Source organism: Marinobacter sp. NSM (assembly GCF_052380025.1).
Lineage (GTDB): Bacteria > Pseudomonadota > Gammaproteobacteria > Pseudomonadales > Oleiphilaceae > Marinobacter.
Window position 1 is genome coordinate 514,123 of the sequence record NZ_JBQTCK010000001.1, and the last position, 54,751, is coordinate 568,873.

Below are 54,751 nucleotides of genomic sequence, written 5' to 3' on the forward strand. Positions count from 1 at the left end.
GTCACACAATTCAAACCGGACCCTGGCACCACGCAGCTGTTGGGCCAGAAGGCCGCAATCCATGGTGGGAACGACGCCGGGCTTCGGGTAGCCACCAATGGTCTGGCAATCGTTCAGCAAGACAATAGGTTGTCCATCACCGGGAATCTGTACGGACCCCAGGGCGATGCCTTCGGAAATAATTCCGGGTGGCGGGGCGCTCAGGGGTGTTCCCTGGAGCCGAAAGCCCATGCGGTCGGATTGGTCACCAACAGTATAGCGGCTGGTTGTTAGCCGGATGATATCCGCTCGCTGAAACTGAGGGTATTGATAGCCCGGTATCAGCCGGATAACCGCCTCTCCATCAAGGTCCGGGCGCTGTTGATCTGGTACTTTCCGTTCTGGCACTTGCCGCTCCGGCTGCAACGGCATCAATCGGTCTCCCGCCTTTACCGGAACCAGGCCTTCGAGCTTTTCCCGGACAACCACCGAACGGCTCCCGAATTGCTCCGGCGAATCCAGCCCACCCGCCATGGCCAGGTAGACAAGCCGATGGTGCTTTGAATGGTCAATGGCCAGCTCGTCGCCGTCATTCAGGTTCAGGGTTTGCCATTGTTCGACGGGTTGTCCGTTTATCGTTACGCAGGTTGCGGCACCGGTGATGGCAATTTGAAGCGAGCCGCGGGCAATCCCATGGAAGCCTCCCATCACGATCTCCAGACAGGCCGCATTGCGAGGGTTGTCCAGCAGCTTGTTGGCCCAGGTATAGCTGATCAGATCCAGTGCGCCGCCTGCCGTCAGCCCATGGTGGCGATAACCTCGACGACCGCTGTCTTGAATGGTGCTTCGTACGCCGGGGCGGACGACTTCCAGAAAGTTCATGGGGTCAGCTCCCCGCCCGCGGCCAAAAACGCCTCCCGGCTTATGGCTTTGAATCTCACCCGGTCGCCGACCCTGAGCAGCGACAGGTTGTTTTGGTCGAACAAGGGTGTCGGGCACCGGCCAATCAATTGCCAGCCGCCAGGGGACGCCTGCGGGTATACCGCGGTCTGCCGGTTGGCAATGCCAACACTGCCAGCCGGCACCCGTTTGCGGGGGCTGGTCTTTCGGGGCGCGGCGATGGTGGGGTCCACTTGCCCCATAAAGGCAAATCCGGGAGCAAACCCAAGGGCATGGACCCGGTACTCAACGGCGCTGTGTTTGCGGATGATGTCCTCGCACTCCAGGTCGCACTCTGAGGCCAGCCATTGCAGGTCAGGCCCGGTCTCGGTGCTGTAGTATACCGGCAGCTCAACCAGTCGGTCCTTCAAATCCGGCGCGGGCTTGAGGGTGCCTTCGAAGGTAACCAGAGGCCTTAGCTCAGACACAGCCTGCCGAAAGTCGATCTTCAATGGATCGTAGACCACCATCAGCGTGGTGTATGAGGGAACTATATCGACTAACCAGGGGGAACCGGCACTGCGAATGTTGTCGGCGAGTCCGGCGATGCGGGCGGGCAGGCTCTCGTCGATGGCCTCGGCCAGGGTAATCAGGATGGTATCTTCCGAAACCGCTTCAATCATTGCCCGGGTTTGCCAAGAGCCTTGCGGATGGCCTTGACCGCCTCAAGCGCGGCGTCGTTGTCGCCATGAACGCACAGGCTGTCTGCCGGAAGTTCAAGCCAGTTACCGGTGGCACTGAATACGCCACCTTTTTCGGCAAAGTGCCGGGCCTGGCGCACAATGATTTCAGGGTCTTCATGCACCGCCCCAGCCTGGCGTCTGGACACCAGTTGGCCTTCGTCGTCGTAGGCTCGGTCGGCAAAGGCTTCCAGCAGCAGCGGAACGCCGACATCGACGGCCATTTGTTGATGCTCCCGGTATTTCCGGGTGACCGGAATCATCAGGGGCAGATCCTGCCGGAAGGTTCGGGTGGCAACCATGACCGCGTGCAACAGGGCTGGGTCTCGCAGCATGTCGTTGTTCAAGGCGCCGTGGGGCTTCACGTAACTCACGGTCAGCCCCTCTTTGCGACACATCCCCTCCAAGGCCCCTAGCTGATACAGAAGCAGGGCTTCGATCTCTTCCGGGGTGTGGTGGATAGATCGCCGGCCAAATCCGCTGAGGTCGTGGTACGAAGGGTGAGCGCCAATCGCCACGTGGTAACGCGATGCCAGCGCCAGCGTGTTGCGGATGACCATGGGATCTGCGGCGTGGAATCCGCAGGCCACATTAGCCATGTCGATCAGGGGCATGACCAGATCGTCCTGACCCATCTGCCAGGCGCCGTAACTCTCGCCGAGATCGCAATTCAGTTTCATAGCGTACCGGTCGTCTCAGATATCCGTCCGGCCGGGAAACGTCGCCTGTTTCCGGGCTTCTGCGCATTTCTGCCTGGCAGCCAGATTGTTCGGGCTGTTGTCAGGCCCGGCCCACCCTTTCAGGTTGTCTTCTACCAATTGCACCAATGCGTCGATATGGCCGGGTGTGGCGTTCAGGCAAGGGATGTAGCCAAAGCCTTCACCGCCGGACTCCATGAAGTATTCCCGGTTCTCTTCGTTGATCTCCTCGATGGTTTCGAGACAGTCCGAAGAGAACCCTGGGCAGAAGACATCTACAGATCTTACACCTTTTTCCGGTAGGGATTTAAGTGTTTCGTCGGTGTAGGGTTGCAGCCATTCTTCCCGCCCAAAGCGCGATTGGAAGGTCGTCAGGTAGTCGTCCTGGCCAAGGCCAAGCCGTTCGGCCAGCAAGCGCGAGGTTTTATGGCATTCACAGTGATAAGGATCGCCCTTGAGCAGGTATTTCAGGGGGACGCCATGGTACGACAGGATGAGTTTTTCGTGCCGGCCATGATTGGCCCAGTGCGCCTCAATATGGCGTGCCATGGCCTCAATGTAGGGTGGGTAGTCGTGATAGTGAGACACAAACCGGAAATCCGGCAGCCAGCGGCGGCGGGTAAAGTCCGCGGAGATGGCATCAAAGGTAGACGCAGTGGTGGATGCCGAATACTGGGGGTACAGCGGCAGGACAAGCAGCTTGCGAACACCTTGTTGCTGCATGTCTTCCAATACCCGGGAAATTGACGGGTTGCCGTAGCGCATGGCAAAACCCACCACCACGTTGCTGCCATACTTTTTCTTCAGCGCTTCCCGAATGCCTTCCGCCTGTTTGGCCGTGTGTATCAGTAGGGGAGAGCCCTCTGGTTGCCAGACACTGGCATAGGCCTGGGCGCTCTTCCTTGGCCGTATTCTCAGGATGATGCCATGGAGGATCAACCACCAGATGGGGCGGGGTACTTCCACCACCCTTGGGTCCCACAGGAATTCGGCAAGATACTTTCTCAGTGCTGGTGTGGTGGGGGCGTCTGGTGTGCCAAGGTTGGTCACAAGTACCCCCAGGCGTTCAGGCTCGTTATGGCTGAACTGATCCGTCCCTTTATATGGCATTGATGCTATCCGATGGTGGTGGGTTAATGCTTGCCAGCCTGCTGTGCCAGTCGCGGTATAAGGCCAGTGATGTCATATCCGGCGCGATGAGCTTTGGACAGAATCTCTTCCGGCTGGGTTTCACGTGCGGCACTGAGGGCCCACAGCACGGTACAGCGGGTTCCAGACCGACAGAAGGCCAGTACGGGTTTCTCGGCATTCCGGATCATCGGCGCAAACCGGTCAACGTCCTGATCGGTGATATTGCCAGACTCCACCGGAAGAAATGCCCACTCCAGGCCATGCTCCCGGGCGGCGGCTTCGATGTCTGCCATGGCAGGCTGGCCGGGCTCTTCCCGATCCGGCCGGTTGGCAACCAGGGTCCGGAAACCGAGTTTGGCAATTTCGGCGACATCCTGAACCGAAATCTGGGGGGCTACCGAGAGGGTGTCATCAATTTTTCTGATATCCACTTAGGGCTCCAATGGTTTAATGGCCGGGCGCTTAAAGCCGGGCGCGTATGGCCCGCCCCGGCAAGCTTATCAGGTTGCGTGGTTTCAGCTTTGGGCGTTACTACCGGATGATGCCCGCATACGCTCGGCAATTTCAAACAGAATCATACCTGCGACCATCGATACAACAAAGGCCACGCCTTTGATTTCACCGGCACCAAAGGCTATAAGCGCAGGGCCGGGACAGAAACCGGCAATACCCCAGCCAAGCCCGAACATCATGCTGCCGATGATCAGGCGTTTATCGATGTGCTGGCTGGTGGGGAGTTTCATGCTGAAGCCCAGAAACGACAAGGTGCGTTTACGGGCGACGGTGAAGGCAACCAGGCCAACAATGACGGCACCGCCCATAACAAAGGCCAGGGAGGGGTCCCAGGCGCCGGCGATATCGAGAAAGCCGAGCACTTTTTCCGGGTTGGCCATGCCGGAGACTATCAAACCAAGACCGAAAACCAGGCCAGCAAAAAGAGAAGCAATATGATATTTCATGGCTTCAGGCTCCGATCAGGTGGCGAATTACGTAAACGGTGACAAACCCCATGCCCATAAAGCTGAGGGTGGCGGCCAGTGAACGCAGAGACAGGCGGGACAATCCACACACACCGTGACCGCTGGTACAGCCGGACGCGTATCGGGTGCCAATACCAACCAGCAGGCCTGCAACAATCAGGGCAGGGTAACCGGCGTTGATCTCGATGGGTGGTAACTGGCTGGCCAGGGACCACAGCACCGGTGCCCCGATCAGGCCTGCGAGAAAGGCGACTCGCCACAGAATGTCAGTTCTGGTAGGGGTCAGAAGCCCGCCAAGTATGCCGCTGATACCGGCAATACGGCCGTTTAGCAACAGGAAACTGGCCGCAGCCAGGCCAATCAGGATACCGCCAGTTAATGCAGTGCCAGGGGTAAACTGGCTCCAGGCAATCTCAATCATTTAAATACTCCAGGTTTCGCTTGAGGGAATAAGCTTATAAGTGGGGGCGATAATACCAAAAAAAAGCCCGGCAAGGGATGCCGGGCAGAGGCGTGCGAGTAGTATCCATGAAAGACTTCCAGACAAACCGACATCAACTGGGATGCCGGTAACGGGAAGTATTGACCATAATATGAACAGTTCAAGTGAGAGACGCTTTCGTTTGAAAACATTTTTTCATATGCCTTGGGTGTTTATACTGCGGCCCTCCGTTATGCGGGTTTCAGGCAGGTGAGGATGAACACTGAAATCCCCGGATGGCTGTAATACAATAGGCCTGGAACGTTCCCGCTTTGTTGCCAAGAGGTATTCATGTCTGAGCACGACGATAAAAACCCGGAGAATGATCCGCAGCTGGCGGACAAAATCAAGGATTCCGCCCGCCAGATCTGGCTTGCGGGTCTGGGTGCATACACCAAGGCAGAGGAAGACGCGGGAAAGTTTTTTGATCGCCTGGTGCAAGAAGGCGAGCAACTGGAAACCAGAACCCGGGGCGTGGTGGAAAAGCAGATCAAGACCGTAGAGGGTCGCGTTGGCGAGGTCAAGGAAAAGGCTACCGGAACCTGGGACAAGCTTGAGCACATGTTCGACCAGCGCGTGTCGGGTGCTTTGCGTCGCCTTGGTATTCACCGGCGCGAGGAAATTGAAGCGATGGAGCGCAGGATTGATGCCCTGGAAAGCGAATTGGCCAGATTGCGGGGTGATTCGCCTGCCTCGGATGAAGAAGAATAACCCTCAAAGGTAGCTGCGGCTGGTCAGCTGAATCTCCTGTTGCTCCTGTTCCGCCAGGTACGGAAGGATCAGGTGCAGCATTTGATACACTCCCTTGCCCGGATCTACCGATTCCCGGTCATCCAGATGCGACAGCGTGTCAAAACTGCTCCAATAGCAGGCCGTCAGGGTGAGCTGTTCGCACAGTGAGAGCAGCTCGTCTTCACTGATGGTCATCACCCCTTGGCTTTGAAAGCTCTCACACAGAACCCGAAACGCATTTTTTTTCTTCGCCAGAATCCGTTTAAACCGCACTTGCAGCTGGCTGTAGCGAGACAGCACGTTCACCAGATCCTGATACAGAAAACGATATCGGGCGACAGCCTCGAACAGCAAATGCAGGAAAAAGCTGAACTGGTCCAGTGAAATGTCGGCGTCGTCTGGTACACCGAGCAAGTCCACCATTTCCGCTTCAAAGCTGTCGAACAGCTCATCCACAATGTCGCTCTTGCTTTTGAAGTGGTAATAGAGGTTGCCCGGGCTGATATCCAGCTCGTCTGAGATCAGCAAGGTGGTGACATTCGGCTCGCCCAGGCTGTTGAACAGCGCCAGGCTGGTGCCGAGAATCCTGTCCCTGGTTTTGATTTTTTTCATAATCGCCCGATCAATCCATCAGAGGTCAAACCGTGCCCATACCGGGCAGTGGTCTGATGGCCGTTCCATACCGCGGATATCATAGGATACGCCGGCCTCTTTGGCTTTGGGCAGCAGGCTGTCGCTGGCCATGATCAGATCAATGCGCAGGCCCCTTTTGGGTTCCCGTTCAAAGCCTTTACTGCGGTAGTCAAACCAGCTGAAGGTGTTGGCTTCCTCCGGGTGGAGATACCGAAAAACATCGGTATAGCCCCGGCTTTCAACCTGCGCCAGCCATTCACGCTCCTCGGGCAGGAAACTGCATTTGCCGGTGCGCAACCAGCGCTTGGCGTTGTCGGCACCGATGCCGATGTCCTTGTCGGTGGGGGAAATGTTCATGTCACCCATGACAACCACATGGCCTGGCTGGCTTTTCAGATCGTCCAGGTAGGCCATCAAGTCGCCGTAGAACTTTTGCTTGGCCGGGAATTTGACCGGATGATCCCTGCTTTCGCCCTGAGGAAAGTAGCCGTTGATCACTGTCAGCGGCTCTCCGTTCACGGTAAAACGCCCGGTAATCAGCCGTCGCTGGGCATCGTCGTCATCGGTGCTGTAGCCCTTCTGGACCGACTCGGGCTCGGCCCGGGAGAGCAGGGCGACGCCATAATGGGTTTTCTGGCCATGGAAGTGCACGTGGTAGCCAAGCTCGCGGATCGCCTCTACCGGGAATTCGTTATCGGTGACCTTGGTTTCCTGAAGCCCGATGATATCCGGGTTCAGTTGCTCTATCACGGCTTCAAGTTGGTGCAGACGGGTGCGGATACTGTTGACGTTAAACGACACAAACATCATGGGGGTGGAGTCTCCGGTACGTTTTGCCCGAGAGTTTACCACACCGTGACCGGTTATCAGTTTGGCGGCCGGGCCGGGTTCAGGGCGTCAGTTCACAATCCGGATATTGTTCCACCTCGTAGCGGATGTGCGCGGTGAAGTTGGTGTCTGCGTTCTCCCGGATGTTGGTCAGGCCCAGATACTCGGTCAGTGCACCATCTTTGTTGTACCCCAGCACAATGGGATCAACCAGAAACCTCAGGACAAGGCTGGTGGGACGGATCCGCAGCACGACATCAGAGTTCAGCTGATCATTGCTGGTGGGCTCCAGTACAAACCCATAATGCTCGCCACGTGTGGGACCGAGAAAACGAAACTCTACGGATTCACCGCGAGTAACCTTGTCCCAGTTGGCCCGGACCAGGTGATCAAAACCGGCATCCACCACCAGGCGTTCATCAAAGCTTACCCGGTATTTCTCCACCTTGCCCGAGGGCGTTTGCCACTCAATGTTCAGCCGGTCGGATTCCGGATAAGTGATTCTCATCACTTCGCTGAAATCTGGCTGCCGAAAATCCACATCCGGGCGCAGCGAAGAGTTTTCGTAACTCATCTGTTTGGTTGCAAATGGACTCTCACCGGGACCTTTCCGGTAGTTAACCGAGTGGGACCTGGGTTCAAACGCGCCCTCCGCACAGTGGCCATCGACCCGGTGAACTTCCTGGTACAGCAGGGTGTCACCGTTGCCCTTGGCTGTTCCGGTAAAGGCGAACTGGTTGGCACTGGCCGGCAATGCCAGCACGGCAAGGGCGCTGAGGGTAATGGCGCGGCGAATCATGTTTGCAACTCCGAGTAAAGACTGTTCCGGATGTAAAGCAGCAAAGGGAACAGCACGAACCAGCCGGCGGCCATGGCGGCGAGCGACACGCTGAGGTTCGGCAGGGTGACAATTCCGAGCTTGCTAGCGGACCAGTAAGCAAAGGGCCCACCAATCGGCGCGAACACGTACGGCAGCCACTTGCGTTGGGCGATCCAGCTCAGGGAGTGGCACAGTGTGGTCATGAAGATGGCCCAGATTGCGACCAGCCACGGCGGCGCAATCAGCACATCATCGGCGCCGTTGATGCCCAGCACTCCGGTCCTGAACCAGAGCGTGTCCATCAGGCTGCCCAGCACCACCCCAAAACCGATGAACTGAAGTTCGGCGAACCGTTTCTGGCTGACCAACGCAAAGTGAACGGCCAGAAATATCAGTACCAGCCCGGCTGCGGCCAGACCCGGAAACAGAACACATACCAGCCAGCCGATCTGGAACAGAACAAAATTCAACACATTCCGAGCGGTGTCTGAGATGATCATAAGCTGAGTAAATTGGCGCGTTTGTTGGCAGGTTTGGCCAGAACCAGGTGTGCTACGCCGATGGCGCGCTCGCTGAAACCCGCTTCGCAGTACGCAAAGTAGAAGTGCCACAGGCGCTGGAAGGCCTCGTCGTAGCCACGTTCAAGCAGGGTGTTTCTGCTTGCCATAAAACGGTCACACCAGTCACGAAGGGTTCGCGCGTAATGGAAACCGAAGTCTTCCGAGTGGGTGAGTACCAGGTCGGAACCGCGCCGCATCGAAGTAATGATCGCACCAAACGAGGGAATGAAGCTGCCCGGGAAAATGTACCGCTGAATAAAGTCTACGTTCTTCAGGGCGCGATCATAACGCTGCTCAGGCATGTTGATGGCCTGCACCAGGGCAAGGCCGTCGGGTTTGAGCAAGGTGCTGATCTGTGAGAGGTAGCTGTCCAGGAACTGCGGCCCAACGGCTTCAATCATTTCGATCGAAACGAGCTTGTCGTATTGTCCGGCCAGGTCCCGGTAGTCATCAAACAGCAGGGTAATCCGGTCTTCCAACCCCTCCGCCTTTACCCGCTCCTTCGCCAGCTCAAGCTGCTCTCGGGAAATAGTGGTGGTGGTTACGTGACAGCCGTAATGCTTGGCGGCGTGTATAGCAAAACCGCCCCAGCCAGTGCCTATCTCGATGACCCGGTCTTCCGGCTGCAGGTCGAGCTTTTTGCAGATGGTGTCAAGCTTGTAGACTGCGGCTTCTTCGAGTGTTGAATCCGCGCTCGGGTAGATGGCGGATGAATACATCATGGTCGGGTCAAGGAAGAGCTGGAACAGGTCGTTACCCAGGTCGTAGTGGGCGCTGATGTTTTTGCGGGAACCGGCAGGCGTGTTGCGGTTCAGCCAATGAAGAGCTTTCAGCGTTGGCTTGCTCACCCAACTGAACTTGTCCTCAAACGCGTTCATGGTGTCCAGGTTCCTGCTGAAAAAACGCAGCAGTGCGGTCAGGTCGGGAGAGCTCCAGTCGCCTGCAACAAAAGACTCTGCAGCACCGACACTGCCGCCAGTGACCAGATCCCGCCAGGTGGTGTGATCATGAATAACCAGCTCTGCTACCGGATATTGCTGGTCGTTATCTCCGTAGACCAGGTCTTCCTCGCCTTGCTCCTTGACCACCAGTTTACCGTGGCCCAGTTGTGATAACTGCTGGCAGACAAGCTGCTTTGCAATCCGGCTTACCAGGGGCGTGTTGCTGGTGCGCTGGCTGTCGACAGAGGTGTTCAGGTTCTCCATGAGCTTACCCTTCCTGCAATATCCGAATCTGAGTGCGTAGGTGCCGGCGCTAACGTTATATCTACGCCTTTATCATCAACCCCCTGGCGGTATTGGCTGTCCGTTGTGTCCAGCTTGTCCGGGTGGGTGTAGAAAGGCGCGCCCTTGAGCTTGAGCTTCAGGGCATTCCAGTAGATGCCGGCAGTGCCTTTGAGGGTTTCCAGTGGAAAACGTCTCAGGCTTCTGTGCAGGGTTTTACGATCAAATGGGTGGCGTTGGACTACCAGGGTGGCATCAAAATGTTTCTCCTGGCCCTGTTGAACATTCATGTGGACCCTCAGTTCAGGACCCTTGAAGCTGAACAGCCACTGATACTCTTGATCCATGCCGTTAAACGGAGACACATGAAAGCGTTTGCTGAAGGCAAAACGTTCCGTGTGCCACGCATCCGACTGAGAAGCACCGGGTTGGCGGCATTCCAGGCAGTATACGTGCCGCTGCTTCCAGGGCGTGTTAGTAATCTGGGCGAGGATGACCCTGGGTACATCACCGTTTCGCGGGCTTTCGCCGTGGTTATAGCAGAGATAGAAGCTTACCGGATTGAAAATGTAGCCCAGGTAGCGGGGGTGAGTGATCAGCTCGATGGGGCCGTCTGGTGCCCAGCCAGTGGCGCTCTTAACGCGGTTGAACACAGCCTGGCGCAGGCTGGGTATCTCTGGGTCCAGGTAATCCGGCCGGTGCAGAGACATCCAGTTGAACCGCTCCAGGGAAAATAACGGGCTGGCGGTGGTGATGGACGCCCATTCGTCCAGGTCCAATGCCAGCATGCCGATATTATATTGAAACTCATGTAATACCGGAATCTTACGCCGATGTCTTATAGTGCCTTCTAGCCACTGGCTGGCCATGTTCAGAGCTCCACCCCGAACGCATGGGTCACTCGCAATGCGCTGCGTACACCGTCTTCATGGAAGCCGTTGAACCAGTAGGCGCCACAGTAGTGGGTCCGGTTCCGATTGCCGATCTCGTCATAGCGCTCCTGGGCGGCAACGGCTTCGAGGGTAAACACCGGATGGTCGTATTCGAATCGCTTGATGACCCTGGCGGGGTCGATGTCGTGGCTGCGGTTGAGCGTAACGCAGAAGGTTTCAGGCGCATCGTCGAAGTTCTGCAAGGTGTTCATGTTGTAGGTCACCGACACCGGCTGGGTGCTGTGTTCCGGAATCATATAGTTCCAGGCAGCCCAGGCCAGTCGAGTGGAGGGCAAAACACGGTCATCTGTATGCAGGACCACGTCATTCTTCTGGTACCCGATGGCACCGAGGATGTCCCGCTCCTGGTCGGTTGGATCATCCAGCATCGCCAGCGCCTGGTTGCTGTGGCAGGCCAGCACAACCTGATCGAACCGGTGCTGTTGGCCGTTCACAACAATGGTGACGCCTTCTTCGTCCCGAGTAATCGCCGTTACCGGACTGTTCAGGTGAGTGCGGTCGCCCAGCCGCGCCATCATTTTGTTCACGTAGGTGGCGGAACCGCCGGAAATCACCCGCCAGGTTGGGCGGTCGTCCACCGACAGCATGCCGTGATTGTTAAAAAACTGGAGGAAAAACCGGATCGGGAACTGTTCCAATACGATTTCCGGGGCAGACCAGATAGCAGCACCCATCGGAACAATGTAGTTGTTCCGGAAATATCGGCTGTAGCGGTTGCGGTTCAGGTATTCGCCCAGGGTTTCACCCTCTGGAATCTGGCCGGCAGCGAGATCGGCGCGAGTTTCCTTGTTGAACCGGAGGATTTCCCGGATCATCTTCAGAAAGTTCAGATTAAGAAGGTTCTTGCGCTGGGCAAACAGCGTATTGAGGCTGGTCCCGTTGTATTGCAGGCCGGAAACATGGCAGTCCACGCTGAAGCTCATGTTACTGACTTCCGACTTTACGTCCAGGCGGTCCATCAGTTTGATGAAGTTCGGGTAGGTCCAGTCGTTGAAAACAATGAAACCGGTGTTCACCGGCCAGACACGCCCACCCACTTCTACCTGTTCGGTGTTGGTGTGGCCCCCCGCATAATCGCCAGCCTCGAACAGTTGAACGTCGTGTTGTTCGCTAAGCAGCCAGGCCGCCGTCAAGCCGGATACACCGGCACCAATCACAGCAATACGCTGACGATTCGGGTTCATGCAATCTTTTCCTGTTACCAAAGTGTTCAAGAGTGGTTGTTACGGGCCATGGATGCGGCCATGCGATCCACAAGGCCTTGAGGCAAGGCGCCCAGCGCTTTGAGCAGCCAGGTAAAACGCCGGGGAAAGGCGATTTCCGTTTTACCCTTTTCAAGCCCTTTAACAATGCGGTTGGCTGCATCTTCCGAGCTGATGATGAAGGGCATGGGGAAGTCGTTACGGTCCGTCAGAGGTGTTTTCACAAAGCCAGGTGAAACTACCACGACCTCGATGCCTTCGGCCGCCAAATCGGCACGCAGCGCGTGAGCAAAGTAGGTCAGGGCAGCCTTTGAGGCGCCGTAACCTTCTGCCCGGCCAAATGGAAACCACCAGGCCGACGAGCTGACGATCACCAGTGTCGCTGGTTTACCTTTGGTCCGCGTGGCCCTGAGGGCTGGAAGCGCAATGTCCAGGCTGCGGGCAGTGCCAACAACATTGGTCATCATGTTGGCCTCAATAACGCGGCTGTCGTACTCGGCGATTTCCAGGTATTCGCAGGTACCGGCATTCAGTATCGCCATATCCAGATCACCAAAGTGGCCCAGAGAACCCTTTAAAGCCTCAAGGTCACTCTTACTGGTAGTGTCGGCGGGGGCGGCCAGCAACTGTTCGGGATGCTGATTCACCAGCGCATCCAGTGCCTCCTTCCGGCGCCCGGTGACAATCAGCCGGTGCCCATGGGTGGTAAGTTGTTTCGCCAGTGCCTCGCCAATACCAGACGACGCGCCGGTGAGCCAGATGTTGCTGGCGGTTTCCAGGCGTTTGCTCATCCTGCCTGCTCCTTGACCCAGCGGATCACGCCGCCCACCACCGGAAGATTTTCATAGAGTAACTGGCCGGCATCGAAGTAATCCCGGTGGTACCGTACCCGACCGTCCAGAATCCGGAGGTGGCTGATACCCTCAACCTCTACGGTTTTTCCCCCTTTGATGCGCTTGTGTTGCAACTCCATTACCCAGGGAATCGTGCACCAGGAGTCCTGGATAACTGGACTGTTGAAGCGGAACTGACAACGGATAACGTTGCCGTAGGCGTCGGCAAAGTAATTCGTCAGTTCATCCAGGCCGTTCACCCTTCCGAATGGATCCTGGAACTCAATGTCTTCACCATAAACCTGCTGTAGTTTGTGCAGATTGCCCTTGTCCAGTTGATTGAACAGGGCGCAGAACTGGTCGAGCACAGCTGGCAGGGCGGGGTTCGGTGACCCGACCTCAATGGCAGAAGCAGTTGTCATTTGCGCTTCCTCCTCTGTTCGTCCAATTCACGTGTTTCTTTCTGGATATGTGCCGGGATTGGGTTCAAATCCCACACTATCCCGAGCTTGGACAACGCCCAGAGCCCGTACCAGGTAATGTCTATTTCATACCACCGGAACCCCTGACGTACGGTTTGTGGCCAACGGTGATGGTTGTTGTGCCAGCCTTCGCCCAGCGTAATGAGCGCGAGCCAGAAATTATTCCGGCTGTCGTCGTCGGTTTCGAACCTACGCTTTCCCCACACGTGTGACAGGGAGTTGATGGATACAGTAGCGTGGAACAAGCACACCGTTGAGATGAAAAATCCCCAAACCAGCAGTTGCAAACCATTGGTGCCCAGCCCCGGTGCCCACACTGCCAGGGCTTCACCAACGAGGTAAATCAGCACGGCTGCCGCCACCGGGATCAATGAATCAAAACGGTTGATAAACTTGAGTTCCGGAAATTTCAACCAGTCTCGTACCCGGCGTTCATCCATACTGAAGCCGGCATCACAGGTAAACCAGCCGGCGTGAGACCACCAGAATCCGCCATGGTGGGGTGAGTGCAGGTCTTCCGCATTATCGGAGTGCTGGTGATGGTGCCGGTGGTGAGCGGCCCACCACAATGGGCCTCGCTGAGCCGAGCTGGCGCCCAGTACCGCGAATACGAACTGGGCAGTGCGACTGGTCTTAAATGTCTTGTGGGAAAAGTAGCGATGATAAAAGCCAGTGATGGCAAACATCCGGATGACGAAAAAGGCTAGGGCGAACACGACAGCAAACGTGCTGACACCAGTGAAAAATGCGAGCAGGCAAGCAAGATGCAATGCGATAAAAGGCAGCACTCTCACCCAGTTAAAGGATCTGGAACTGGAGTCCAGGTGATCTGAACCGGCTTCGGAATCGAACCATCTCAGAATGTTTGTTAACCAGTAATTCAATCGGGCCATATACAACCATGCTTAAAGTGACATCAGACATTACATCAATACGCAGCGTAGCGGTTATCGGTTCAGGTCTGGCAGGCCTCACGGCTGCAATTTTACTTGGCCAACTGGGCCATAGTGTCACGGTGTTTGAGAAAAGTCGCGGGCCGGGTGGTCGTATGGCCTCCAAGAGAGTTGGTCGTGGCTCTGCCGATGTCGGTGCTCAATATTTTACCGCCCGCAATCCCGAGTTTCTTTCGTTCTTGCAGCGCTGGGCCGGAAGCGATGCTTTCCTCGAATGGCCGGCCAGATTTCGTTTTCAGGACGACACCCTGAACTGGCAGCCGTTTCCGGAAGAAAAGCGTTATGTTGGCGTACCGAGAATGACCGCCATCACCCGTGCATTGTCTGCTCACGTTGAAGTAACTGCCCAGGTGAGAATTGAACGGTTGGAGCGTTCCGGTAACCAGTGGCAACTGGTGTGTACAGAAGGGCTGAACCACGGCGTTTTCGACCAGTTGATCATCACCGCGCCCCCGGCCCAGGCCCGGGAGCTGTTACTGGCGAGCCAGCTTGACGAGCTGGCGGAAGAGCTGGAAAAGCCGGTTGATCAGATTCTCCCATGTTGGGCAGTGGCGGCTCACTATCCGGAGCCACCGGAGGTGAACGCAGACGCCATGCGCCCGCACTCTGATGTGCTCTACTGGATTGCCAACAATTCCTCGAAGCCGGGCCGGGATGATTCCGGCCAATGGTGGGTACTGCATGCCACCCCGGAGTGGACCAAGGCCCATGTGGATTCAGAGCCAGGCCATGTCAGTAACGCATTGGTGGGCGAATTCGCGGCGTTAACCGGTACCAATGCCCGACCCGATGAGACGGTGGCCCACCGCTGGCTTTATGCCAGGTCGGCCTGGAGTAGTCAGCCAGGCTACCGGTACGATGCAAACAATGGGATTGGGCTGGCGGGCGACTGGCTGGCTGGCGGCCGGGTGGAAGGCGCGTGGGAAAGCGCCACCCGTTTGGTTGCCGCGATTCAGTAGCGTACCGGCCTATTCCAGCAGGTCGGGAGGCGCCATTCTGGAAACTTCCGGCCGGCTGTAGAAATGAGTGATGGTGCCGTCACCAAACTTCGAGAAAAACGCGCTGACCTCGGTAATCTTGCGCAATGAGCGCTCCCGGGAGATCGGATTCTTCACCAATACTTTTATGCCGTTGAAATTGTCCTGGATATTTGAGAAACGGGCGCGCATGGAGCAGGTCACCACGTTGCCCGGGTCCATGGCCAGCTCGCCGGCCAGCCAGTGGCTGTGGTCGGCGATCTGCTGTTTGTCGAGATTTTCCCGGGTATCCAGGTGGTGCAGCTTCACCCGGTTTACTATGCAGAATGAGTAACTTTTCGGATGCTTTCGGGCGACTTTCCGGAAGGCTTCCCAGAAAAAGTTATCGGTCAGCTCGGCAAAGTACCTCATATCGCTCAGGCAGGTATCGATCCAGTCGAAGCTTTCCGCGTCTTCCAGTACTTCGTTGATGGCTTCCCGCAGCAGCCAGTCGAAACCCAGGGCTGTTTTGTGAGCGTAGACTTTCCGGTACATCTGATACCGGCTGTAAACGAAATCTTCCAGGGCACCCAGGCCTTTCTGGGTAATCGCCAGGCCCATCCAGGGTTCGGACACATCCCAGCCAAACCTCAGGTTGCTTAGCAGGTGGTCCAGGTTGAACCCGCCGATGGTAACGGAACTGTGGAAACCATCCCTAAGCATGTAATCTGCCCGGTCAGCATCGATCTCACCGGACACGATGGACGACAGCAACCCCATGACCAGGGCCGGCACGTCCTGTTCACCGATGGTGCCTGCGACCGCATCTTCTCCGGCAATGAATTCCCAGAAGGTGCGGGCGTGGCGGCAGAAGGTGTCGCTTGGGGTTACGTCGGTGGTCTCCATGATGCCAATCACATCAACGGCGTTCAGCCCAGCGTTCTCCAGATCGACCGATGAAAGCACGTCATGGGCAACCCGGACGGAATAATGTTCATGTTCCAGTTCTCCTGGCTCCTCCGGGTGATAACGGGTGAAATCGACCCCTCGCCACAGGTCCCGGAAACGCTGGGGTCGCGACATGAGTTCCCGGATGCGGCGGGCCTGGGTGAACTGGTGCGAAAAACTGGAGTGGCCGCTGTCGTGTAGCAGGCAGCCAAGGCGAATGGTTTTGGCCAGGTAATCGATGGCGTCCAGCTGGCTCAGGCTCAGATCTGTGCGCTCGCTGAGTTGCCTTTCCCGCAGGTAGGCATCGATCATCGAACGAAACATACGGGTGCCCACATGCATTACGCCAATGCTGTGCAGGAAACGGGAGTGGGTCGCGCCGGGGAACACCAGGCTCAGGATGTCGTTCTGGCAGATGTTTCTCAGGCGCTGGAACAGGGGATGGTCAATCACCTGGATTTCATGCCGATACAAGGGGATGCCGCCGTGCACGGGGTCCATGATGAGCTTGTCGTAGGCTCCGAGCAGGTCGTTGACGGCACGTCGCATGGTTACAAATCTCCCAATTTAATGACACGGCCCTTGTTATATCACAGGGGCATGCCAGAATAGGCGTTATGAAGCCAATTTCTCTTTTATCGCTGGTAGTTTAAGGCAATCAACATGACCTCGCGCACCGAGCGCATTCTGATTATTGACGCCAACGAACAGGCTAGATCGGATTTGTCCCGCTACCTTGAAGCGAGAGGCTTCTACGTGACTGGATTTCCCGATGTCAGCGCCGCCCGAAGCCTCTTCGAAGATAACATTCCCGATGTCATCTTTGCAGATTTGCCCCCCGAGGCCATCCGGGAGCTGTTAAAGCGGCTGGATGAAGCCGACAGCTTTACCCCCATCGTTGCCTGTACCTGCAGTGAGTCCAGTGCAGAGATTGTCCAGGCCCTCAGAGCAGGTGCAGCGGATGTTGTTCTGAAACCCTGCAACGACGACAAGGGGGCCCTGGACGACGTTATCGGCAAACTGTTTGACCGGGTAAGGGTGAATCGCCTGAACCAGTTGTACCGGCAGGAGCTTGAAGAAGCCAACCGCGAACTGCGCACCGGTATTGCGGAACTGAGGGCTGACCAGAATGCCGGGCGCAAGGTCCAGCTCAAGATGTTACCTGACCACGAGCTGCGTCTGTCCGGTTTACAGGTGGACCACCTGATCAAGCCTTCGCTCTACCTGAGCGGCGATTTCCTGGACTACTTCCGCATCACCGAAGACAAGGTGCTGGTCTATATTGCCGATGTATCGGGACATGGCGCCAGCTCGGCGTTTGTCACGGTGTTGCTCAAGAACCTGACCAATCGCCTGCAGCGCAATATGCGCCGCCAATCCAGCGACGATATCCTGTACCCGGAACGGTTTCTGGAACGGATCAATTCGGAGCTTCTGGATACTGGTCTCGGTAAGCACGTAACCGTATTTGTTGGCATTATCTCGATTTCCACCCGTACATTAAGTTATGCGGTTGGTGCACACTTCCCGATGCCGATTTTGTCGTTCGAGGGCGGCGAAACCCGTTTTCTGGAAGGCAGTGGGCTCCCGGTAGGGTTGTTTGAGGCACCAGAGTGGGAGGTATACGAGGTCAAGCTGGACAAGCCGTTCCGGCTGTTGCTGTTTTCAGACGGGATTCTGGAAGTGATTCCTGCCAAATCCCTGGATGAAAAGGAGAAGACACTACTTGAACTCGTATCAGGAGGTAGTCACACTATCGCATCGCTGAGCGACGCTCTGGGGCTTGGTAAGATCTCGGAGCTGCCGGATGATATCGCGATAGTATCGGTAACTGATACCATAGATGATTCAGACAACACGTCGTCGACTTAGTGGCAGTGTGAAAATGGCTGGTTATAAAATCCTGCAAGCTGAAAAGCAGGGAATCTATGTCCTGAAGTTTATTGGGGAAATCCGGCTGAACCTGTGTTCGACGCTGGATAATCTGGTTGAGTCCATCACCCGCGATCCCCAGTTTAAAACGGTTGTGGTTGATCTCACGGAAACGGAAATCATCGACAGCACTACCCTGGGCCTGCTGGCCAAGATAGCCCTGGCGGCGCAAAAACAAAGTCAATTCTTGCCAACTCTGATCTCTACCAACCCCGACATTACCCGCATTATCGCCTCTATGGGCTTCGACAAGATTTTCATCATTGTCCGGGAGCCTGCCTCCAGAATTGAAGAGCTCGAAGAAATCCCCGTACTGAAGGCCAGTGAACAGCAGGTCAGAGATAAAGTGCTCGACGCCCACAAAGTGTTGATGGGTATGAACAGCAAAAACAGGGAAGAATTCAAGAACCTGGTGCGCGCACTGGAGTGCGAAGAACCGGGCTGAACGTTCGGTTACGCGTTCCCTGCGGTGCCCCCGAAGCAACAAAACGGAACAGATATGTCTGAAAACGCAACCTACCGCACCGCTGGCGCGGGCCCTCGTGACGTCGCCGTTCTGGGTGGCGGCAGTTTCGGCACTGCCATGGCCAAGGTACTTGGCGAGAATGGCCACACGGTCCACTTCTGGATGCGTGATGAAGAGCAGGCCGAAGATATTCGTCAGAACCGTATTAATAAACGCTATATGCCAGGTATCACCCTGGAGGGCGATATCCAGCCCACGACTGATCTCGCAGATGCCGTTCGCAAAGCGGAGGTGGTGCTGGTCGCCATTCCTTCCAAGGCATTTCGTGCCGTTATCCGGGAAAACAGCCAGGTATTCCGGGACGGCCAGATTGTTGTCAGCCTGACCAAGGGCATCGAAGAACACGGCTTCAAGCTGATGAGCGAGATTCTTCAGGAAGAAATTCCCCGTTGCCGCACCGGTGTACTCAGTGGCCCCAACCTGGCAGGCGAGATTGTTAACCGGGAGCTGACGGCCACCGTGATTGCCGCCAAAGATCCGGATGTGCGCCGGGCCATTCAGGAGCTGCTTGGTTGCGAGTACTTCCGGGTTTACGCAAACGTCGACGTGTACGGGGTGGAGCTGGCCGGAGCACTGAAGAATATTTACGCGATCGTAGCCGGCCTGGCCAACGCCCTGGACATGGGTGAGAACGCAAAGGCGATGCTGATTACACGTGGCCTGGCGGAAATGAGCCGTTTTGCGGTCAGCCTGGGCGCCAACCCGATGACCTTCATGGGATTGGCTGGTGTTGGTGATCTCATTGCCACTTGTACCTCCAACAAAAGCCGGAACTTCCGGGTGGGGTATGCGGTCGGTAAAGGCAAGAAGCTTGACGAAGCCGCACAGGAGCTGGGGCAGGTAGCTGAGGGTATCTATACCCTGAAGCTGGTCCGGGAGAAATCAGAGGCCATTGGTATTTATATGCCTCTGGTGAGGGGGCTCTATGAAATCCTGTACGAAGGCGCGTCCATCAACGCGGTAATCAACAGCCTGATGATGGCTGTCCAGAATTCCGACGTTGAGTTTATTCTGCCCCGAACCATCAGCCAGTAAGCCCGTGCCGGGCAGGGAGGATTACCTTGCATCTGATCATCATGCGCCATGGTGAGGCCGGCTGGCACACCCTGGACCAGGAACGGGAGCTGACGGAAGCCGGCCGGGCCGGAGTCGCCTCTGTGGCTGCACAGATCGCCAAATCTCCCAGGCGGCCGGAGCGAATCTGGGCCAGTCCATTTACGCGCGCTCGCCAGACTGCGGCGATTGTGTCTGAAGTGCTCAATTGCCCGGTTGAAGAATGTCCGGTCATCACCCCGGATGACGACCCCGGAAAGTGCTTCGATCTGCTGCTGGAGAACAAGGCCTCGCCGCTGATGCTGGTGTCTCACATGCCGTTCGTTGGCTGTCTGTCCACCCTGTTGGTGGATGGCCACCGCAAAGGCATACCGTTCATGACTGCGCAGGCGGTGTTGCTCGACATGCCAGTGGTGGGACCCGGCTGCGCAGACTTGAAAGCCCAGTTTTTGCCATGATCTTACCCATACCCAACTTCCCTGAATTGTTGCTGAGACGCCATGTACAGCTTTCCCATCGAATACGTTGAGCCGGTGTTCCGGCCACCGAGTGAAGCCAAATCGCTGATACTGCCGGTCACCAACGGGTGCTCCTGGAACCAGTGCACCTTCTGTGAAATGTACACCCAGCCCCAGAAAAAATTCCGCGCGCGCAAACCCGAAGATATTCGCCGTGATATTGCCCGGGCCGCTGAGGCCTTCGAATCCGTACCAAGGGTGTTTCTCGCAGATGGCGACGCCATGGTTCTGCCAACCCGGCGCTTACTGGAAATTCTGGCCGACCTGAAGCAGGCTTTCCCTGGTCTGCGCAGGGTGTCGAGTTACTGTTTGCCCCGCAACCTGGCCAGAAAATCCGTGCAAGAACTTGTCAAGTTGCGGGAAGCCGGTTTGGGCATTCTGTACGTCGGTATGGAATCGGGTGATGACGAAGTGCTTCGCCGGATCAACAAGGGCGAAACCTGGGAGTCTACCCGGTCGGCTCTGGAGAAAATAAAGCAGGCGGGGCTGACCAGCTCTGTGATGGTGCTCAACGGTCTGGGGGGCGAGGTGCTCTCCCGGCAGCATGCCATCAACACGGCCACTCTTTGCAACGAGACTCAGCCCGACTACCTGTCCACGCTGGTGGTGAGCTTTCCCCAGGGTGAGGAGCGCTTTCGCGCCGGTTTCGGCGACGACTTCGTTCCCCTGAGCCAGCAGGGACTGTTCGAAGAGATTCGGATGTTTCTCGAGCACCTGGAACTGGAGAGCACCATATTCCGTAGTGATCACGCATCCAATTACCTGGTCCTCAAGGGCACCCTTGGGCGCGATAAGCAGCGACTTCTCGGCGAGGTTGACCTTGCTATTCGTGACCCTGGCGCCGCGCCGCTGCGTGCCGAATGGATGCGCGGCCTGTAACCTGGGAGTTTCCGCCAATGAACATGAAGCCTGATGATATCGAACGATCGGTACAGCAACACAGTAGTGCAAAGGGCCTTCCGCCACTGCACCAGTGGCATCCGGAGTTGTCCGGCGACATGGACCTGGTGATAACCCGCGACGGCCAGTGGCTTTACCAGGGAGCGCCAATCGCGCGGGAAGCCACGGTTAAATTGTTCTCAACCATTTTGCGCCGGGAAGACGACGGGCATCATTACCTGGTCACACCTGTCGAGAAATGGCGCATACAGGTAGAAGATGCCCCCTTGTTGGCACACTCCCTGGCACGCAAAGGAGAGGGCGCCGGGCAAGTGCTCTCACTAACCACCAACGTGGGTGAAGTTCTTGAAATAGGGCCAGAGCATCCACTGGCGGTGAGCCAGTACCCGAACAGCGATGAGCCCCGCCCAGTGGTTTACGTCCGCCACGGTATTGAGGCCCGATTGGTGACGGCGGCATTCTACGAGCTGGCTGACCTGGTCGAAGAACAGCAAGACAATGGGGAAACCCAGTATGGTGTGCTTAGTCACGGAAAATTCTGGAAAATCGGGCAGGGCGGTTGAAAAGCGCAAGTTCGCCTCTATGAATAGGGTAGAAAACGCAGTCTGTCACTTGTTAAACTGTGTTTTCTTACTTGTTACCGAGCCTGGCTCTCTAACGAGGCCCGGTGGTCGTTAGTCCCTCTGTGCAGTATGGCTGTTCACGAACACTTTCGATTGCCTACAATCTAAATACACAGTCATTGCGACACGCAAGGAGATCACATGGCCCAACCTCGTGTTGTCACCATCCATTACACGCTCACTAACGACCAGGGAGAGCAACTCGATTCCTCCCGTGTAGAAGGCCGTGAGCCGCTGTCTTACCTGGAAGGTGCACAAAACATTATCGGTGGACTGGAAAGTGCGCTGAACGAAAAGAACGCAGGCGATCAGGTGAAAGTATCCGTTGCTCCCGCCGAAGGCTATGGCGAAGTCAACGAAGAGCTGATTCAGCCGGTTCCGCGCTCGGCCTTTGAAGGCGTAGACACCATCGAGCCGGGCATGCAGTTCCAGGCTCAGACTCCGGGCGGTCCCCAGATCGTTCGTGTTGTGGAAGTCAGCGACGAAACCGTCACAATTGATGCCAACCACCCGCTTGCGGGCCAGACTCTGCACTTCGACGTAGAAGTGGTAGAAGCTCGCGAAGCAACTGACGAAGAGCAGGAGCACGGCCACGTGCACTGATCTCTTCCGAAAGGTTGATCAGAAAACGGCTCCTGCGGGAGCCGTTTTTTTTTGGATTTTTGGTGCAAACACAAAAAAGCCGGAGATGAGCTCCGGCTTTTCTGGTTAGTGCACCCAATTACATGTTCGGATAGTTCGGGCCACCGCCGCCTTCCGGCGTTACCCAGGTAATGTTCTGAGAAGGGTCCTTGATATCACAGGTCTTGCAGTGAACACAGTTCTGGGCGTTGATCTGGAACTTCTTGCCGCTGCCGTCGTCTTTCTCGACCACTTCGTATACGCCGGCCGGGCAGTAACGCTGCGCAGGCTCGTCGTACTTGGGCAGGTTATCCTTCAGCGGAATGTCCGGATCAGTCAGTTTCAGGTGAACCGGCTGGTCTTCCTCATGGTTGGTGTTGGAAATGAACACCGAGGACAGGCGATCGAAGGTCAGCTTGTTATCCGGCTTCGGATAGCTGATCTTCTTGCACTCAGACGCCGGCTTCAGGGTGGCGTAGTCCGGAGTGGTGTCGCGGAAGGTGATCGGCAGGCTGCCACGCAGAATGTTCTGCTCGAAGAAGGCAATGGCGCCACCTACGATGTTGCCGAACTTGTGCATGGCCGGGCCGAAGTTACGCTCGGCGTAAAGCTCTTTGTACAGCCAGCTGTCTTCAAAGCGTTGCTGAAAGCTGGTGATCTCTTCGCCAGACTTGCCTTCCTTCAGTGCCTCAAACACGGCTTCTGCGCCCAGCAGGCCAGACTTCATGGCGGTATGGGAGCCTTTGATCTTGGAGCTGTTCAGGGTTCCGGCGTCACAGCCAAGCAACAGACCGCCCGGGAAGCTCATCTTGGGCAGGGCGTTGTAGCCACCCTTGGAAATGGCGCGTGCGCCATAAGCGACGCGCTTGCCGCCTTCCAGATACTTCTTGATTTCCGGATGGTGCTTAAGGCGCTGGAATTCCTCGAAGGGGCTCAGATGCGGGTTGCTGTAAGACAGGTCTGTGATCAGGCCGACATAAACCTGGCCGTTTTCCAGGTGATACAGGAAGGACCCACCGGTGGAGCCGGACTCGTTGAGCGGCCAGCCAGTAGTATGAACTACCAAGCCGGGCTCGTGTTTGGACGGGTCAATGTCCCACAGTTCCTTGATACCGATGCCGTAGTGTTGCGGGTCTTTGCCTTCGTCCAGCTTGAAATCGTTGATCAGGCGCTTGCCCAGGTGACCGCGACAGCCTTCGGTAAACAGGGTGTACTTGGCGCGTAGTTCCATGCCCGGCATGTAGCCGTCTTTCTCGGAACCGTCACGGGCCACGCCCATGTCGCCGGTGATGATGCCTTTAACCTGGCCATCTTCAATAATGGTCTCGGACGCGGCAAACCCGGGGTAAACCTCTACGCCCAGCTGTTCAGCCTGTTCAGCCAGCCAACGGCACAGGTTGCCGAGGCTGATGATGTAGTTGCCGTGGTTGTGCATGTTCTTGGGCACAAAGGCGTTGGGAATCTTGGTCGCTTTTTCCTGGTTCTTGAGCAGGAAAATGTCATCCCGGGTAACCGGCGTGTTCAGCGGCGCGCCTTTTTCTTTCCAGTCCGGAAACAGTTCGTTCAGGGCTGTGGGCTCAAATACGGTACCGGCGAGGATGTGCGCGCCGATTTCGGAACCTTTCTCAACCACACAAACAGTCAGTTCTTCGCCAGCTTCCTGCGCCAGTTGCATCATGCGGCAGGCTGCAGACAGGCCAGCAGGGCCGCCGCCGACGATCAGAACATCAAATTCCATCGATTCGCGTTCCACGTTGGTCTCCTCAAACAGCTTTTTTAGTGAGTGTTGTTTGCCCGCAGGCCTAACTCAATTCATTCAGGGGCGACATCATACCGGTAAAAATGCCTATAGACGACAGCCCCGAGCCCTGAATATGGGCCCTTTGTCCCGAAAGGATAACGCATTTCAGGAATCAAACAAACGTTTGTTTGAAATTTGCGTTTACCTTTGGCATTGTACGTATACACCGAAATGTCGTGTGTTTTGAGTCGATTTTTAGTATCGTCTCATTGCCAGGCCGGGTCAACCCGGTCTATTGGCTGTGAAGGCAGTCCTGATGCGTCGAATGGGGCTATTGACCCTGTAGACTGTAGCCTGCAGTATTACTGCGCACTATCCAGCAGGCTCCCCGTTAAGGATTGCGAGTCATTAAACCCATCGTAGAAGAACGAGGAATCTATGAAGGTTCTGGTCGCTGTAAAACGAGTTATCGACTACAACGTGAAGGTGCGCGTCAAGCCGGACAACACCGGTGTTGACCTCGCCAACGTCAAGATGGCAATGAACCCATTCTGCGAAATCGCTGTTGAAGAAGCGGTTCGTCTGAAAGAGAAGGGCGTTGCCAGTGAAATCGTTGTTGTATCCATTGGACCGAAAGCTGCTCAGGAGCAAATCCGTACTGCTCTGGCTCTGGGTGCTGACCGTGGTATCCACATCGAGACTGACGAAGAAGTTCAGTCCCTCGAAGCGGCCAAGCTGCTGAAGGCTGTCGTTGAGAAAGAAGAGCCGAAGCTGGTTATTCTAGGCAAGCAGTCCATCGATTCCGACAACAACCAGACCGGCCAGATGCTGGCTGCTCTGACTGGCATGGGCCAGGGCACTTTCGCTTCCGAAGTGGTTGTTGATGGCGAAAAGGTTAACGTAACCCGTGAAGTAGACGGCGGTCTGATGACTGTTGCTCTGAACCTGCCTGCGGTTGTCACCACTGACCTGCGCCTGAACGAGCCGCGTTACGCTTCTCTGCCGAACATCATGAAGGCCAAGAAGAAGCCGCTGGAAGCCGTTAGCCCCGCCGATCTGGGTGTTGAAATCGCCCCGCGCCTGTCCACCCTGAAGGTCGAAGCCCCGGCTGCACGCCAGGCTGGTATCAAGGTGGCTGACGTAGCTGAGCTGGTGGACAAACTGAAGAACGAAGCGAAGGTGATCTAAATGAGCATCCTGGTAATTGCTGAACACGACAACAGCAGCCTCAAGCAGGCTACCCTGAATGTTGTAGCGGCTGCCAAGGCCATCGGTGGTGACATCGACGTGCTGGTTGCCGGTGAGAACGTAGGCGCCGTCGCTGAAGCCGCTGCCAAGGCAGAAGGCGTGAACAAAGTACTGGTTGCCGACAACGCAGCTTACGGCCACTTCCTGGGCGAAAACCTGGGCGAGCTAGTTGCCGAAGTTGGTAAGGGCTACAGCCACATTCTGGCTGCTGCCGGTACTACCGGTAAAGACTTCATGCCGCGCGTTGCAGCGCTGCTGGACGTTGCTCAGGTTTCTGACATCATCCGCGTGGAATCCGAGGACACCTTTGTTCGTCCGATCTACGCTGGTAATGCTATCGCAACCGTTAAGGCGAGCGACGCCATCAAGGTTGTCACTGTACGCCCGACCGGTTTCGATCCGGTAGCCGCTGAAGGTGGCTCCGCTTCCGTTGAGCAGCTGGACGTTGTTAAAGACGCTGGCCTGTCTTCCTTCGTTGGGGAAGAGAAAGCCCAGTCTGACCGCCCGGATCTGGCTTCTGCCGGTATCGTAGTCTCCGGTGGTCGTGGCATGCAGAACGGCGACAACTTCAAGATGCTGGAACAGGTTGCTGATCTGATGGGCGCTGCCGTTGGTGCATCCCGCGCCGCGGTTGACGCCGGCTTCGTACCCAACGACATGCAGGTTGGCCAGACCGGTAAGATCGTCGCACCGCAGCTGTATGTCGCGGTAGGTATCTCCGGTGCCATCCAGCACCTGGCAGGTATGTCTGACTCCAAGGTGATCGTTGCGATCAACAAGGACGAAGAAGCACCGATCTTCCAGGTAGCCGACTACGGCCTGGTTGCGGATCTGTTTGAAGCCGTACCGCAGTTGGAAGAAGAGCTGAAGAAAGTCCTGTAACTTTCTGATAGTTCGATCAAAAAAGGCGCCTCAGGGCGCCTTTTTTGGTTTTGACGCAATGCGCTTTTCCGCTTTGCTGATAATCAGTGTGTCTGCCAGGATGTGCAGGGCGCGATTGGTGGTTCTCACCGCCTGATAAACCTGCTCACTTTTCTGGTGATGGGTTTGCCGGGCTTTGCGGGTGCTGTCTTTGAACTCCTCATCCTTGGAGAACATGTCGATCAGACCGAAGGTGGTGTTCGCTATCGCCTTATGAACCTTCTCAACCGCAGAAGCGCCGCCTGAGACGGTATCTTCAAGAAGTCGGGCCCGGTTGCGCACTTCCGCCAGGTCCATCCTGCTCTTCTGGATGGCGCTCCGGGCCGCAATTCGATGGGCATTGAGGATCAGTAACCGTTTTCGGGTTTGGTTCGACAGACGGAACCCCGAAAAAAGAAGCGTTGCAGCGCCGGCGAGGCAAATGATGATTAGAACCTGAGAGACCATAGCCGTGCTCCTCAGCGATACTCAATGTGCATTTCGACGTCGATATCCCGCTCAAACAGCTCGCTTTCCAGTTCTTTCATGACTTCCTGATAGACCATTTTCCGGGTCATAACCGGCAGTCTGTCTGCCAGCGCCCGGCCGGTTCGCGATTCGCGCTTTGCCAGGGCAATCGGATCCAGCACCCTCAACGTAAGCACCAGTTCCGGTTCGCGATGGATATCACTGATATCTTCGTTTTCGAGCATGTTGTTGATCATTTTGCGCTGTTCAAGCAGTTGCCAAAGCAGCAGACCGCTGATGGCCAGCAATATCAGGCTTGTGATGGTCAGAAAGATGATCAAGGGATGCCTCCACACTTGTGTCATTATGCGCCACAGTGTGCAACAAGCTGTATGACAAACGATTGGCCGGCCGGACGCCTGTCATGGTGTATCCGGGAAAGTCGTGCCGGTTTTAAACCTGTTACCATCAATTCAGTGAAACTCGAAAGGAATCCAATATGGTTTGGATAAAGGCGTTTGTTGCGGGCTTTCTGGCAACACTGATTTTCCATCAGGGGCTATTTGCCGTGTTTTACCTGGCAGGTGCCGTACCCGTAGCGCCATTTAACCTTACTCCCGTGCCGCCATTGGGGGTACCATCGGTGATCTCCCTGGCATTTTTCGGCGGGTTATGGGGTGTCGCGATATGGGCCATCGCCGGCCGCCTGAAAGGAGCGTTGTATTGGCTCGGCCATGTGATACTGGGTGCCGTCGGCCCAACCGCCGTAGCGATGCTGGTTGTCTTTCCGATGAAGGGTTTGGCAGTATCAGCCCAGACTTGGGTAGGTGGTCTCATTCTTAACGGCTTCTGGGGGCTGGGAGTGGCCGTATTTATGGTGCTGATGGCAGCAAAAGCATCTCGCCAACCCTGACCGATCCGAGATATTCGTACACGCAAACCAAAAAGGACATGTAATGACGAATTCCAAGCAGGCAGACTATGATCTGGTGGTATTTGGTGCCACCAGCTTTGTGGGCCAGATTCTGACCCGATACCTGGTAGAGAACTATGGCGCGGCCGGCAAGGTGAAATGGGCTATCGCTGGCCGTTCAGAGGGCAAGCTGAATGCCCTCAAAGCCGAACTTGGTGCGCAGGCTGCAGACTTGCCGGTTCTGGTAGCTGACGCGGCCGACGATTCGGCACTGGCGGGCATGTGCCGGCAGACCCGCGTGGTGATCTCCACCGTTGGCCCATACGCCCTTTATGGTGAACCGCTGATCAAGGCCTGCGTGGACACTGGCACCGATTATTGCGACCTGACCGGTGAGGTGCAGTGGATTCGCCGGATGATCGAGGGCTATGAAGCCCAGGCCAGGAAAACCGGTGCACGAATTGTCCATTGCTGCGGTTTCGACTCGATTCCGTCCGATATGGGGGTGTGGTTCCTGCAGCAGCAGGCTGAGAAAGCCTTCGGCAAGACCTGCCAGGATGTGCGCATGCGGGTTAAGGTCGCCAAGGGTGGTTTGTCCGGTGGCACCGTGGCATCCATGATTAACGTGGCCAAAGAAGCCGGCGCGGATCCGAAACTGCGCAAGGAGCTGGCCAATCCCTTCTCGATTTGCCCGGAGGGCCACCGTTCGAAGGTACGTCAGCCCAGCCTGAAAACCGCAGAGTACGACAAAGAATTTGACGTGTGGCTGGCGCCGTTTGTGATGGGTGCCATCAACACCCGCGTAGTGCACCGTTCAAACGCGCTTCAGAAGGCCCGTTACGGTCAGGAGTTCACCTACGACGAAGCCATGATGACCGGAAAGGGCGCCAAAGGCCGCCTGACTGCTTACGGCATCACCGCCGCGCTTGGCGCTTTCTTTACCGCTTCCGCCATCAAGCCAACCCGGTGGGTGGTTGAGAAGCTGGTGCCCAAGCCTGGTGAGGGCCCAAGCCCGGAAGACCAGGAAAACGGATTCTATGACCTGCGTTTTGTGGGGCGTACGACAGACGGCAAGACCATCATCACCAAAGTCACCGGCGATCGGGACCCAGGCTACGGTTCCACAGCCAAGATGCTGGGCGAGGCAGGCCTGTGCCTGGCGTTTGATTTGTCAGACGACGACCAGGGCGGCTTCTGGACGCCGGCTTCCATGCTGGATGGCAAACTGCTGGAGCGCCTGACCAGCAAAGCGGGCCTGACTTTCGACGTGTTGGAAACCCGCTGAGGGTCAGTTCAGGTGCAGGACATGGCCGGAGGAAGGCAATAGCGCCTCCGGTCCATGCCCCAGGCAGATGACCGCCCGATCTTCCAGCCATCGATTGATCTGGGGAGCGATGCGCTCCCTGGTGTCTGTATCCACGCCGGTAAACGGTTCATCCAGAATCACCAGAGGAGCTGTGCTCAACAGAACCCTCGCCAGCACGAGCCGCCTTGCCTCACCACCAGAAAGTCGGTTACCGGCACTGCCCAGCCAGGTGGATAAACCTTCCGTTTCACGGGCAAACCTGTCTGCCAGCTCTACCAGTTCCAGAACACGCCAGAGATCGCCATCGGTAGCATTGGGGTTGCCCAATAACAGGTTGGCTTTAACCGTGTCTTCGAACACCACCGTTGCCTGTGTGAGATAGGCGCAGGGCAGGGAGGCGAGCTCCCCTTGCCGGGGCGGAATCACGCCGGCGAAGGTATCCGCCAGGGTGGATTTACCGGAGCCCGAGGCGCCAACAATACCGAGGCGTTCTCCCGCGCCAACCTTGAGGCTGAAATGGGTCAGAACCGGCGGCAGCCCTGGGTGGCCAACCGAGAGATCCCGCACTTCCAGTGCATTAGCGGTGGTTTCTCCCGGATGCCGGTCAAAGGCTGAAGAATACTCGGTTCCCGGAGCGAGCCGCACCTCCTGGTTCAGACGCCGGGCTGCAGACAGAGTGGCGCCGAGCTTGGCGAAGGCATCGGGCAGCATGGCATAGACTTCCAGCAGTCCCATCAGGGCGATGGGCAGCAGAACCAGCACGGGGCCGGTTACCGATCCCTGGTCAAACAGGGCAATACCAACCCACAGTGTCACCACAACCGCCAGATTCACGATTAACTGTGTGGCTGCCTGGTGCCATCCAGCATGGCTATCCACCCTGGCCTGGGTTCTGGACAATGACAGCGCTTGCCTCATCAAACGGCCGGAGTGCTTGCCCGTGCGCCCGGCCGCAGTGAGCTCGGCAAAGCCTTCCAGGTGCTCGATAACATCGCCACGGAGTTTCTCCTGCTGATCACTTAGCTGGCCTGATAAGTGTTGTGTACCGGCGAACACTCGCCAGCTGGAAAGCAAGATAGCCGTCGCCATCATTACCAGAAGTATCAGGGCCAATGAACCCGAGAACAGCAGCCAGGCGCTAAGCACCAGCAACACGCTGACGACCCCGGCCAGGGCCGTGGGCGCAATCACCCGAAGGTACAGGGTATCCAGGGCATCCACATCTGCCGTTAGCCTGGATAACCACTGGGCGCCAGATTTCTGGCCCCGGTCACGGTGGCCGGCTTCGGCCATTCGGTTAAACAGGGCAACACGAATATCGGTTAGCAACTGCAGTACCGTGTTGTGGTTGTATACCCGTTCAAGATAACGGGAGACCGTGCGGGACACCGCGAAAAATCTTATGCCGCCGCCCGGAACGTACAGGTTGATGTAGGCTTGTGTGCCAGCGGCCAGCAGCAGGCCCACCAGTGCGGTCTCGGTCAGAAACCAGCCCGACAAGGCCAACAACCCGATACCGGAGAGCAGGGTAGCCAGTAACAACAGGGCACCAACCACCAGGCGGCCGCGCCGCTGAAGAATCAGGTCCAGCCAGGGCTTGAGCTCACGCATGGCGAACCTCGCCGTCATTGACAATCAGCACCTGGTCCGCGAGGGCCAGCAGGGCCTGGTGGTGCGTTGAGAAGACAAGCGTTTTGCCTGCTTCCGCCAGCTTGTGAAGCGCTTCCAGAACCAGAATCTCGCTTGTCGCGTCGAGCCCGGATGTGGGTTCATCCAGCAGGATCAAGTCGTAATCCGCCAGGAAAATACGTGCCAGGCTCAGCCTGCGAGCCTGCCCGCCGGACAACCCCTGGCCATCTTCTCCAATCAAACTGTGAATACCCTGGTCCCGGCTTTCAAGCACACTGCCCAGGCCCACCAGGCGCAGCGCGTTCTCAATGGCAATGTCTGAGGCCTCCGGACTGGTCAGGCGGAGGTTGTCTGCCCAGGAGCCCTGTATCCAGAATCCGCGCTGGCCAAGCCAGCCAAACGGGCACTGGCCGGGTGCCTGGCCGAACACACTGATGGTACCGCTATCTGGCTGGATAAACCCAGCCAGCAAGTGCAGCAAAGAGGACTTTCCGCCTCCGGAGGCCCCGGTCAGCGCAACCGCTTTTCCACGCTCGATTGTCAGGTCAAGGTTGGCGAGTACCGGCTTGCCGCCCTGGTAGCTGAGGGTGACGTTTTCCAGGCTAAGACCATGATCCGGCAACGATGCGGGCTTGTCGGATGCAGGCTCCCCGCCAACGGGGGTTGCCAGTCGAGCAAGGATTTCAGCGCCGGCGCCAAGGGCGGCGGCCCGGTCGTGGTAGTGTTGCGACAGCGTTCGCAGCGGCTGGAAGAACTCCGGCGCCAGCAACAGAATCAATAACCCGGAAAAAAGTGTGAGGTCCGCGCTGGGGCCGTAAGTGATGTAGCCCAGCAAACCAAAACCAATGTAGATGGCAATAACGGCAATGGCGACGGAGGCAAAAAACTCCAGTACAGCGGAAGACAGAAAGGCCACCTTGAGGGTTTTCATTGTGATCTTGCGGTATTGGTCAGACCGCCGATGCAGGGTGCGGGAAGCATCCTCCGTCTGACGAAACAATTGCAGGGTTGTGAGGCCGCGGACCTTGTCCAGAAACTGGCCAGATAATCGACTGATGGTCTCGAAATGCTGCTGGTTGACCTTCTCGGCACCCATTCCCACCAGTGCCATGAAGATCGGAATCAGCGGCGCGGAAAGCAGTAGAAAAATGCCCGCAAGCCAGTCCAGCCAGAACACCAGAATCAGAATGGCCAGTGGAACAATCAGCGACAACGACATTTGCGGCAGGAAGCGGGCGAAGTAACCATGCAAGGCTTCCACATGGTCCAGCCATTCCCGGGCCAGAGTGCCGGTGGAGCTGTCGGCGAGCGCTACCGGGCCGGCATCCCGCCAGTGGCGGTGAATCTGTCGTCGGGCATCGCGCCGCACCTGTTCGCTGCAGCGTGCCGCAAACTGTGTCTGGAAACCCTGGCTCAGCGTGCGAACCAGCAGTGTGGCCACCAGGGCGACGAACCAGGGTGCGAGAGTAGGCGCATTCTGGCCCTCAATGACGATTTGATGCACCAGCCAGGCCAGCAGAGCCATCTGAACGATGGTTGCCAGCCCGACCAGTGCTCCGGCTACGACCGTGGCGCGAATCCACCGCTGGTTTTTTCGGGCGAGCCCGGAAAGCCATTGGCGAATATCAGCCTGAGCCGGTTCCGCCACTCAGTGGTACCCCTCACCAGCACGGACCTTGCCGCGGAATACCCAGTAGGTCCAGGCGGTGTAAGTCAGCACGATGGGGATAACGAATAGCAGCCCCAGCAGCAGGAACAGCTGCGATTCATAGGCGGAGGCGGCATCCCACAGGGTGTACTCCGGGGGAACCACATAGGGCCAGCGGCTGACAATCAAGCCAAGGTAAGTGGTGATGAACAGCCCCATGGTCGCTACAAAGGGCATGCCCTCGAATCGATTGCGAACCGAGCGCCAGATCTGGAACGCACAGAGCAGAGTCAGTGCCGGCAGAACCCAGATTACTGTGATGTGATCAAACCAGCGCTCACGCACCATGTCATCCACGAACGGGGTCCATACGCTGATGATGGCGAAGATTACCAGTACAGCAATCAGCAGCGGCGTGGTGATGCGGTATGCCCACTCCTGCAACCGACCTTCCGTCTTCAGGATAAGCCAGGTGGAGCCCAGCAAGGCATAACCGGCAAGCAGGCCAAGACCGGTCAACACCGTAAAGGGTGTCAGCCAGTCCAGCGCGCCACCAGAGTAGGCACCGTTAGTGGTTTCAAAGCCCTGGATATAGGCGCCAACCACAGCCCCCTGAGCAAACGCAGCGATGGTGGAGCCGCCGGCAAAGGCCCAGTTCCAGAGATAGCGGGAGGTTCGAGCCTTAAACCGAAACTCGAAGGCCACACCCCGGAAAATCAATCCGGCAAGCATCAGAAACACGCCAATATAGAGCGCAGGAAGGATGATGGAATACACCAGCGGGAAAGCTGCCAACAAGCCGGCGCCACCAAGCACCAGCCAGGTTTCGTTGCCATCCCATACCGGCGCCACGGTATTCATCATGGTGTCTCGGTCGGTCTCAGTCGGGGCGAAGGGGAACAGGATGCCGACACCCAGATCGAATCCATCCATCAACACATACATAATGACGCCAAAGCCAATAATGAATGCCCAGATCAAAGACAGGTTAAAAAGTTCCATGATCAAAGACCTCCTTTATCATCGGCCGGACGGGCATGGCTAGCGGCACCTGAGCCGGATTCAATTTCAAACGGCACATGGGCGGCAGAGAGGGGGCGCGCAGGGCGGTCCGATTCGTACTCACCTTCATCCTCGTCTTCCAGCCCCACGTAGAGCACCCGTAGCAGATAGTAGACGCCTGCGCTGAAGACAAGTCCATACACCACGACATAGCCAATCAGGGTGAACAGGGCCATGCCTCCAGTAAGCGACGGCGTCAGCGCCTCGGCCTGGTTCATCATGCCATACACCAACCAGGGTGAACGGCCAATTTCAGTCACGAACCATCCTGCAATCACCGCAATAAACGGGGTGATACTCATGAACCGCAACCCCTGAAGGAACCACCGTTTCTGGTAATAGGCGCCATTGCGTCTGAGCACCAGGCCGGCGAAGGCAAAGGCAATCATCAACAGCCCCAGGCCAACCATTACCCGGAAAGACCAGAACACGATGCCTACGGGTGGCTGTTCTTCTACGGCAACCTCATTCAGGCCGGGCACCTCACCGTCCCATTCGTGGGTCAGGATAAAGCTGGCCAGGTTAGGTATGCCAATCTCGAACCGGTTGGTCTGGTTTTCCTGATCTGGAATGGCGAACAGCAGCAATGGCACGTTACGGGAGGTTTCCCAATTGCCTTCCATAGCGGCTACTTTGACCGGTTGATGCTCCATGGTATTCAAGCCATGAAGATCACCAATAACCGCCTGTGTCGGGGCCAGGAACAGCAGCATCCACAAGCACATGGACAAAGCCTTGCGGTTAGCTTCCACCTCACGTCCACGAAGCAGGTACCAGGCGCTGACGCCAGCCACTACAAATCCCCCTGTCAGGAACGACGCCATTACCATGTGGGCGAACCGGTAGGGGAAGGAGGGATTGAATATCGCCTGAGACCAGGAGGTCACATGGAATACGCCTTCTCTCAACTCCACACCAGCGGGTGTGTGCATCCAGCTGTTGGCAGACAGTATCCAGAATGACGAGATGAAGGTGCCAACCGCCACCATAATGGCTGCGAACAAGTGAACACCCGCCGGTACCTTGTGACGACCGAAAAGCAGCACACCCAGAAATGCGGCCTCCAGGAAAAATGCCGTGATTACCTCATAGCTGAGCATGGGGCCAAGGAAGTTGGCTGAGGCCTGGGAGAAGTTGCTCCAATTGGTACCGAACTGAAACGACATCACGATGCCGGATACCACTCCCATCCCGAATACCACGGCAAATACCTTGGTCCAGAAGGTGGACAGTTTTTCCCACAGCGGATTGCCGGTTTTGAACGCCAAGCCTTCAAGCACAGCAATGAAAGACGCCAGACCGATGGAAAACACCGGGAAAATGGCGTGAAAAGACACGACAAACGCGAACTGGATTCGCGATAGGATGAGAGGATCGAGTTCCATAGTACCTCCGGTAACTCAAACATAGTCAAAAAACGGGTCAGCGAGCCCGTTCAGCCGCTGCCTTGGCTCTTCTTGTCTATTGTTATTACCGGCAGTTAATTACGATGCTACGCAAATTGTAGCAATAATGGATAGGGCAGTTTGTCGCACCCCTTTATCAAAAACAATTATGGTGAGCCGCATGAGCTTTTACGAGGATAGAGTGCTACCCCACATTATCGATAAGGCATGCTCCATGGGGCAGGTGATGAAACTGCGTAGCCAGATTGTACCGAGGGCCCGTGGCAAAGTGCTTGAGGTTGGCATGGGCTCCGGTATTAACCTGGAGTTTTATGACCAGAGCCAGGTTGAAATGGTCTATGGCCTGGAGCCATCGGAAGGGATGAGGCGCAAAGCATTACCAAACCTTAATCGCTCGCACATTACCGTGGAGTGGTTGGACCTGCCCGGCGAGAAGATACCGCTGGAAGATAACTCCGTGGATACGGTTTTGCTGACATTCACACTCTGCACTATCCCGGACTGGCGAGCGGCGTTGTTGCAGATGAAACGAGTACTCAAGCCAGGCGGCGACCTGCTGTTCCTGGAGCACGGGGAGGCAGCCCATGAAACCATCCGAAAATGGCAGCATCGCATAACCCCCGGGTGGAAAATGCTTGCGGGTGGCTGCCACCTCAACCGCCAGATCGCAGATCTTATTCGCCAGGCCGGCTTTGAGATTCAGGAACTGGAAAACCTGTACATGCCCAATGCGCCGAAAATAGCCGGTTTTATCTACAAAGGGCGCGCCACCAAGCCGGTTTGATTCAAGTTGGCGAGAAAATGAGCGATGAGGGCTTTGGGAGTGGAACGGAATTGCGTTACGTCATCGGGCCTTATACAATTCCGCCCTTCAAGAATCTCCCCTCCGATGCCCGGATGGTGAAATTGGTAGACACAAGAGACTTAAAATCTCTCGGCCGCAAGGCCGTGCCGGTTCGATTCCGGCTCCGGGCACCACTATTATTTCTCTTTGCTTAAATCCGGACACAAAAAAACCGCCCCTTGAATCAAGAAGCGGCTTTCACTGCGTCACTGTGCCTCGAAATCAGGCAGCCTGGCGCACCTTGCGGCGAACACCCAGTCCCAGCAGGCCCAGGCCAAGCAAGGCCAGGGTGGAAGGCTCCGGTACCGATACCGGCCTAGAGGTGATCAAGCCTTTCAACATGGCGGTATTGGATTTCTTTTCCTTGGTCCAGAACTCGTCGGCCAGTGCGCCGTCGTAGAAGAAACCGGCGATGTCGACAAAGTAGTTAACGCCACCAATCAGGAAGCTGTCGGAGGCCCCCACGTTCAGTGCGAAGGTAACCCGATCTGCACAGCCGTTGATGTTAACACCCGAGTAGTTCGCACCACCATTTGCGCAGGTCCGGTCTTCGTTTGGTGTTTCCCAGTGGAGGAACTCGAACACCGACATAACCGTTTCTTCAACGCCATCGATCTCAAGGGTTGAGTGAACGGTTAACTGTGCGGAGGTGAGTGCGGGTTCGTAGATCGGGTAATTGAAGTGCGTGAACGTGCCCAGGTTAAAGGCGACATCTTCATTTACTAAAGCCGGTGTCGCTGCACTGTCAAAACGGTAGCCGCTTTGACCACCAGACGAGGCAGGAACACCCCAACGGATTTCGTTGGTGTTCTGGCCAGTTACATCCGGAAAGACGGGTGTGGTGGCAGTCCACAAACCGGTAACGCTGGTGAGGTTAATAACGGCAGCGCTTGCCGTTCCTACAGACAACATCGCGGCGGTTGCACCGGCAACCAGTAGTTGTTTAATCATGAGAGGCACTCCCTGTGAGCATGTCGTTGTTGTGTCGCGATCGGAATAGCGCTTCCGAGGCATACACAGATACATCAGCAATTGGAGTGCCTGGGGTTGAAATTCCTCGGATTAACAAAAGTAAAGCGAGAAGCGCGCCCCTGAACACAGGCGATTCCGGATGTTGGTGTAAATAATACGGACATGTCCCAAGGGTTCCCTCAGGCTTGTAGTCAGCCTTCAGGAAGTTGCCACTCAATTCATCACTGATCCTGCTCAGCTCTTTCCTCGGGCTCCTGGTACTGTGATTCCTGGGCCGGCATTACCGGGCGTACCTGGTTGATATCGCCGGTGGGCACCCTGGGGTCATCTTTTATCAATACCATGAGAGCACCACCCAGGATCAGGACCAGAAGTGCTATTTTGATCAGTACATTGCGAGACATAGATTCTCCTGTTTGCGTTCGCCTCCTATTACCCTGAGGGCTCTGGCGGTAATTACAAGCATTGTCCGAAGGTCGGTTCGACACAGGTGCAGGGTTTGGTGATACTGCCCGGAAGTGTTTTGAGGGAGGAGCAGGCTATGACACAAGCAACCGGTAATCTGGTGCGGCAGCGCACGGAGAATGGCATCACCACCGTAACGCTGAGCCATCCGGAGCGGCGAAACAGTCTGTCGATGGCCATGCTGGAGGCATTGTCAGATGTTTTTACAGCTATAGAACAGGATTCCGAAACCCGTGTGGTGGTGCTGGCTGCCGAGGGGCACGTATTCTGCGCGGGGCATGATCTTCGGGAGATGCGTTCGCAGTTCGACAGCCATGAATTCCAACTGGCACTGTTTCAGCAATGTAGCAAGGTGATGCAGCAGGTCGTGAACCTGCCGCAGCCGGTGATCGCCAGGGTGGCCGGGGTAGCCACGGCGGCCGGTTGCCAGTTAGTTGCCAGCTGTGATCTGGCCGTGGCGGAGCAGGGGGCCCGGTTTGCCACCCCCGGCGTGAATATTGGCTTGTTCTGTTCCACGCCAATGGTGGCGTTGTCCCGAAACGTTTCCCGCAAGCACGCCATGGAAATGCTGCTGACCGGGGAGATGATTGATGCGCCCAGGGCGGAAGCCATCGGGCTGGTCAACCGGGTGGTCGCTGCCGACGTTCTGGATGAGACGGTGTACCGAATGGCGGCAACGATTGCCAGTAAGTCCGGGCATACCCTGAAAATTGGCAAATCTGCGTTCTATCGCCAACTGGAAATGCCGTTATCGGACGCCTATGAATACACCGCTGAGGTGATGGCGGCGAACGCCTGCACGGATGATGCCCGGGAAGGGATCTCGGCTTTTCTGGAAAAGCGCGATCCGGACTGGAAGCACCGATAACCCTATCCTGCCTATGGCTGGCAAGCCTCTGCTGCTGGCCAGAGCAGTTGGTCGCCCGGGGTTATGTTCCGGGCGGCGAAGTACCCCTCGTTCATTTCCACTGCATTCCAGAACGGTTCCCCTGAGGGATAAGTAGGGCAGTTCCGGCCTTCGGATGAGGGGCAGGGAGTCATGGTTCGTGTGCTCACGATAACGCCCTGTTGATCAAGATACGCGATGTCCAGGGGAATCAGGGTCTGGTACATCCAGAACCCATGGTTGGCTGAGCGTTCAGCCTGGTAAGTGAACAACATGCCGGCATCCTCTGCCAGTGTGGTTCTGTTCATCAGTCCCCGTTGCCGTTGCTTGTCCTTACTGGCCACCTCAAGCACCACTGTATGGTGTTGGCTGTCTGAGAGGAAGCAGGCCTCAACCGTGGGTAGTGTTTCTGGCGCGTCGGCCAACCCTGCCGGCGCCCAGCCTGTCGCCACCAGCGTGACGACAGCGGCAATCCGCCACGGGTTCATGTGCGCAACCGGTAACCGGTTTTGAAGATCCACCACACGGCAATCATGCATAGGGCGAGGAAGACCAGGGTCATGCCCACGCTGATCGCCACATGCACATCTGCCACGCCATAGAAGGCCCAGCGGAAACCGCTGATCAGGTACACCACCGGGTTGAACAGGCTGATGGTTTGCCAGATGTCGGGCAGCATGTCGATGGAGTAGAAGGTGCCGCCCAGGAACACCAGAGGCGTGACAATCATCATGGGTACAATCTGCAGTTTTTCAAAACCGTCCGCCCAGATGCCGATGATGAAACCGAACAGGCTGAAGGTAATGGACGTCAGTACCAGGAACGAGAGCATCCAGAATGGATGCAGAACCGAGTAATCCACGAACAGCCGGGCGGTGGCCAGGATGATAAGGCCGAGGATGACAGCCTTGGTGGCGGCGGCGCCCACGTAGCCGAGCACAATCTCGAAATAGGAGACTGGCGCAGACAGCACCTCGTAGATAGTGCCGGAGAACTTGGGCATGTAGATACCGAAGGAGGCGTTGGAGATGCTTTGCATCAGCAGCGACAGCATCACCAGCCCGGGGATGATGTAGGCGCCGTAGTCGATACCGCCGATCTCGCCCATGCGAGAACCGATAGCCGAGCCGAACACCACAAAATACAGGCAGGTGGAGATCACCGGCGACAGCACACTTTGCATGACGGTGCGTTTCATGCGCGCCATCTCGAACTTGTAGATTGCTTTTACACCGTACAGATTCATTGCGCTCTCCATTCGTGCCGGCGGTTATTCGTGCACCAGGCCAACAAATATTTCTTCCAGCGAGCTTTCCCGGGTTTGCAGATCCCGGTATTCGATACCCAGATCCCCGAGGGTACGAAGCAGGCGGGCAACACCGGCCTGCTGTTGCTGGGCGTCGAAGGTATAGATCAACTGGTAACCGTCGTCTGACAGTTCCACCGGTTCCAGGGTAAGCTCGCCGGGAATCTTGTCGAGCTTGTTCTGGAGATGCAGGCGAAGCTCTTTCTTCCCGAGCTTGGACATCAGGCGATCTTTGTCTTCCACCAGGATGATCTCGCCCTGGCGTATAACACCGATGCGGTCCGCCATTTCCTCGGCTTCTTCGATGTAGTGGGTGGTCAGAATAATGGTGGTACCGGTCTCACGCAGTTTGCGCACCATCTCCCACATATCCCGGCGCAGCTCCACATCCACCCCGGCGGTGGGCTCATCCAGGAACAGGATGCGAGGCTCGTGAGACAACGCTTTGGCAATCATCACTCGGCGTTTCATGCCCCCTGAAAGCGACATGATGCGGTTGTTGCGCTTGTCCCACAGTGAAAGGTCTTTCAATACCTTTTCGATGTGGGCTGGCTTGGGTGGTTTTCCAAACAGCCCGCGGCTGAACGACACCGCATGCCAGACTGTCTCGAAGGAGTCGGTATTCAGCTCCTGGGGAACCAGGCCGATGGCCTCCCGGGCTTTACGGTAGTCTTTCACGATATCGTGGCCGGCCGCTCTTACTTCGCCGTCGCCTTTGTTCACGATGCCGCAGATGATGGAGATCAGGGTGGTTTTGCCGGCGCCATTGGGGCCAAGCAAAGCGAAAATCTCACCGGGGAAGATTTCCAGGTTGACGTCTTTCAGGGCCTGAAAGCCGTCGCCGTAGATCTTATTCAAGTGCTTTACGGAAATGTCCGGTTGCACGGGCGTGTCCTGTTTTTTGGGGTGACTCAAACCAGAAAGCCCGACATTTTCTCATGCTGGCAGCAGTTTAGAAACCTTTGCTATGTCGGGATTTATCCCCATAATGCCCATTTCGGAACAGGCAGGGGCGGAGAATGGTACGAGCCATCGTGATTGTAGGTTTAGTGGTGGGAGCAATTGTTCTTACACTGTTCGGTTCGCGCCTGCTCGATACAACGGGTGACACCGCTGACCATCCCGAGTGCGATCTTTTGGCAGGTGCCTGTAGCTGGACCACCCAGGATGGCGAATGGCGACTGAGGTTGCAGGAGGTAGAAGAGGGCGCCCAGGGCATGGAATATGTTCTTCAGGTTTCCGTTCCGAAGGCGCCTGATCGCTTTCTGGCTGTCCTTAAAGGCCAATCGATGTACATGGGGGAGTATCCGGTGCCGCTGGTACGGGAAGCTCCGCTCGAGTACCAGGCGAGGTTTACCGCACCGTTCTGCACTACCGGCGCCGACATGATCTGGCGAATCGATCTTCAGGATGGCCAGGAAAGATTGGAAAATGTGCCCTGGACACTGGTGTTCAAAGCGCAAAAATAGTTAAATCCTGGAAAATTACAGTGGTTTCCAGGGAAAAGTGATGGATTACGGGGAAAGTGTTCAGAAGGTTCTGCTGCGCAAGATTACGAAAGCCGAGCAGGATCTGTTGCAGCTCAAACTGGATTACTGCCGGTTTGTTTTTGGCCTGTCTCATCGAGCCCGGGTAACCGCTAACGGTAGAACCTGGCTTGTGCGCTCAGTAGACGTGCAGTCGATGACCTACACTGACGACGGCACCTTCACCAAGCCCAGTGTCAGCGGCACTCCCGAAGAAGATGATACCGGCCGGCAGGTCGTTGCCCTCGGCACTGAATGGGAATTGGCAACGGTCAAATAAAGGCGTTGCCGGTTACGACTTCATAGAGGCTGAATTCCGGTGGCACGAACTGATGCTCCGCCCAGAATTCCGCGCCTTCCAACCCTGCACGATAACAGGCCAGTCGTTCGCTGCTCGAGGTAAGGGTGGCGATGGCCTGGATGGCCGCCGGCTGGCGGATCCCGGTTTTCCGATGCACGATTCTGGCAACCAGCCCTGCGAGGGCGCCGTTATGGCGATTGGCACGTGGGCTAAGGGCGCAGGCGGCACCGTACAGCCAGGCGGCCGTGTAGGCGTGCACCACCTCTGGAGCCTCTGTTAGCGCAAGTCCTTTGACCCGGCAGTCACGCTCCTGCAGGGCGGCCAGGATATGCAACTTGGTAAACAGTTCCGTTTTGTCGGAAGACACCACCGATGTTGATTCCGACTTCGGCCGGGCAGGGTGTTCCGGGGCGGGCGATTGAGTAAACCGCGCACCCTCAATGCCGCCGCGATTGGCAATAACGCCACCCTGAACCGTGGATTCCTGTCGAATGAGCGAGAACATTCGCAATCCCAGCAAAGCCATCAAAATCACGAGCCCAACTTGGGTAATAACGACCAGTCCATTGACCATCATGGGTGTGCCTGCCTTTCAAACATTCGGTTAACTGCTGATACTGCGAATTGTAACAGCGTGTAACCGAATGGCGAGCCAACTGGCCAGCAGAACGGATAAAAGCTCGTGGCTTACTCTGAAATTGTGAACGGTATCCCAGCGTCTTAGCAGGTGGGCATGGTTTGCAGTGCCAGTTTGCGACGTATGTAACGGCCGAGGATATCAACGCCAATGTTCAGCAAGGCCGTGATCAGTATCAGGATCATGGCGCGGTCAAACTGAATGTTCTGGATGGCGGAATCCACATAGAATCCCAGGGTGTAGATGCCCAGAATGCCCAGAATCGCGGTTTCCCGCATGATGATTTCCCACCGGTAGAACAGAAACGCCAGGAACGATCGATAAACCCGGGGCACCAGTTCCCAGCTGTAGCGGGTGAAACCCTGTGGGGCGTCCGGGCGCAGGTGAATGGTGTTGGTCTGGCGGCCAATCAGATGCCCGATGATGCCGCCGTTATGCAGTGCCAGGGCCACCACTGCCGGCAACATGGATGGGCCCCACAGTTGCAGCAGAATGTACGCCAGGATGTATTCCGGGGTGGAACGGGCAATCACCAGAAACACGTGGCCGGAGGTGCGGCGCACCGGCCCGCCAAAGTGTTTCGAGATCAGCGGGAATGCCAGTAGCGATAATATTCCGGTGGCCACCAACGCTATCTGGGTGAGCACCACCGTGTTCCATATTCCAGGCAGGGCCTCGCTGACCATCACATCGCCAAGCCAGTTGGAGAAAGACGCCAGGCCTTCACCATTGCGTAACGGCGCCGGCACTATGTCTTCGGTAAAGAAACGCTCAACGTTACCCCAGACAATCGGAAATCCCTCTCCCAGAAAGAACGGTGCGGCCAGGATGTAGACAGGCAGTGCCTTGGGCCTTACCCAGAGCGGCATGGTAGCGATCAGAACATAGAACAGAATAAGCATCGCCCCGGCATCGGAGTACATGCCCTGGGAGAACGATGTTTCCAGATAGAAGCCAAGGGTAGGCAGCCCGACAAACCCGAGGATAGCGGAAGACCGCAAACCGCATTCAAGGCGGTAGGCGGTGTAGGTGCGCAGCTGAACCCAGCAGTCGGGTATCCTGGCGTACAGAAAGGCGGCAATGGCGTGGGTGCCCTTGGGCAGGAGTTGCGCCGGTTCCGGGTCAGACTCATCCAGGATTTCTGAATACACCTTGGCAAAGATGCCGGCGTAGGGGATGGCAATCGCCAACACACCGGTCAGCGGGTGAAAGCCAAAGAACTGAAGGAAGATCAGCGCCCAGAACAGCTCATGGATTGCACGGATGAACGCACAGAAAATCCGTACCGGCATGAAACGATACAATAGCGCCAGCAGGAAGCCGAAGAAACTGCCAAGGGTGACGCCCACAAAACCAAAGGCAACCGTGCGTAGCAGAGCGGTTAACAGACCTTCGGTACTGAAGAAATTGGGGGTAACCACTCCCAGGAAGAATTGCCCAAGATCCCGCCAGGGGTTGGCGGTGGTAATGGCAATGTCGGCCACCAGCAGGCCTGCCACGGCGATGGCAAGAAACAGAAAGCTGGCGCGAACGGTGGGGTAGGAGAACATGGGGTGCCGGCGCTGCCTGTCAGTAAAGCGTCATGATATCAGACGCGTTCAGTTTGCTGGCCGGTTGGTCCAGTGCCACCTGGCCATCCTGAATACCCACGATCCGGTTACAGTAGGCAAGGGCCATATCCACATCGTGGAGTGCAATCACGCTGGTATGGAAGCGCTCTGTCAACGCACTCATAACCAGATGCGCCATAGGGCCGTCCAGGGCAGAGATGGGCTCATCGGCGAGCAGTATCGGAGCATGCCTGTACAGAGCCCTGGCAATGGCAACCCGCTGGCGCTGGCCACCAGACAGCGAGGCCGTGGGTGACCATTGCTTTTCAGCAATGCCAAGTTGATTCAGCAGGTCGCTGATGACGGCGCGGTCCTTGCGGAACGGCCGGAGCAGGGTAAGGGTGTTGTACCACAGCGGGTGCTGGTCCAGCTGGCCCATAAACACGTTGTGAAACACCGGTAGTGCGTTGACCAGACCAAGCCCCTGGGGGACCAGCGAGGCGTCGCGGGTCAGGCGCTCATACAGCAGTTTGATCAGCGTGGACTTACCGGCACCGCTCTTACCCACCAGGGCCACATGCTCACCATCGTTTACCTTAAGAGACAGCGGGCCTATCACCCGCTTGTCTCCAAAACTTGCCTTTAGCTGATCAAATGAAAAGCCTGACATCAATCGATGATTCCAATGTCTTTGGCAACGCTGCGAATGGGCTCGTAATCATCGTTGGAAGCAGGAATAAAGCCTTCACGGGGGAAGCTCTCCAGCAGCGCGGGGTCGTCCAGATCAAGCAGGGCCTGACGAACCCTGTCCTTGAAGCCTTCACCAAATCGGGCATCAACGTCGCCACGGATGGTCCACTGGTAGTTGGGGAAGCCCGGGGTCTTCCAGATAATCCGGACATCGTCTGTATTGATGTTGCCGTCTTCCAGTTCCTTTTCCCAAACCTTGTAGTTGAGAGCGCCGACTTCATAAGTGCCGGATTCGACCAACCTTAATGTACGGGTGTGGTTACCGCTGTAACCAACACGGCTGAACACCGATTCCGGCGCTTCGCCGAAACGCTGGCGGATATGGTACTCGGGGATCAGGCGGCCAGAGGTAGAGCCCTTGGAGCCAAACGTGAATGTTTTGCCGCGAACGCCCTCGGGCAATTCGTCACTGCGCTCAAGACCAGTACTCTTGTGGGCGATGAAGTAGTTGTAAAACGCCTGGTCTTCAACGCCCTGGGCGAGTGCTTCTGAGCCGGGAACCAATGCACGGGCCTGAACACCCGACAACCCGCCAAACCAAGCCAGTTGTACCTGGTTGTTGCGGAATGCAGAAATGGCGGCGGCGTAGGACTTAACCGGAATATAGCGTACATCTACCTCCAGTTGCTCCGACAGGTAATCCGCAATGCCGCGGAAGCGCTCTACGAGTTTGGTTTCGTCCTCATCGGGAATCGCGGTAAAGACAAACGTTTGTGCAGACACAGTGCCAGAGGCAAGCAGGATCAGGAAACCGGAAACAAGCCATTTCCGTATTTGCTTGGTGATCATAATCTTTCCTTCTACAAAGAGGGTGATGATGTTGCTGGGGATTGGGACCTGCAGAGGATAACGTGATTACCGTCAAGTCTGAACCGATATACGGTAGAAGTCTTTACCCGGAGCATTCAGAGCGACAGAATTGTGTAATATCTTCCTGGCAGGCCTATGAATATTAGCATTCTTACCCCGGCGGGGCCGGACTCAAAAGCGGGGAACCGCGCAACCGCCTTGCGATGGCAGCAGTTGCTGGAGCAGGCTGGCCATCAGGTGACGGTGGTTACAGGTTATGACGGAGAGCCGACAGACCTGCTAATAGCCCTTCATGCCTGGCGAAGCGCCGGCGCGATCCAACAGTTCCACACCGAATGGCCTCAAAAACCACTGATCGTCGCCCTGACCGGCACCGACATCTATCATCACCAGTACGAATACCCGGAACCAACCCATGCCTCTATGGCAGCGGCATCGGTACTGATTGGCTTGCATGATCTTGTTGGCCAGGACATTCCTGAAACCCTCCGGCACAAGCTGCTTACCTTGCGGCAGTCCGCCGCCAAGCCGGCGGTTCGCGGCGGGTCCCGGCCAGAGCCAGGTCAGTTCAATATCTGCGTGATCGGTCACCTGAGGGATGAGAAGGATTCCCTGCGTGCCGCTTGGGCTAGCCGGCTATTACCGGAGGAGTCTGCCATCGTTGTGTCCTGTGCCGGAAAGCCGCACAACGATGAGTGGCGGGAACGGGCAATGAGCGAAAGCAAGGATAACCCTCGTTTCCACTGGCTGGGAGAACTGGATAAAGCGCAGCTGGAAAATCTGATGGCCGTGAGCAGCCTGATGGTGATCAGTTCTGTGATGGAGGGCGGGGCCAATGTGGTGTCTGAAGCCTGCAGGGCAGGGTTGCCCATTCTGGCTTCTGATATTCCGGGTAACCGTGGTCTGTTGGGTGAGCACTACCCCGGGTATTATCCGGTCAAGGATGAGGCCGCGTTGGCCCGGCTGATGCGCAAGGCCGAAAGTGAGCCGGAATTTCTGGCACAACTGGCCGCCTGCGTGAATGAGCTGGCAGAAACCTTTACCCCGGAGCGCGAACGCCAGAGCCTGGAGCAGGCCGTGGCGCTGGCGCTCGCTGCGGTTAATCCCGCAGGGTAATGGGTTCTATCGGGCCGTTTTCATCCTGAGCGAGTACCCGGCCGATAATCGCGGTGTGGGGGTAGCCCATGACCTTGAGCTCCCTGACACAAGCTTCCGCCACGGCTACGGGCACGCTGGCCAGAAGTCCTCCAGCGGTTTGCGGATCAAAGATCAGGGGATACCGGGGGTGGTTAACCCAGTCGCCCTGGTCCCGGATACCCCGGCGCAGCCTTACGTTCGCCGGCTGCAAAGAGCTCAAAATCCCGGCCGCCACGGTTTCTTCCGCACCAGGCAGAATGGGGATAGCGGTCAGGTCCAGCTCGGCATCGACACCGGAAGGCTTGGTCATTTCCACCAGGTGCCCCAGCAGGCCAAAACCGGTGACATCGGTGCAGGCCCGGGCCCCGTGGCGCAGCAAGCACTCAGCAGCGGCTTTATTGGACTGCACCATGGAGGCCAGCGCGGCATCAATCCAGCGGCCCTTGGCCGTCAGGCGGGCATGGGCCGCGAACAGGGTTCCGGTACCAATGGGTTTGGTCAGCAGCAATACATCACCGGCTCGAAGGCCGCCCTTGCTCATGACTTTGTCCGGATCGATCAAGCCATTGACGGCGAACCCGAGCGCAAGCTCCTTACCTTCGCCGGTATGGCCGCCGACCAATGCACAACCAGCCTCATTCAGGACTTCCACCGCACCCGACATCATCTGGAACACGGTATCTTCCACTTTTGACTCGATACCAAAAGGGACAGTCGCCACCGCCGTAGCGCTCTGGGCTTCCGCGCCCATGGCAAATACATCACCCAAGCTGTGATTGGCGGCTACCTTTCCGAAGATGTAAGGGTCATCAATGAACGCCCGGAAGAAGTCCACGGTGTGTACCACGGCCTTACCCGGTGGCACGTTCACCACCGCAGCATCATCCGGAGCGTGCAGGCCAATGAGGATGTCGTCGCGCTCAATCGGGCGCAGCTCGCCCAGCGCCCTGGACAGCACTGTGCTACCAACCTTGGCGCCACAACCGCCGCAACGCATGGCAACGGCTGATATGGCCTGGGAGGCTTCTTCGGGATTCTGGGCGGCCGAGGTGTCTGGTAATCTTGCGCTGTCTTCCATGGCCGGCAGGTCAGTGAATTCCTTCATGAACCGGCGGTCAATCCAGTCTTTCCAGCGCCAAACCCAGGCGCCCGAAAACCCGTAATTGCCTTTGGAAGCGACGGCGAACTGGTCACCGGTGCTGATCAACGCCAGCCAGGTTTTCTGGGGATTGAACGGTCTGGGTGGTTTGCCCAAGGCCATCCGCTTGAGGTTATCCGCCAAAGGCCGCCCCTGGCGCACGGCAAACACTCCGGCTTTTTCACGGGGGTGGTTCACCACGTTGGCGATGTCGCCGGCCACAAAAATGTGGTCGTCGTTCTCGGTCTGCAGGGTGTCCCGGGCCCGGATAAACAGGCCATCATCCAGCTCCAGGCCAGTAGATTCCAGCCAGGACGGGCCACCGGCGCGGGTAACCCATAGCACTTCGTCGGTTTGCAGTGTCTGGCCGGATTCGGTGGCCAGCAGCCCTGCGTCCACCCGGGAAACAGCACCGCCCAGATGCAGCTTTACGCCTTGGCGAACCAGTTTGTCCCGGAAAACCGCGCGAACCTTGGCATTATGGGTGGGCAGAATCTCGTTTGCAGCATCGAACAGATGAAAGTGCAGCTGGTTCGGGTCTTTGCCCTGATTAGCCAGTTCATTGCGTAAGCGGAACTGCATGGCCAGAGTGAGTTCCACGCCGCCGGCACCGGCACCCACCACGGCGATGGTCATGGGTCCATCGTGGTTCTCGATGCGGGACAGCAGCGATAACCATCGGTTGTTGAACCCGGTGATGGGTTTCACCGGTACCGCATGTTCCGCCGCACCGTTTACCTCGGAAACCCGGGGAGAGGAACCGATGTTGATCGAAAGGATATCGTAGGGAACATTCGGGCGGCCTTTGCAGATCACCCGTTTTGCCGCACGGTCAATGCCAGACACTTCCGCACGGTAGAACCGGGCACCGGCGTATTCTGCCAGTCGGCTCAGATCAATATGCACATCGTCATAGCTGTAATGCCCCGCCACATAACCGGGAAGCATGCCGGAGTAGGGGGTGTGGGTATCACGGCATATGAGAGTAAGCCGAACGCCGGGAACCGGATTCATGGCGAATCGCTTGAGGACCCCGACGTGGCTGTGCCCGCCACCTACCAGGACGATGTCCCGTAATACAGGTTGATCGGGTGTTTGCATCAGATGACTTTCTTGGCCTCAGCAGACAGCTCACTGAACCCTTTGATGCTCTTGAAGGCTTCCAGTTTCTGTTTATCGGCATCGCTCGGGTTGGCGATCTGGTCGATGGATGTAATGCCGGCATCTTTCATTTTCTTTGCCGTTGCCGGGCCAATACCCTTGATGCGGGTCAGGTCAGATTTGTCCGCCGGCTTGGCGGTTTTGGCTGCTACCGGCTTCTTTGCTGCAGGCTTTTTGGCGGCAGCAGGTTTGGCCTTGCTGGCAGCCGGCTTTTTCACAGCTGGCTTCTTGGCCGCAGGCTTTGCACTTGTTGCCTTTTTCGCGGCAGTAGTGGCCTTTTTGGCGGTGGTGTCTGCGGCTTTCTTGACGTCTTTGCCAGATTCCTTGGCTGCAATACCCAGCTTGTCCAGCAATGAGCTCTGCAGTTCGTGGAATTCGTTCATCCGGCGCTCGAACTCTTCATTGAAGCGCTTTACCTCACGCTCACGGAGTTCGTCCATTTCCTTGAGCAGTTTACGAACCGGATCCTGAACCTGATGCTGCAGGTGGTCGAACTGTTTCAGGGCATCATTGATGAGTGTTTCAATCTGAGCCGTGGTTTTCTCGAACTCTTTGTTCACTTTTTTGACAATCTTATCAACACTGGGTTTGGCTTTCTTTGCCATAGGACGTCTCCTTACAGAGGGGGAAAGAACGGTGGAACGGTGTATCAGGCCAATTGCCTCATTCCGTTTGTCGTATTCGAGCTTCTTCTGGACTTGAGGCTCTGCTTCTTCAGAAGCACTTCACGAATTCGGCGTAGCTTTTCCGAAAGAGGGGAGTTATCTCCGGATTCAAGTTGAAAAAAATCAATCGAGTAGAAGAAGTTGCTACAGTGCTTTCTCTTTTCGGTAACCAGTCCGGTAACACCCTCGGCGCGGATTTCTTCAAACGGCATATCCATAATAAGGTCGAGTGTAATGGTATCACCGGGCTTGAACAGCTTGTCGGTTTTCATCACACAACCGTAGCTGTCGAGCTCATAAAGGCGAACTTCCACGGTTTCCTTGCGAAACAGGCCGTGGCGTACGCGGAAACGGGCAACAAGATCCGGTAGTTCTTCGTTCATGAAATGCTTTCTCTGCCTCTGAGATCAGCCAGATTATTTGAGCATAAATTAAACAATAGACGGGCTATTTAATTTTGGCAATGCCATCAGCTGTCTACCGTAACCCTTTCATGGAATAGTTCAACATCCGCCCCCCGCAAAGGGGGCCAGATGCAGTCGTTATCTGGTTTTCAATTCGTACAGATCAACACGACGATCTTTCAGATTGGTGACTGAGCCTTCGTTACGTACCAATTTGAGTTTCTCCAGGTCCATATCCGAGAACATGATCATTTCAGTGTTTGGTGTGGTCTCCGCCATCACGGCATCGTGCGGGAATGCGAAGTCAGACGGTGAAAATACGGAGGATTGTGCGTATTGGACGTCCAGGTTCTCTACCTTGGGCAGGTTGCCGACACTGCCAGTGATCACCACATAACACTCGTTTTCGATGGCGCGGGCCTGGGCACAATGGCGAACCCGCAAGTAGCCGTTTTTGGTGTCGGTCCAGAAGGGTACACAGATGATGTCCACATCCTGGCTGGCGGCTACGCGCCCGAGCTCTGGGAACTCGATGTCGTAGCAGATCATAATGGCAACCCGGCCAGCATCTGTATCGAATACCTGGAACTTGTCGCCGCCTTCAATCACCCAGTCGCGGCGTTCATGGGGCGTGATGTGGATCTTACGTTGCTCGTCCACGCGGCCATCCCGGTGACACAGGTAGGATACGTTATAGACCCGATCGTTCTCGATCAGGGGCATGGAGCCGGTGATGATGTTGATGTTGTAACTGACCGCCATTTCCGACATCTCATTGCGGAACTGCTCGGTAAACCCGGCTAGAAAACGGATGGCGCGGGTCTGGTCCATCTGGTCGGTCAGGCCCATCAGTGGGGCGTTGAAGAATTCCGGGAAGAGGGCAAAGTCACTCTTGTAATCAGACAACGCATCTACGAAGTACTCAACCTGCTTCAGTACCTCCTCCACTGAGGTGAATTCCCGCATCTGCCATTGCACGGCGCCCAGGCGAACCTGGGTTTTCTTTACGTTCAGGACCGAGGAGGGCGGGGTGTACAGGATGTTCCGCCATTCCAGCAGGGTGGCATAACCCAGGGACTTTTCATCTTCCGGAAGATACTTGTGCATCAAACGGGTTACCTGAAAATCGTTGGACAGCTGAAAGGTGAGAATCGGATCGTAGATCTCTTTGCGGTCGACACGATGGATGTACTCTTCCGGCGTGTACTGTTCAGAATACTTGAAGTAATTGGGGATACGCCCGCCGGCGAGAATAGCCCGCAGGTTCATGGAACGGCAAAGTTCCTTGCGGGCTTCATAGAGCCGCCTGCCCAGGCGGTAGCCCCGGTACTCGGGATGAATAAATACATCCAGGCCATAGAGTGAATCGCCATTGGCGTTATGCCAGATTTTCTCGTTACGGAGTATCAGGTCGTCATAGGCGTGGGGGTTGCTGAAGCGCTCGTACTTAACGCATACGGTCAACGCTACGGCCACCAGGTGGCCGTTGTCTTCAATACAGATCTGACCGTCCGGGAACTGCTCAACCAACGCCTTGATGGTTTCCTTTGGCCATGCGCCACCGATATCGTCGTAAACCTCATCCATCAGCTCCTGGAGCTGGCTGTAGTCTTCAAGCGTCAGGTTTCGCAGATTCAGGTGGAGCTCTTCATGGGCCATCGGGTGTATCTCCTTTGGTTTGGCAGCCTTGGTTGCCTGTCATTCCATTCTAACAAAGAGTTCTAAAGACTTCGCTCAAATTGCCGTTAGTCAATTAATTCACATCTATAATTGATGAGAAGCTGATCGAAAAAACCTCAGTCTTATCGGAGGGACTCCCCTTGCAATTCTCATTTTCTCAAAAACTTCTCGTTGCCGTAGGTGCTCTCATCATCATGTTGATGGCTGCGTTGACAGTGGCGACGGATATCAGGCTCAGATCGACGACGGATCGATATGTCGATGCGCTGATGGCCGACGCGGTAGAGCAGAGTACGTCCAGTATTTCCGATTGGCTCAACACTCGCCTGGATATGGCTGAGGCGACGGCCAGCGCCCTTGAGGGCATCCGCACCGACAATATGGCCCGTACCCTGATGGAAGCAATGACGCGCGGCGGCAATATTATGGATGTCTATGCCGGCACCGAGGACGGGCGGATGCTAATGCGGAGTCCGGAGGTGGAAGCGACACTGCCACCTGACTACGACCCCCGCACCCGCCCCTGGTACCAGGGAGCCCAGCGGTTAGGGCGTTCATCATTCACTGAGCCCTACCAGGATGCCAGCACTGGCGCGACCATTATCTCCGCCATGGCCCCGATCAAGTCCGGTTTATACAAGGGAGCTGCGGGCATGGATATCGGGCTTGGCACAATTGACCGCATGTTGTCGACGATCACACTGGCCGATACCGGGTTCGCCGCACTGGTAAACGAGAAAGGCACTGTGCTCTTCTACCCGGACTCAGAGGTGGTCGGAAACAACATTTCGGACATTATCGGCCAGCGGCCCGCGCTTGATGGCAGTCAACATCAGTTTGATATGGACGGCGCCCGCTGGAGTGTCAGCTTCCATCCGATAGCCGATGCCCGGGCTGTGGAGTGGTACCTGGTGACGTTTGTTAACGAGGACCTGATCAACGCTCCGATTGTTGAGGCTCGGGTAGGCGGCCTGGTCATTGCCGCTGTGGGTTTGATTGTGGCCCTGGTGGCGCTGTATTTCGGAATACGACTGCTGATGGTGCCGGTGCGCCGCCTGAACAGCGCGATGTCCAGCATTGCTTCGGGTGACGCTGATCTTACCCGCCGACTGGACGATTCCGCTTCGGACGAGTTTGGCGAACTGGCCCAAAGCTTTAACCGGTTTGTGGAGAACATTCAGCAGGTTGTCCGGGAAGTCAAAGAGGGTAGTGATGACCTGGATGAGAATGTGACTGCCTTGCGCAACACCTCCAGTACCAGCCGTTCGAGCGTTGAAAGCCAGCAGAGCGAGATTGACATGATTGCCACGGCCATCAACGAAATGTCTGCTGCTGCCGGGGAAATCGCCCAGAACGCACAGCAAACGGCGGAAGCGGCTGAGAATGCCGATCAGGAGAGCCGCGAGTCGTTGCTGACGGTGACTGCGTCCCGGGATGCGGTGCAGAAGCTTTCCAATGAGGTTAACGCAGCGGCTGAAGTCATCGACACCCTGGGTAAGGATGTGTCTTCCATCACCACGGTGCTGGAGGTTATTCAGGGTATAGCAGAACAGACCAACCTGCTGGCACTGAACGCCGCCATTGAGGCCGCAAGGGCAGGGGAAGCGGGTCGTGGCTTTGCGGTGGTGGCAGACGAAGTACGCAACCTGGCCCAGAGAACCCAGTCTTCCACGGAGGAAATCAATAACATGATCGAGCGTCTGCAGAAAGGCGCCGGCGATGCGGTGGAAGTGATGAAGGCGTCAACGGCGGTGTCTAATGTCAGTATGGAAAAAGCCCAGGACGCCATGGAATCCCTTAACCGGATTGCCGAGGCCATCACGGCCATCAGCCAGATGACGTCTCAGATTGCCACGGCTTCAGAGGAACAAACCTCGGTTACCGAAGAGCTGAATGCCTCCATTACCCGGATTGCGGACCAGGGCCAGGAGGCAGCCAAAGCCGCCAGTGAAAACGATGTGTACAGCGGGCACATTGAAACCATCGGCAGAACATTGAATGAAAAAGTAACCCGCTTCCGCGTATAGAAAAGGCTGGCCATGGACGGCCAGCGGGTTACAACGTTTCAATCAGGTGAGGCAATCTGGCTCAGATAATCGAGCCGGCGGCGCAGGTTTTCCAAAGTGTGCCGCCCCACATACATGGATTCCTCGCTGAGGTAAGGGTTCTCCAGGGTAATCACTTTGCGCTTCTCAAGCCCGAGCTCTGTCACTGCGCGACCGAACCAGCGCTTCAAATAAACGGCAAAACTGCCATCTTTAATGGCTCGCTCTATTCCCAGCTGTAACCGATGGGCGGCTTCCTGGTCGTTTGGAGCGACAAAAAGATAGGATGGCATGTGGTAGGCGAACAAAATGTTGGGTTCGATGATCAGGTCGTCTGCCCGATTGTGTTCAAGGTCAAACAATACTTCACCAACGCCACGGGCAAAGCATTCAAAACGTTCGTTGCGCAGCATACCAAACAGGATTTCATAGCGGGTGTGCGTAACCACATGTAAGCCGTTGGCCTCCAGAATGGGTGTGTCTGGCCAGTGGGAGCCCTGGCCAATCCGGATGTTCCTTGACGTCAAATCGTCAATATTCTGGATGCCCTCGAACTGGGGCAGATGCTTAGGCAATACCAAGCACACCCGAAAGCCCAGCAAGCCGCCATCTACCGGCAAGGGAATTGGATTGAGAAATTCCTCCCGTTCAGCGGTGGTCGCAACATTGGCAATATCCACCAGCCGGTTATTATTGTTGGCCAACTCTCGAAGTACCCGGCCCTGGCTCAGCTCCTCACTGCGAACGACCTTGAAGTCGCCGTATTCCGTGGTTTTGGCCAGTGCCAGTTCCACCAGTGACCGGATGGCCGGGTTATCGTAATTCCGGTACCAGAGAATGAAGGTGCGCTGGTCATCCGGTTCGGCTGAAACGGCTGGAGCGGGCAAGGACAGACACAGGGCCAGAAGAAACCCCGGTAGATAACAATGAATAAAACGATTTCCTGCAACCAATGCCTTGTTCCTTAAGTGGCGCGCCCTCTAACTGTAGAACAGAATCGGTTACTTAAACCGGACAACTTTCAAAAATACTGTAAAAGATTCTTGAAGCACGCGCGTTCGGCTGCAATGATCCCGAAAACCCATTCTCTGGAGCCCCGAATATGGCACTCATTGATACACTTATCGGCACCGCTGGCCAGTGGGTAACCGCGAGCGACCCGAAAGCCACGCTTCTGCAGCCTGTTGAATGGCTGAAGAAAACCGGTAGCTACGCCACCGTTAACCGCCTGATTGGACTCGCCATTCCCTTTGCCCCGCGAAACGGCTTCAGTGTCGAAGAGATGCGCCCCGGTTATGTTCGGGCGAAAATAAAACTCAAGGGCAACAAGAACCATTTTGGCAGCCTGTACGCCGGTGCCTATTTCCTGGTGGCGGAGATTCCGGGTGGTGTGCTGTCGCTGTTTGACCTGGGGCCCGCCTACACGCCTATTCTCAAGGAAATGACCCTGGAGTTTCTGCAGCCGGCCAATTCGGATGTTACGGTCGAGTTTTCACTGGCGCCGGAAGCGGTTGCCGCCATTCTGGCGGACGCCGATGCCACCGGCCGGGCAAAGTTCACCCTGGAAGGCAAGCTGAAAGACAGAGAGGGTAACCACGTGGCCACCTCGCTGGCCCATTACCGGGTGCGCAAGAAGGGGTTCAAACCTCAGGACTGAGCAATCTCCCGTAGGGTTTGCAGGAAGATCTCGCCATATTTCTCCAGCTTGGCGGCCCCTACGCCGCTGACCTCTGCCAGTTGCTCCAGGGTTTCCGGGCGGCGTTCCAGCATATCGAACAGGGTGGTGTCGTGGAAAATCACGTAAGGCGGCACACCCTGTTTATCTGCCAGTTCCTTCCGGCAGGCCCGTAACGCATCCCAACCGGCCTGGTCGGTAATCTGCTCCCGTATTGCCGGGCCCGAGCGTTTGCCGGCCGATCTGGACGATGCGGATTTTTTGGCCACCGGGTCTTTGCGTAACTCGATAGAC

General features: G+C 56.5%; 60 protein-coding genes and 1 tRNA gene (2 of these 61 running past the window's edge). 21 read left to right on the forward strand and 40 right to left on the reverse strand.

The window, feature by feature from the left end; genetic code table 11:
• The 7 genes from ACTZWX_RS02410 to ACTZWX_RS02440 form a co-directional block, all read right to left on the reverse strand.
• Positions 1–861, reverse strand: partial view of a biotin-dependent carboxyltransferase family protein gene (locus ACTZWX_RS02410; protein WP_444712587.1) — the 5' portion only. It extends 93 nt beyond the left edge of the window; only the first 861 of its 954 coding nucleotides appear in the window; the start codon lies at positions 859–861; its stop codon lies beyond the left edge, outside the window.
• Positions 858–1,541 carry a 5-oxoprolinase subunit PxpB gene (gene pxpB, locus ACTZWX_RS02415; RefSeq protein WP_444712588.1) on the reverse strand — a complete coding sequence of 228 codons (684 nt, stop codon included), beginning with the start codon at positions 1,539–1,541 and terminating at the stop codon, positions 858–860. Before pxpB ends, ACTZWX_RS02410 begins: the two co-directional genes overlap by 4 nt.
• Complete coding sequence (locus tag ACTZWX_RS02420) at positions 1,538–2,278, reverse strand: 5-oxoprolinase subunit PxpA (protein WP_444712589.1); 741 nt, start codon at positions 2,276–2,278, stop codon at positions 1,538–1,540. The genes pxpB and ACTZWX_RS02420 overlap by 4 nt, the downstream gene beginning before the upstream one ends.
• Positions 2,279–2,293: 15 nt before the next feature.
• Positions 2,294–3,406 (reverse strand): ferrochelatase, encoded by a 1,113-nt coding sequence (gene hemH / locus ACTZWX_RS02425; protein WP_444712590.1) that lies wholly within the window; start codon positions 3,404–3,406, stop codon positions 2,294–2,296.
• 23 nt (positions 3,407–3,429) lie between these two features.
• Positions 3,430–3,858 carry a TIGR01244 family sulfur transferase gene (locus tag ACTZWX_RS02430; protein WP_444712591.1) on the reverse strand — a complete coding sequence of 143 codons (429 nt, stop codon included), beginning with the start codon at positions 3,856–3,858 and terminating at the stop codon, positions 3,430–3,432.
• An 84-nt stretch (positions 3,859–3,942) separates the two neighbouring features.
• Positions 3,943–4,386, reverse strand: a complete 444-nt coding sequence (locus ACTZWX_RS02435) for a DUF6691 family protein (RefSeq protein WP_444712592.1) — start codon at positions 4,384–4,386, stop codon at positions 3,943–3,945.
• 4 nt (positions 4,387–4,390) lie between these two features.
• Complete coding sequence (locus ACTZWX_RS02440; RefSeq protein WP_444712593.1) at positions 4,391–4,828, reverse strand: YeeE/YedE family protein; 438 nt, start codon at positions 4,826–4,828, stop codon at positions 4,391–4,393.
• A gap of 351 nt (positions 4,829–5,179) precedes the next feature.
• Here ACTZWX_RS02440 and ACTZWX_RS02445 point away from each other — a divergent pair, with 351 nt between their 5' ends.
• Positions 5,180–5,599: a phasin family protein gene (locus tag ACTZWX_RS02445; RefSeq protein WP_444712594.1), complete on the forward strand. Its 420-nt coding sequence runs from the start codon at positions 5,180–5,182 to the stop codon at positions 5,597–5,599.
• A 3-nt stretch (positions 5,600–5,602) separates the two neighbouring features.
• On the opposite strand, the gene ACTZWX_RS02450 is transcribed toward ACTZWX_RS02445, so the two are convergent.
• From ACTZWX_RS02450 to ACTZWX_RS02495, 10 genes are all read right to left on the reverse strand, one after another.
• Positions 5,603–6,232 (reverse strand): TetR/AcrR family transcriptional regulator, encoded by a 630-nt coding sequence (locus tag ACTZWX_RS02450; RefSeq protein WP_444712595.1) that lies wholly within the window; start codon positions 6,230–6,232, stop codon positions 5,603–5,605.
• 18 nt (positions 6,233–6,250) lie between these two features.
• Complete coding sequence (gene xthA / locus ACTZWX_RS02455; RefSeq protein WP_444712596.1) at positions 6,251–7,063, reverse strand: exodeoxyribonuclease III; 813 nt, start codon at positions 7,061–7,063, stop codon at positions 6,251–6,253.
• Between the two features lie 79 nt (positions 7,064–7,142).
• The gene (locus tag ACTZWX_RS02460) at positions 7,143–7,880 is read right to left on the reverse strand and encodes a hypothetical protein (protein WP_444712597.1); all 738 of its coding nucleotides are present in this window, start codon (positions 7,878–7,880) and stop codon (positions 7,143–7,145) included.
• Positions 7,877–8,401 carry a DUF2878 domain-containing protein gene (locus ACTZWX_RS02465; protein WP_444712598.1) on the reverse strand — a complete coding sequence of 175 codons (525 nt, stop codon included), beginning with the start codon at positions 8,399–8,401 and terminating at the stop codon, positions 7,877–7,879. The genes ACTZWX_RS02460 and ACTZWX_RS02465 overlap by 4 nt, the downstream gene beginning before the upstream one ends.
• On the reverse strand, positions 8,398–9,666 hold the full coding sequence (locus ACTZWX_RS02470; protein ID WP_444712599.1) for a class I SAM-dependent methyltransferase: 1,269 nt from the start codon (positions 9,664–9,666) through the stop codon (positions 8,398–8,400). Before ACTZWX_RS02470 ends, ACTZWX_RS02465 begins: the two co-directional genes overlap by 4 nt.
• Positions 9,654–10,553 (reverse strand): DUF1365 domain-containing protein, encoded by a 900-nt coding sequence (locus ACTZWX_RS02475; protein ID WP_444712600.1) that lies wholly within the window; start codon positions 10,551–10,553, stop codon positions 9,654–9,656. Before ACTZWX_RS02475 ends, ACTZWX_RS02470 begins: the two co-directional genes overlap by 13 nt.
• A gap of 2 nt (positions 10,554–10,555) precedes the next feature.
• The gene (locus ACTZWX_RS02480; protein ID WP_444712601.1) at positions 10,556–11,821 is read right to left on the reverse strand and encodes an NAD(P)/FAD-dependent oxidoreductase; all 1,266 of its coding nucleotides are present in this window, start codon (positions 11,819–11,821) and stop codon (positions 10,556–10,558) included.
• A 26-nt stretch (positions 11,822–11,847) separates the two neighbouring features.
• Positions 11,848–12,630, reverse strand: a complete 783-nt coding sequence (locus ACTZWX_RS02485) for an SDR family NAD(P)-dependent oxidoreductase (RefSeq protein WP_444712602.1) — start codon at positions 12,628–12,630, stop codon at positions 11,848–11,850.
• Positions 12,627–13,094 carry a nuclear transport factor 2 family protein gene (locus ACTZWX_RS02490; RefSeq protein ID WP_444712603.1) on the reverse strand — a complete coding sequence of 156 codons (468 nt, stop codon included), beginning with the start codon at positions 13,092–13,094 and terminating at the stop codon, positions 12,627–12,629. Before ACTZWX_RS02490 ends, ACTZWX_RS02485 begins: the two co-directional genes overlap by 4 nt.
• Positions 13,091–14,047 (reverse strand): acyl-CoA desaturase, encoded by a 957-nt coding sequence (locus tag ACTZWX_RS02495; protein WP_444712604.1) that lies wholly within the window; start codon positions 14,045–14,047, stop codon positions 13,091–13,093. The genes ACTZWX_RS02490 and ACTZWX_RS02495 overlap by 4 nt, the downstream gene beginning before the upstream one ends.
• Before the next feature lie 8 nt (positions 14,048–14,055).
• On the opposite strand from ACTZWX_RS02495, the gene ACTZWX_RS02500 reads away from it, so the two are divergent.
• The gene (locus ACTZWX_RS02500; protein WP_444712605.1) at positions 14,056–15,066 is read left to right on the forward strand and encodes an NAD(P)/FAD-dependent oxidoreductase; all 1,011 of its coding nucleotides are present in this window, start codon (positions 14,056–14,058) and stop codon (positions 15,064–15,066) included.
• A 9-nt stretch (positions 15,067–15,075) separates the two neighbouring features.
• On the opposite strand, the gene ACTZWX_RS02505 is transcribed toward ACTZWX_RS02500, so the two are convergent.
• Complete coding sequence (locus ACTZWX_RS02505) at positions 15,076–16,560, reverse strand: HD domain-containing protein (protein WP_444712606.1); 1,485 nt, start codon at positions 16,558–16,560, stop codon at positions 15,076–15,078.
• Between the two features lie 114 nt (positions 16,561–16,674).
• On the opposite strand from ACTZWX_RS02505, the gene ACTZWX_RS02510 reads away from it, so the two are divergent.
• The 7 genes from ACTZWX_RS02510 to ACTZWX_RS02540 all read left to right on the forward strand — a co-directional run bounded on the left by ACTZWX_RS02510 (position 16,675) and on the right by ACTZWX_RS02540 (position 22,166).
• Positions 16,675–17,883 carry a PP2C family protein-serine/threonine phosphatase gene (locus ACTZWX_RS02510; protein ID WP_444712607.1) on the forward strand — a complete coding sequence of 403 codons (1,209 nt, stop codon included), beginning with the start codon at positions 16,675–16,677 and terminating at the stop codon, positions 17,881–17,883.
• Between the two features lie 13 nt (positions 17,884–17,896).
• Positions 17,897–18,388, forward strand: coding sequence for an STAS domain-containing protein (locus ACTZWX_RS02515; RefSeq protein WP_058089783.1), 492 nt, complete (start codon positions 17,897–17,899; stop codon positions 18,386–18,388).
• A 54-nt stretch (positions 18,389–18,442) separates the two neighbouring features.
• A complete protein-coding gene (locus tag ACTZWX_RS02520; RefSeq protein WP_444712608.1) occupies positions 18,443–19,504 on the forward strand; it encodes an NAD(P)H-dependent glycerol-3-phosphate dehydrogenase in 1,062 nt (353 codons plus the stop codon).
• A 26-nt stretch (positions 19,505–19,530) separates the two neighbouring features.
• Positions 19,531–19,980 carry a SixA phosphatase family protein gene (locus ACTZWX_RS02525; RefSeq protein ID WP_444712609.1) on the forward strand — a complete coding sequence of 150 codons (450 nt, stop codon included), beginning with the start codon at positions 19,531–19,533 and terminating at the stop codon, positions 19,978–19,980.
• Positions 19,981–20,022: 42 nt separating this feature from the next.
• Positions 20,023–20,919 (forward strand): radical SAM protein, encoded by an 897-nt coding sequence (locus ACTZWX_RS02530; protein ID WP_444712610.1) that lies wholly within the window; start codon positions 20,023–20,025, stop codon positions 20,917–20,919.
• Positions 20,920–20,936: 17 nt separating this feature from the next.
• Positions 20,937–21,503, forward strand: a complete 567-nt coding sequence (locus ACTZWX_RS02535; RefSeq protein WP_444712611.1) for a DUF1285 domain-containing protein — start codon at positions 20,937–20,939, stop codon at positions 21,501–21,503.
• Positions 21,504–21,704: 201 nt separating this feature from the next.
• Positions 21,705–22,166, forward strand: a complete 462-nt coding sequence (locus ACTZWX_RS02540; protein WP_058089788.1) for an FKBP-type peptidyl-prolyl cis-trans isomerase — start codon at positions 21,705–21,707, stop codon at positions 22,164–22,166.
• A 118-nt stretch (positions 22,167–22,284) separates the two neighbouring features.
• Here ACTZWX_RS02540 and ACTZWX_RS02545 read toward each other — a convergent pair whose 3' ends face one another.
• The gene (locus tag ACTZWX_RS02545; RefSeq protein WP_444712612.1) at positions 22,285–23,937 is read right to left on the reverse strand and encodes an electron transfer flavoprotein-ubiquinone oxidoreductase; all 1,653 of its coding nucleotides are present in this window, start codon (positions 23,935–23,937) and stop codon (positions 22,285–22,287) included.
• A gap of 426 nt (positions 23,938–24,363) precedes the next feature.
• Between ACTZWX_RS02545 and ACTZWX_RS02550 the strand changes: the two genes are divergently transcribed.
• Both ACTZWX_RS02550 and ACTZWX_RS02555 read left to right on the forward strand, forming a co-directional pair.
• The gene (locus ACTZWX_RS02550; protein WP_444712613.1) at positions 24,364–25,113 is read left to right on the forward strand and encodes an electron transfer flavoprotein subunit beta/FixA family protein; all 750 of its coding nucleotides are present in this window, start codon (positions 24,364–24,366) and stop codon (positions 25,111–25,113) included.
• Complete coding sequence (locus ACTZWX_RS02555; RefSeq protein ID WP_444712614.1) at positions 25,114–26,055, forward strand: electron transfer flavoprotein subunit alpha/FixB family protein; 942 nt, start codon at positions 25,114–25,116, stop codon at positions 26,053–26,055. It abuts the gene before it with no gap.
• A gap of 30 nt (positions 26,056–26,085) precedes the next feature.
• On the opposite strand, the gene ACTZWX_RS02560 is transcribed toward ACTZWX_RS02555, so the two are convergent.
• Both ACTZWX_RS02560 and ACTZWX_RS02565 read right to left on the reverse strand, forming a co-directional pair.
• The gene (locus tag ACTZWX_RS02560; protein ID WP_058089792.1) at positions 26,086–26,541 is read right to left on the reverse strand and encodes a hypothetical protein; all 456 of its coding nucleotides are present in this window, start codon (positions 26,539–26,541) and stop codon (positions 26,086–26,088) included.
• A gap of 11 nt (positions 26,542–26,552) precedes the next feature.
• A complete protein-coding gene (locus ACTZWX_RS02565; RefSeq protein WP_444712615.1) occupies positions 26,553–26,882 on the reverse strand; it encodes a hypothetical protein in 330 nt (109 codons plus the stop codon).
• Between the two features lie 158 nt (positions 26,883–27,040).
• On the opposite strand from ACTZWX_RS02565, the gene ACTZWX_RS02570 reads away from it, so the two are divergent.
• Positions 27,041–27,454, forward strand: a complete 414-nt coding sequence (locus ACTZWX_RS02570) for a hypothetical protein (protein WP_444712616.1) — start codon at positions 27,041–27,043, stop codon at positions 27,452–27,454.
• Positions 27,455–27,497: 43 nt separating this feature from the next.
• Positions 27,498–28,739 (forward strand): saccharopine dehydrogenase family protein, encoded by a 1,242-nt coding sequence (locus tag ACTZWX_RS02575; RefSeq protein ID WP_444712617.1) that lies wholly within the window; start codon positions 27,498–27,500, stop codon positions 28,737–28,739.
• 3 nt (positions 28,740–28,742) lie between these two features.
• On the opposite strand, the gene cydC is transcribed toward ACTZWX_RS02575, so the two are convergent.
• From cydC to ACTZWX_RS02595, 4 genes are read right to left on the reverse strand one after another with little or no spacing between them, the layout of a single operon-like run.
• Entirely contained in the window at positions 28,743–30,389 is a 1,647-nt protein-coding gene (gene cydC / locus ACTZWX_RS02580; RefSeq protein WP_444712618.1) for a thiol reductant ABC exporter subunit CydC, read from the reverse strand.
• Entirely contained in the window at positions 30,364–32,037 is a 1,674-nt protein-coding gene (cydD, locus tag ACTZWX_RS02585; RefSeq protein WP_444712619.1) for a thiol reductant ABC exporter subunit CydD, read from the reverse strand. The genes cydC and cydD overlap by 26 nt, the downstream gene beginning before the upstream one ends.
• On the reverse strand, positions 32,038–33,039 hold the full coding sequence (gene cydB / locus ACTZWX_RS02590; protein ID WP_444712620.1) for a cytochrome d ubiquinol oxidase subunit II: 1,002 nt from the start codon (positions 33,037–33,039) through the stop codon (positions 32,038–32,040).
• 2 nt (positions 33,040–33,041) lie between these two features.
• The gene (locus ACTZWX_RS02595) at positions 33,042–34,484 is read right to left on the reverse strand and encodes a cytochrome ubiquinol oxidase subunit I (RefSeq protein ID WP_444712621.1); all 1,443 of its coding nucleotides are present in this window, start codon (positions 34,482–34,484) and stop codon (positions 33,042–33,044) included.
• 181 nt (positions 34,485–34,665) lie between these two features.
• Here ACTZWX_RS02595 and ACTZWX_RS02600 point away from each other — a divergent pair, with 181 nt between their 5' ends.
• Together ACTZWX_RS02600 and ACTZWX_RS02605 are read left to right on the forward strand one after the other, a co-directional pair.
• Entirely contained in the window at positions 34,666–35,289 is a 624-nt protein-coding gene (locus ACTZWX_RS02600) for a class I SAM-dependent methyltransferase (protein WP_444712622.1), read from the forward strand.
• 107 nt (positions 35,290–35,396) lie between these two features.
• Positions 35,397–35,483, forward strand: a tRNA-Leu gene (locus tag ACTZWX_RS02605).
• Between the two features lie 88 nt (positions 35,484–35,571).
• Here ACTZWX_RS02605 and ACTZWX_RS02610 read toward each other — a convergent pair.
• Complete coding sequence (locus tag ACTZWX_RS02610; protein ID WP_444712623.1) at positions 35,572–36,300, reverse strand: THxN family PEP-CTERM protein; 729 nt, start codon at positions 36,298–36,300, stop codon at positions 35,572–35,574.
• A 242-nt stretch (positions 36,301–36,542) separates the two neighbouring features.
• On the reverse strand, positions 36,543–36,725 hold the full coding sequence (locus tag ACTZWX_RS02615; protein ID WP_319634434.1) for a hypothetical protein: 183 nt from the start codon (positions 36,723–36,725) through the stop codon (positions 36,543–36,545).
• Positions 36,726–36,862: 137 nt separating this feature from the next.
• Between ACTZWX_RS02615 and ACTZWX_RS02620 the strand changes: the two genes are divergently transcribed.
• Positions 36,863–37,654 (forward strand): enoyl-CoA hydratase, encoded by a 792-nt coding sequence (locus ACTZWX_RS02620; RefSeq protein ID WP_444712624.1) that lies wholly within the window; start codon positions 36,863–36,865, stop codon positions 37,652–37,654.
• A gap of 11 nt (positions 37,655–37,665) precedes the next feature.
• Here ACTZWX_RS02620 and ACTZWX_RS02625 read toward each other — a convergent pair whose 3' ends face one another.
• The 3 genes from ACTZWX_RS02625 to ACTZWX_RS02635 are packed head-to-tail and all read right to left on the reverse strand — an operon-like array spanning position 37,666 to position 39,863.
• Entirely contained in the window at positions 37,666–38,160 is a 495-nt protein-coding gene (locus ACTZWX_RS02625) for a DUF192 domain-containing protein (RefSeq protein WP_444712625.1), read from the reverse strand.
• Positions 38,157–38,918 carry an ABC transporter permease gene (locus ACTZWX_RS02630; protein WP_061332900.1) on the reverse strand — a complete coding sequence of 254 codons (762 nt, stop codon included), beginning with the start codon at positions 38,916–38,918 and terminating at the stop codon, positions 38,157–38,159. The genes ACTZWX_RS02625 and ACTZWX_RS02630 overlap by 4 nt, the downstream gene beginning before the upstream one ends.
• A 24-nt stretch (positions 38,919–38,942) precedes the next feature.
• A complete protein-coding gene (locus tag ACTZWX_RS02635; RefSeq protein ID WP_444712626.1) occupies positions 38,943–39,863 on the reverse strand; it encodes an ABC transporter ATP-binding protein in 921 nt (306 codons plus the stop codon).
• A 134-nt stretch (positions 39,864–39,997) separates the two neighbouring features.
• Here ACTZWX_RS02635 and ACTZWX_RS02640 point away from each other — a divergent pair, with 134 nt between their 5' ends.
• Positions 39,998–40,447, forward strand: a complete 450-nt coding sequence (locus ACTZWX_RS02640; RefSeq protein ID WP_444712627.1) for a hypothetical protein — start codon at positions 39,998–40,000, stop codon at positions 40,445–40,447.
• A gap of 40 nt (positions 40,448–40,487) precedes the next feature.
• A complete protein-coding gene (locus ACTZWX_RS02645) occupies positions 40,488–40,784 on the forward strand; it encodes a hypothetical protein (RefSeq protein ID WP_444712628.1) in 297 nt (98 codons plus the stop codon).
• Here ACTZWX_RS02645 and ACTZWX_RS02650 read toward each other — a convergent pair.
• The 4 genes from ACTZWX_RS02650 to ACTZWX_RS02665 all read right to left on the reverse strand — a co-directional run bounded on the left by ACTZWX_RS02650 (position 40,777) and on the right by ACTZWX_RS02665 (position 44,531).
• The gene (locus ACTZWX_RS02650; protein WP_444712629.1) at positions 40,777–41,310 is read right to left on the reverse strand and encodes a hypothetical protein; all 534 of its coding nucleotides are present in this window, start codon (positions 41,308–41,310) and stop codon (positions 40,777–40,779) included. The two genes, ACTZWX_RS02645 and ACTZWX_RS02650, sit on opposite strands and share 8 nt — an antisense overlap.
• 215 nt (positions 41,311–41,525) lie before the next feature.
• Entirely contained in the window at positions 41,526–42,992 is a 1,467-nt protein-coding gene (locus ACTZWX_RS02655) for a PhnE/PtxC family ABC transporter permease (protein WP_444712630.1), read from the reverse strand.
• Positions 42,993–43,011: 19 nt separating this feature from the next.
• A complete protein-coding gene (locus ACTZWX_RS02660) occupies positions 43,012–43,662 on the reverse strand; it encodes an ATP-binding cassette domain-containing protein (RefSeq protein ID WP_152438149.1) in 651 nt (216 codons plus the stop codon).
• Positions 43,662–44,531 carry a putative selenate ABC transporter substrate-binding protein gene (locus ACTZWX_RS02665; protein ID WP_444712631.1) on the reverse strand — a complete coding sequence of 290 codons (870 nt, stop codon included), beginning with the start codon at positions 44,529–44,531 and terminating at the stop codon, positions 43,662–43,664. The genes ACTZWX_RS02660 and ACTZWX_RS02665 overlap by 1 nt, the downstream gene beginning before the upstream one ends.
• Before the next feature lie 156 nt (positions 44,532–44,687).
• On the opposite strand from ACTZWX_RS02665, the gene senB reads away from it, so the two are divergent.
• A complete protein-coding gene (gene senB / locus ACTZWX_RS02670; RefSeq protein WP_444712632.1) occupies positions 44,688–45,668 on the forward strand; it encodes a selenoneine biosynthesis selenosugar synthase SenB in 981 nt (326 codons plus the stop codon).
• Here senB and selD read toward each other — a convergent pair.
• The 4 genes from selD to ACTZWX_RS02690 form a co-directional block, all read right to left on the reverse strand.
• Complete coding sequence (gene selD / locus ACTZWX_RS02675) at positions 45,652–47,928, reverse strand: selenide, water dikinase SelD (protein ID WP_444712633.1); 2,277 nt, start codon at positions 47,926–47,928, stop codon at positions 45,652–45,654. The genes senB and selD overlap by 17 nt on opposite strands.
• Positions 47,928–48,593 (reverse strand): helix-hairpin-helix domain-containing protein, encoded by a 666-nt coding sequence (locus ACTZWX_RS02680; protein WP_061332910.1) that lies wholly within the window; start codon positions 48,591–48,593, stop codon positions 47,928–47,930. Before ACTZWX_RS02680 ends, selD begins: the two co-directional genes overlap by 1 nt.
• Positions 48,594–48,637: 44 nt before the next feature.
• The gene (locus ACTZWX_RS02685; protein ID WP_444712634.1) at positions 48,638–49,036 is read right to left on the reverse strand and encodes a hypothetical protein; all 399 of its coding nucleotides are present in this window, start codon (positions 49,034–49,036) and stop codon (positions 48,638–48,640) included.
• A gap of 159 nt (positions 49,037–49,195) precedes the next feature.
• Positions 49,196–50,716 (reverse strand): bifunctional GNAT family N-acetyltransferase/carbon-nitrogen hydrolase family protein, encoded by a 1,521-nt coding sequence (locus tag ACTZWX_RS02690; RefSeq protein WP_061332912.1) that lies wholly within the window; start codon positions 50,714–50,716, stop codon positions 49,196–49,198.
• A 221-nt stretch (positions 50,717–50,937) separates the two neighbouring features.
• Between ACTZWX_RS02690 and ACTZWX_RS02695 the strand changes: the two genes are divergently transcribed.
• Positions 50,938–52,764: a methyl-accepting chemotaxis protein gene (locus ACTZWX_RS02695; protein ID WP_444712635.1), complete on the forward strand. Its 1,827-nt coding sequence runs from the start codon at positions 50,938–50,940 to the stop codon at positions 52,762–52,764.
• Between the two features lie 38 nt (positions 52,765–52,802).
• Here the strand turns inward: ACTZWX_RS02695 and ACTZWX_RS02700 are convergent, their stop codons facing one another.
• Complete coding sequence (locus ACTZWX_RS02700) at positions 52,803–53,735, reverse strand: hypothetical protein (RefSeq protein WP_444712636.1); 933 nt, start codon at positions 53,733–53,735, stop codon at positions 52,803–52,805.
• Between the two features lie 149 nt (positions 53,736–53,884).
• Here ACTZWX_RS02700 and ACTZWX_RS02705 point away from each other — a divergent pair, with 149 nt between their 5' ends.
• Positions 53,885–54,439, forward strand: coding sequence for a PaaI family thioesterase (locus ACTZWX_RS02705; RefSeq protein ID WP_444712637.1), 555 nt, complete (start codon positions 53,885–53,887; stop codon positions 54,437–54,439).
• Here the strand turns inward: ACTZWX_RS02705 and recQ are convergent.
• Positions 54,430–54,751: the end of a DNA helicase RecQ gene (recQ, locus tag ACTZWX_RS02710; RefSeq protein WP_444712638.1), read on the reverse strand. 1,550 nt of this gene lie beyond the right edge of the window; only the last 322 of its 1,872 coding nucleotides appear in the window; its start codon lies off the right edge, out of view — the gene reads right to left on this strand; the stop codon is at positions 54,430–54,432. The two genes, ACTZWX_RS02705 and recQ, sit on opposite strands and share 10 nt — an antisense overlap.

Excerpts from the sequence above, each read along its gene's own strand:
- pxpB (WP_444712588.1), bottom strand. The coding sequence starts at position 1,541 with ATGATTGAAGCGGTTTCGGAAGATACCATCCTGATTACCCTGGCCGAG.
- ACTZWX_RS02420 (WP_444712589.1), bottom strand. The coding sequence starts at position 2,278 with ATGAAACTGAATTGCGATCTCGGCGAGAGTTACGGCGCCTGGCAGATG.
- hemH (WP_444712590.1), bottom strand. The coding sequence starts at position 3,406 with ATGCCATATAAAGGGACGGATCAGTTCAGCCATAACGAGCCTGAACGC.
- ACTZWX_RS02435 (WP_444712592.1), bottom strand. The coding sequence starts at position 4,386 with ATGAAATATCATATTGCTTCTCTTTTTGCTGGCCTGGTTTTCGGTCTT.
- ACTZWX_RS02440 (WP_444712593.1), bottom strand. The coding sequence starts at position 4,828 with ATGATTGAGATTGCCTGGAGCCAGTTTACCCCTGGCACTGCATTAACT.
- ACTZWX_RS02445 (WP_444712594.1), top strand. The coding sequence starts at position 5,180 with ATGTCTGAGCACGACGATAAAAACCCGGAGAATGATCCGCAGCTGGCG.
- ACTZWX_RS02450 (WP_444712595.1), bottom strand. The coding sequence starts at position 6,232 with ATGAAAAAAATCAAAACCAGGGACAGGATTCTCGGCACCAGCCTGGCG.
- xthA (WP_444712596.1), bottom strand. The coding sequence starts at position 7,063 with ATGATGTTTGTGTCGTTTAACGTCAACAGTATCCGCACCCGTCTGCAC.
- ACTZWX_RS02460 (WP_444712597.1), bottom strand. The coding sequence starts at position 7,880 with ATGATTCGCCGCGCCATTACCCTCAGCGCCCTTGCCGTGCTGGCATTG.
- ACTZWX_RS02465 (WP_444712598.1), bottom strand. The coding sequence starts at position 8,401 with ATGATCATCTCAGACACCGCTCGGAATGTGTTGAATTTTGTTCTGTTC.
- ACTZWX_RS02470 (WP_444712599.1), bottom strand. The coding sequence starts at position 9,666 with ATGGAGAACCTGAACACCTCTGTCGACAGCCAGCGCACCAGCAACACG.
- ACTZWX_RS02475 (WP_444712600.1), bottom strand. The coding sequence starts at position 10,553 with ATGGCCAGCCAGTGGCTAGAAGGCACTATAAGACATCGGCGTAAGATT.
- ACTZWX_RS02480 (WP_444712601.1), bottom strand. The coding sequence starts at position 11,821 with ATGAACCCGAATCGTCAGCGTATTGCTGTGATTGGTGCCGGTGTATCC.
- ACTZWX_RS02485 (WP_444712602.1), bottom strand. The coding sequence starts at position 12,630 with ATGAGCAAACGCCTGGAAACCGCCAGCAACATCTGGCTCACCGGCGCG.
- ACTZWX_RS02490 (WP_444712603.1), bottom strand. The coding sequence starts at position 13,094 with ATGACAACTGCTTCTGCCATTGAGGTCGGGTCACCGAACCCCGCCCTG.
- ACTZWX_RS02495 (WP_444712604.1), bottom strand. The coding sequence starts at position 14,047 with ATGGCCCGATTGAATTACTGGTTAACAAACATTCTGAGATGGTTCGAT.
- ACTZWX_RS02500 (WP_444712605.1), top strand. The coding sequence starts at position 14,056 with ATGCTTAAAGTGACATCAGACATTACATCAATACGCAGCGTAGCGGTT.
- ACTZWX_RS02505 (WP_444712606.1), bottom strand. The coding sequence starts at position 16,560 with ATGCGACGTGCCGTCAACGACCTGCTCGGAGCCTACGACAAGCTCATC.
- ACTZWX_RS02510 (WP_444712607.1), top strand. The coding sequence starts at position 16,675 with ATGACCTCGCGCACCGAGCGCATTCTGATTATTGACGCCAACGAACAG.
- ACTZWX_RS02515 (WP_058089783.1), top strand. The coding sequence starts at position 17,897 with ATGGCTGGTTATAAAATCCTGCAAGCTGAAAAGCAGGGAATCTATGTC.
- ACTZWX_RS02520 (WP_444712608.1), top strand. The coding sequence starts at position 18,443 with ATGTCTGAAAACGCAACCTACCGCACCGCTGGCGCGGGCCCTCGTGAC.
- ACTZWX_RS02530 (WP_444712610.1), top strand. The coding sequence starts at position 20,023 with ATGTACAGCTTTCCCATCGAATACGTTGAGCCGGTGTTCCGGCCACCG.
- ACTZWX_RS02535 (WP_444712611.1), top strand. The coding sequence starts at position 20,937 with ATGAACATGAAGCCTGATGATATCGAACGATCGGTACAGCAACACAGT.
- ACTZWX_RS02540 (WP_058089788.1), top strand. The coding sequence starts at position 21,705 with ATGGCCCAACCTCGTGTTGTCACCATCCATTACACGCTCACTAACGAC.
- ACTZWX_RS02550 (WP_444712613.1), top strand. The coding sequence starts at position 24,364 with ATGAAGGTTCTGGTCGCTGTAAAACGAGTTATCGACTACAACGTGAAG.
- ACTZWX_RS02555 (WP_444712614.1), top strand. The coding sequence starts at position 25,114 with ATGAGCATCCTGGTAATTGCTGAACACGACAACAGCAGCCTCAAGCAG.
- ACTZWX_RS02560 (WP_058089792.1), bottom strand. The coding sequence starts at position 26,541 with ATGGTCTCTCAGGTTCTAATCATCATTTGCCTCGCCGGCGCTGCAACG.
- ACTZWX_RS02570 (WP_444712616.1), top strand. The coding sequence starts at position 27,041 with ATGGTTTGGATAAAGGCGTTTGTTGCGGGCTTTCTGGCAACACTGATT.
- ACTZWX_RS02575 (WP_444712617.1), top strand. The coding sequence starts at position 27,498 with ATGACGAATTCCAAGCAGGCAGACTATGATCTGGTGGTATTTGGTGCC.
- cydC (WP_444712618.1), bottom strand. The coding sequence starts at position 30,389 with ATGACGGCGAGGTTCGCCATGCGTGAGCTCAAGCCCTGGCTGGACCTG.
- cydB (WP_444712620.1), bottom strand. The coding sequence starts at position 33,039 with ATGGAACTTTTTAACCTGTCTTTGATCTGGGCATTCATTATTGGCTTT.
- ACTZWX_RS02595 (WP_444712621.1), bottom strand. The coding sequence starts at position 34,484 with ATGGAACTCGATCCTCTCATCCTATCGCGAATCCAGTTCGCGTTTGTC.
- ACTZWX_RS02600 (WP_444712622.1), top strand. The coding sequence starts at position 34,666 with ATGAGCTTTTACGAGGATAGAGTGCTACCCCACATTATCGATAAGGCA.
- ACTZWX_RS02610 (WP_444712623.1), bottom strand. The coding sequence starts at position 36,300 with ATGATTAAACAACTACTGGTTGCCGGTGCAACCGCCGCGATGTTGTCT.
- ACTZWX_RS02615 (WP_319634434.1), bottom strand. The coding sequence starts at position 36,725 with ATGTCTCGCAATGTACTGATCAAAATAGCACTTCTGGTCCTGATCCTG.
- ACTZWX_RS02620 (WP_444712624.1), top strand. The coding sequence starts at position 36,863 with ATGACACAAGCAACCGGTAATCTGGTGCGGCAGCGCACGGAGAATGGC.
- ACTZWX_RS02625 (WP_444712625.1), bottom strand. The coding sequence starts at position 38,160 with ATGAACCCGTGGCGGATTGCCGCTGTCGTCACGCTGGTGGCGACAGGC.
- ACTZWX_RS02630 (WP_061332900.1), bottom strand. The coding sequence starts at position 38,918 with ATGAATCTGTACGGTGTAAAAGCAATCTACAAGTTCGAGATGGCGCGC.
- ACTZWX_RS02640 (WP_444712627.1), top strand. The coding sequence starts at position 39,998 with ATGGTACGAGCCATCGTGATTGTAGGTTTAGTGGTGGGAGCAATTGTT.
- ACTZWX_RS02645 (WP_444712628.1), top strand. The coding sequence starts at position 40,488 with ATGGATTACGGGGAAAGTGTTCAGAAGGTTCTGCTGCGCAAGATTACG.
- ACTZWX_RS02650 (WP_444712629.1), bottom strand. The coding sequence starts at position 41,310 with ATGTTCTCGCTCATTCGACAGGAATCCACGGTTCAGGGTGGCGTTATT.
- ACTZWX_RS02655 (WP_444712630.1), bottom strand. The coding sequence starts at position 42,992 with ATGTTCTCCTACCCCACCGTTCGCGCCAGCTTTCTGTTTCTTGCCATC.
- ACTZWX_RS02660 (WP_152438149.1), bottom strand. The coding sequence starts at position 43,662 with ATGTCAGGCTTTTCATTTGATCAGCTAAAGGCAAGTTTTGGAGACAAG.
- ACTZWX_RS02665 (WP_444712631.1), bottom strand. The coding sequence starts at position 44,531 with ATGATCACCAAGCAAATACGGAAATGGCTTGTTTCCGGTTTCCTGATC.
- senB (WP_444712632.1), top strand. The coding sequence starts at position 44,688 with ATGAATATTAGCATTCTTACCCCGGCGGGGCCGGACTCAAAAGCGGGG.
- selD (WP_444712633.1), bottom strand. The coding sequence starts at position 47,928 with ATGCAAACACCCGATCAACCTGTATTACGGGACATCGTCCTGGTAGGT.
- ACTZWX_RS02680 (WP_061332910.1), bottom strand. The coding sequence starts at position 48,593 with ATGGCAAAGAAAGCCAAACCCAGTGTTGATAAGATTGTCAAAAAAGTG.
- ACTZWX_RS02685 (WP_444712634.1), bottom strand. The coding sequence starts at position 49,036 with ATGAACGAAGAACTACCGGATCTTGTTGCCCGTTTCCGCGTACGCCAC.
- ACTZWX_RS02690 (WP_061332912.1), bottom strand. The coding sequence starts at position 50,716 with ATGGCCCATGAAGAGCTCCACCTGAATCTGCGAAACCTGACGCTTGAA.
- ACTZWX_RS02695 (WP_444712635.1), top strand. The coding sequence starts at position 50,938 with ATGGCTGCGTTGACAGTGGCGACGGATATCAGGCTCAGATCGACGACG.
- ACTZWX_RS02705 (WP_444712637.1), top strand. The coding sequence starts at position 53,885 with ATGGCACTCATTGATACACTTATCGGCACCGCTGGCCAGTGGGTAACC.